Here is a 57,671-nt window from a genome sequence, read left to right on the forward strand (position 1 = left end):
CGTCGCCGATGCAGTCGCCCATCCGCACCGCGTCGCGCGGCGACATCTGGGTGTACGCCCACTTGGCCCGGTCGGGATAAATCTTCGTGTCGGTCAGCTTGCACATCTTGATCAGCCGGTCGAGCACCGGCTTGCGCCCGCCGGCGTTGTAGAGCGCCTCGGCCGAGTTGTCGTTGCTGTCCCGGATGGCGGTGACGGCCTGCTGCCGGCGCTGCGCGGTGAGCGCCTTGCCGCCGAGCCCGCGGAGGTAGTCGGAGACGATCCAGGCCTTGATCATCGACTCGGTCGAGTTGGTCGCGGCCATGTTCCGGGCACCGCTGATCTTGCCGGTCTTCCGGTCCATCAACGCCCAGGAGAAGAACCTGCCCTTGAAGTTCACCGAAACCGGGCCGGCGGCCAGGGTCGGCGCGGGGGGAGTCGTGGGGGCGGGCGCGGGAACCTGCGCCACACCGCCGCCGATACCGCCGATGCCGCCCAGCCGGTCGCCGCCGGAGAGCTTCGCGTACGCGGCGGGCACCAGCATGACGCCACCGATGAGCACTGCCACGACGGCGAGCACCATGGCCACGCGAGGTCGCATGAGTGGGTGAACTCCAGATCTAGGGCCGGGGGGGACCGGCTGTTCCGAATGGGTACGGCCTGATCGCCGAGGCCGGGGGAGGTGGCCTGGGGCTGGTGGCGATCGTCAGCAGCCGATCGGTGTGCCGGGGGAAGTCTACTTCCGGACCGGCCCCACGCCAGGTTCCGACAACCGGCGACTCGCTAGGAAGGCGGGACAATAGACCGTTATGCACTGCTTGGGAGGATTCATCTTCCGCGCGTGTTCGATGTCACACGTTTACGCAGCTCGGAGATGCCGACTGCAATCCGTAACCGGTGGCTGTGGAACGCCCGAAAGCTATTACACCCTCTGGTGTCATCGACGGCGAGCTGTAACACTGGCCTCATGTATGGCAACGACTTCGCCCCGCCCGAGGACGGTCCGGGCGGTGGCCTGCTCGGTGAGGTGGAGGCGGCCGAGGCGGCGCTGCGCGAGGCGGCGACCCGGGCCCGGCGCGGCGGCCCCGCCGGCGACGAGGACCTCGCGGGGTACTTCGCCGGCGTGATCGACGCCGACCAGAAGATCGAACCGCGGGACTGGATGCCCGAGGCGTACCGGAAGACGCTGATCCGGCAGATCGCCCAGCACGCCCACTCCGAGATCATCGGCATGCAGCCGGAGGGGAACTGGATCAGCCGGGCCCCGTCGCTCAAGCGCAAGGCGATCCTGCTCGCCAAGGTGCAGGACGAGGCCGGCCACGGGCTCTACCTCTACGCCGCCGCGGAGACCCTCGGCGTGAGCCGCGACGAGCTGGTCGAGCTGCTGCTCAACGGCCGGCAGAAGTACAGCTCGATCTTCAACTACCCGACCCTGACCTGGGCCGACGTGGGCGCGATCGGTTGGCTGGTCGACGGCGCGGCGATCGTCAACCAGGTGCCGCTGTGCCGCTGCTCCTACGGCCCGTACGCCCGGGCGATGATCCGGGTCTGCAAGGAGGAGTCGTTCCACCAGCGCCAGGGCTACGAGATCCTGCACACCCTGGCCCACGGCACCCCCGGGCAGAAGGCGATGGCCCAGGACGCGGTGGACCGCTGGTGGTACCCGTCACTGGCGATGTTCGGCCCGCCGGACGGAGACTCGACGCACAGCGCGCAGTCGATGGCCTGGAAGATCAAGCGGTTCTCCAACGACGAGCTGCGGCAGCGCTTCGTGGACATGTGCGTCCAGCAGGCGGAGATCCTCGGCCTGACCCTCCCCGACCCGGACCTGCGCTGGAACGAGCAGCGCCAGTCCTACGACTACACCCAGCCCGACTACGACGAGCTGCTGCGGGTGATCAAGGGCAACGGGCCGTGCAACCGGCAGCGGATGGAGCACCGGCGCCGCGCCCACGACGAGGGCGCCTGGGTGCGGGAGGCCGCCGCGGCGTACGCGGCGAAGCAGAACAGCAGGGAGATGGTGGCGGCGTGAGCGAGCGCACCGAGCGAACCGATCGGCTCAGCGCGAGGGATCATTCGCCTTTGTGGGAGGTCTTCGTGCGGGCCCGGCGCGGCCTGTCGCACACCCACGTCGGCAGCCTGCACGCCCCCGACGCCGAACTGGCCCTGCGCAACGCCCGCGACCTCTACACCCGCCGGCAGGAGGGCGTCTCCATCTGGGTGGTGCCGGCGAGCGCGATCACCGCGTCCAGCCCGGACGAGAAGGACGCCTTCTTCGACCCGGCCGCCGACAAGGTCTACCGCCACCCCACCTTCTACCCGGTGCCGGACGGGGTGGCCCACCTGTGAGCGCGAGGAGTGAGCCGGTTTTGCGAGCCCCGCAGTCGGGAACGAAGACTGGCCCTGTGACCAGCCTCGTCGACTTCACCCTCGCCCTCGGCGACGACGCGCTGATCGCGGCGCAGCGGCTCGGCGAGTGGACCTCCCGGGCGCCGGAGATGGAGGAGGACGTCGCGCTGGCTAACATCGCCCTCGACCAGCTCGGTGCCGCCCGCCTGCTGCTCAGCTACGCCGGTGAGCTGGAGGGCGCCGGCCGGGACGAGGACGCGCTGGCGTACCTCCGCGACGACCGGGAGTTCCGCAACTGCCTCCTGGTCGAGCTGCCCAACGGCGACTTCGGCGTCACCATGGCCAAGCTGTTCTTCCTGGCCGCCTACCAGCTTCCGCTCTACACCGCGCTGGCCGGCTGCGCCGACGAGCGGCTGGCCGCCATCGGCGCGAAGGCGCGCAAGGAGTCGGCGTACCACCTGGATCACGCCGCGCTCTGGGTGAGGCGGCTCGGCGACGGCACCGAGGAGTCGCACCGGCGCATGCAGGACGCGGTCGACCAGGTCTGGCCGTACACCCATGAGCTGTTCACGCCGGCCGCGGCGGCGCCGGTCGACCCGGCCACCCTCCGGGCCGACTTCGACGCCCGGGTCCGCGACGTGCTCGACCAGGCCACCCTGACCCGCCCCGCCGACGGCTGGACGCCCGGCGGCGGCCGCGACGGCCTGCACACCGAGCACCTCTCCTACCTGCTCGCCGAGATGCAGGTGCTGCACCGCGCCCACCCCGGAGCGAAGTGGTGAGTGACCCCAGGGCGGCCGTGGCGGCGGTGGTGGATCCGGAGATCCGGGTCATCACCATCGACGAGCTGGGCATCCTGCGGTCGGTCGACGAGGACCCGGAGACCGGCCGGCTCGTCGTCACCATCACCCCCACCTACACCGGCTGCCCGGCGATGGACGTGATCCGGGCCGACATCCGGCGCGCGCTCGCCGCCGCCGGGCACCCGGGCGCCGAGGTCCGCACGGTCTACAGCCCGGCGTGGAGCACCGACTGGATCTCCGAGCGCGGGCGGGCCAAGCTCGCCGCCGCCGGGATCGCCCCGCCCGCGCCGGCCCCGAGCGGCGGCACCGTGGTGCCGCTGACCCTCGCCGTGCGCTGCCCGCGCTGCGGCTCCCCCGAGACCGAGCAGGTCAGCCGCTTCGGCTCCACCGCCTGCAAGGCCCTCTGGCGCTGCCGCGCCTGCTCCGAACCCTTCGACCACCTGAAGGCGCTGTGACTGTCACGATCACCCGGCCGGTCCGCCGCCGGCCGGTCTTCCACCCGTTGCCCGTCGCCGCCGTCGACCGGCTCACCGACGACGCCGTGGCGGTCACCTTCGCCGTCCCCGAGGAGTTGCGGGAGACCTTCGCCTTCTCCGCCGGCCAGCACCTGACCGTCCGGCGCGTCGCCGGCGACGGGCTCACCGGCGCCGCCGGTACCGGCGGGGCGGAGGTGCGCCGGTCGTACTCGATCTGCTCGACCCCGGACGAGCTGGCCCGGCACGGCCGGCTGCGGATCGGGGTGCGGGAGGTGCCCGGCGGCGCCTTCTCCGCGTACGCCTGCGGCGCCCTGCGCGGCGGCGACACCGTCGAGGTGCTCCCCCCGCTGGGGCACTTCACCACGGCCTTCGCGCCGGACCGGGCCCGCCGCTACGGCGCGGTGGTCGCCGGCTCCGGCATCACCCCGGTGCTCGCGCTGGTCGCGACCGCGCTGGCCGTCGAGCCGGCCAGCACCTTCACCCTGGTGTACGGCAACCGGACGGCGAACACCGTGATGTTCGCCGAGGAGCTGGCCGACCTCAAGGACCGCTACCCGACCCGGCTGCACCTGGTGCACGTGCTCTCCCGCGAGATGGGCGAGTCGGCGCTGCTCTCCGGCCGGATCGACGCCGACCGGCTGACCCGGCTGCTGGACACCATCGTCCCCGGCGACGCCATCGAGGAGTGGTTCCTCTGCGGCCCGTACGGGATGGTGGTGGATGCCAAGGCGGTGCTGGCCGGTCGCGGCGTGCCGGACGCGGCGGTGCACACCGAGCTGTTCCACGTCGACGCCCCGCCGGAGCCGGTCCGCCGCCCGGCCGACGAGCCCGGCACCGGCGCCGAGGTCACCATCGTGCTGGACGGGCGGTCGTCGAGCTTCACCATGGGGCGGGACGAGCGGGTGCTGGACGCCGCCCTGAAGGTGCGCGGCGAGCTGCCGTACGCCTGCAAGGGCGGGGTCTGCTCGACCTGCAAGGCCAAGGTCGTCGCGGGCGAGGTGACGATGGCCCGCAACTACGCCCTGGAGCCGGACGAGCTGGCCGCCGGGTACGTGCTGACCTGCCAGTCCAGCCCGGTGACCGACAAGCTCACGGTCGACTACGACGCCTGAGCCACGCCTCCCGCCCCTCCCCCGCAGCGAACGGGGCGGGACGACTTCGCCGCCTACGAACCTGATGTCGCAAACGACTCACCGCCGTCCGGGGCGCGGGGCGGCACCCGCCGAGGGCTGAGTCGCTCACGTCATCACGTTCACAGCGTCGGAGAAGGCGGGCGGCTTTCCGCAACCCGCCGTCCCCCGCGTCCCCGTCAGCCGTTCTCGCCGAGGCAGAGCACCAGCTCGGTCGAGTCGCGCTGCTCGGTGTAGCTGGCCACGGTGCCCGCGAACTGGGCGCACCGGGCGTCGTCGGTGCTGTCCTCGACCTTGCCGACCACCACGTAGGTGGCGGCCGGGTCGCCGCAGTCGACGACGCTGACATCGGGGCTGGTGTTCGGGCCCTCGGCGCTGACGCAGTCGCCGACATCGGCGTAGGACGGGTCCGTGGCGACGCCCCAGGCGATCAGGCCGGCGATCGCCACGGGAATGACGAGACCGAGCGCCGCGGCCCGCTGGAACACGGGCTTGCCGGGCGCCGCGGGTGTGCCTGGCGCACCCGGTACGGGCTCGCCGAGGCGGCCGAGCCGGACCCGGGTGATGAGGTTCCCGAGCAGGACCAGCGGGCTGATGATCAGGGAGAGGAAGCCCCACCAGCCCTGCCAGAGCGTCTTGGCGCTCATGTCCCGGCAGATCGCGATGCCGCAGGATCGACAGAACGGGCCGTGCTGGGTGAGCACGCGCATGAAGATGATGAAGCCCTGGTGCCCGTGCAGCGAGGCCTTGATAGCCGGGAGCGATCCGCAGAAGCGGCAGGTGAGGGCGGTGGTAGCGGGTCCGGCCGGCGCCGGTGGCGCGTGCGGGACCGGCGGGGGGTTGGTGAAGGGGGCGGTCACGACTCTTCCTTGATCGAAGTCTGCGAGCACCGCACGATAAGCCAAGATCGGCGGATTCGTTGCCCCGCCGACGCGATCCGTAGGACAAACCGTTCTACACTTGTCCCGTGGAGCAGATCGCGGTCCGGGAACTGAACCAGCACACGAGCCGGGTGCTGGCACGGGTGCGTGCGGGCGAGACGGTTGAGGTGACCGATCGCGGAGAGCCGGTCGCCCGGCTCGTCCCGGTGCTGGCCGGCGACGCGCTCCTCGGCCGCTTGGTCGCGGAGGGACGGGCGACGGCACCGACTGCGGCCGGGCCGATTCCGATGCCTCCGGTGCTCGGCGATCCCGCCGTGGACGTCGCGGCTGTCCTCGCCGGCGCGCGGGACGAGGAGCGCTGGTGATCTACCTCGACTCGGCGGCGGTCATCAAGATGCTCCGGCGCGAGGCGGAGACGCCGGAGCTGATCGGTTGGCTCAACGACCATGCCGGAGCACCCCTTGTCTCGTCGGCTCTGGTCGAGGTCGAGGTGCCGCGAGCGTTGCGTCGGGCCGCGCCGCAGGCGCTGGCCGGCGTCCCGTCGGTGCTGGGACGGCTCTACCGGGTGGAGATCGACGCGACGGTCCGGGCGGCGGCCAGCACGTACGCCGAACCGCTGCTGCGCAGCCTGGACGCCATCCACCTCGCCACGGCGGAGAATCTGGCTCGCCAGGCAGGCACCGACTTCGTCGCGTTCGTCACCTACGATCGGCGACTGCTGGACGCCGCCAAGGCGGTCGGCCTCGCGGTGGCCAGCCCAGGGATGAACTGACCCGGGCGGAGGCGTCACAGCGGCGAACACCCGCGGCCGGGTCGGCGTCACAGCGGCGTACCCTCGGAGGCGTGACGGTGAGCCGGGAGATCGACGACATCCTGCAGCGCGGCGCGGACGGCGGGCGGATCACGCCCGAGGAGGCCCTGCTGCTCTACACCGAGGCGCCCTTGCACGCGCTGGGCGAGGCGGCGGACGCGGTGCGCCGGCGGCGCTACCCGGACAACATCGTCACGTACCTGATCGATCGCAACATCAACTACACGAACGTCTGCGTGACGGCGTGCAAGTTCTGCGCGTTCTACCGGGCCCCGAAGCACAAGGAGGGCTGGACCCACCCGACCGAGGAGATCCTGCGCCGCTGCGGCGAGGCGGTCGAGCTGGGCGCCACCCAGGTCATGCTCCAGGGCGGCCACCACCCGGACTACGGCGTCGAGTACTACGAGGAGCTGTTCTCCGCGGTCAAGACGGCGTACCCGCAGCTCGCCATCCACTCGATCGGCCCGAGCGAGATCCTGCACATGGCCAAGGTCTCCGGGGTGAGCCTGGACGAGGCGATCGCCCGGATCAAGGCCGCCGGGCTGGACTCCATCGCCGGGGCCGGCGCCGAGATGCTGCCGGACCGGCCGCGCCGGGCGATCGCGCCGCTCAAGGAGTCGGGCGCGCGCTGGCTGGAGGTCATGGAGCTGGCGCACCGGCAGGGCCTCGAGTCCACCGCGACCATGATGATGGGCACCGGCGAGACCAACGCCGAGCGGATCGAGCACCTGCGGATGATCCGGGACGTGCAGGACCGTACGGGCGGCTTCCGGGCCTTCATCCCGTGGACGTACCAGCCGGAGAACAACCACCTCAAGGGCCGCACCCAGGCGACCACCCTGGAGTACCTGCGGCTGGTCGCGGTGGCCCGGCTCTTCTTCGAGACGGTGCCGCACCTGCAGGCGTCCTGGCTGACCACCGGCAAGGACGTCGGGCAGCTCGCCCTGCACATGGGCGTGGACGACCTGGGCTCGATCATGCTGGAGGAGAACGTGATCTCCTCGGCCGGCGCCCGGCACCGGTCGAACCTGCACGAGCTGATCGGCATGATCCGTACCGCCGACCGGATCCCCGCCCAGCGGGACACCCTCTACAACCGGCTCGCGGTGCACCGGACCCCGGCCGACGACCCGAGCGACGACCGGGTGGTCTCGCACTTCTCCTCGATCGCCCTGCCCGGCGGTGGGGCCGGGAAGTCGGTGCCGCTGGTCGAGGTCAACTGACCGGGTCCATCGGCCGAACGGCCAGCTCACGGCGGGCCCACCCACCGGGCAGATAACAGGACGGCGGCGACCCGCGCGACCGGGGACCGCGCGGCGGCTCCGGCAGCTACGCTGTCGATCGTTCGTTCGCTGACCTCGTCCTCCATCGGCCCGCGAGGGGCCGTTCACATAACGCACGGCAGCAGGGGCGGGATGGTTCTACCATCCCGCCCCTGCTGTCTGTCCGGTCTGCTCAGGACGGACGAGATGCATCGACGATGCTGGCGTGTCGTGACGTCGCTCCGGTAGCGTCCGTGCGTTCCGCAACGTTCGTCAGTTCCCTACCCCGGGGGATCCATGACCATCGCGCACCGTTCGATACTCGCCCGCGCCGGCACGGTGGCCGTGCTGGCCGCGGGTGCGCTGGCCGCCGTCGCCGCGCCGGCACACGCGTCCGACCAGGCCGAGATCGCACTCGCCCCGATCAGCTCCCGGCTCGCCAAGGGCGTCGAGGAGGCGAGGGCCAAGCCCTTCAAGTTCACCGTCACCAACTCCGGGCCCGGCACCGCCCGGAACGTCCACTATCGGCTGAACGCCGCCGAGCTGAACCCGACGCGGGTCGGCTGGGTCGTCCCGGTCGGCTGCCGGCTGCTCACACCGAACCTCTACGACTGCCCGCTCGGCGACCTGCCCGCCGGCACCACCCAGGACTTCGGGGTGCCGCTGTTCAGCACCGGCGACCGGGGCGACGGCGGCACGCTCGTCGTCGGGATCAGCAGCGACAACTGGGAGCGCGATCCGGCCGACGTGGTCGAGGTGCCGGTCACCGTGACCCGGCGCGGCTACGACCTCACCACCTGGGTGCAGGACGTCTACGCCAACGTGCGGGTGGACGGCGCCCAGGAGAAGGAGACGGATCTCCGCCCGGTGCGGCCGGGCGGCACCGCACCGCTGGATTGGGCCGTCTACAACCACGGCAGCCGCAAGGCGACCGGCATCTTCTACGGCATCACGCTGCCCGCCGGGGTCACCTTCGACCGGCTGCCCGGTAGCTGCTCCGCCCAGGTGATCAACGGCCTCGCCCAGGCGCTGTGCCAGGACGACGGTGCGGTGATCAGGCCGGGGCAGTACTACACCGACGAGGTGTGGGTGAAGGTTGCCGAGGACGTCACCGAGCCGGTGCTGCGTCCCGGTGACATCTTCGGGTACGGCCTGGACGAGGCGACCGGTGAGCCGGAGGAGGAGGCGCGGGCGGCCGACGCGCGCCAGCAGCGGACGTTCACCGAGACCGACGAGCCCGACAACCACACCATCTTCGACGTCTTCGTCGACCTGTCCACGGAGCCCTCCCCGACTCCGACCCCGACGCCCAGCGCGACTCCGACGGCCGAGCCGAGCCCGAGCGGCAGCGCGAACCCGAGCGGCACGCCGACCGCCGGTGACGGCGCGGGCGGCGGTGCCGGTGGTGGCGACGGTGGCCTGCCGGTGACCGGCGTCCAGGTTGGCCTGATCGGCGGGATCGGCGTCGCCGTCCTGGTCGCCGGTGGGCTGCTGCTGATGCTGGGCCGCCGCCGCAAGGTGGTGCTCGTCACGCCGACCGACGAGACGGACGGCGACTGATCGACCGGTACGCGACGGGGCGGGGTGGGCGACCATCCCGCCCCGTGCGCGTACCCGGCAGGAGCCGCGCGCGGGCCGGCTGGCAGAGTGGAGGGGTGAGCCGTACCCCGCAGGGCCAGCGCGCCAGCCTGGAGAAGCAGCCGCACGAGGTCGCCGCGATGTTCGACGGCGTGGCGGCCCGTTACGACCTGACCAACACCGTGCTCTCCTTCGGACAGGACCGGTTCTGGCGGCGGGCCACCCGGGCGGCGCTCGGACTGCGTCCGGGCGAGCGGGTGCTGGACGTGGGCGCGGGCACCGGCGTCTCGACCGAGGAACTGGCCCACTCCGGGGCGTACGCGGTCGGCGCCGACCTGTCGTTGGGCATGCTGCACGCCGGCAAGCGGACCCGGCCGGGCGTGCCGTTGCTGGCCGGGGACGCCCTGCGGCTGCCCTTCGCCGACGCCAGCTTCGACGCGGTGACCATCTCGTTCGCCCTGCGCAACGTGAACGACACCGACGCGGCGCTGCGCGAGCTGGCCCGGGTGACGAGGCCGGGCGGCCGGCTGGTGGTCTGCGAGTTCAGCACCCCGGTCAACCCGGCCTTCCGCACGGTCTACCTGTCGTACCTGATGCGGTCGCTGCCGGCGGTGGCGCGGGCGGTCTCCAGCAACCCGGACGCGTACGTCTACCTGGCCGAGTCGATCCGGGCCTGGCCGGACCAGCCGGCCCTGGCGGCGCGGATCGGCGGGGCCGGCTGGAGCCGGGTGGCGTGGCGGAACCTGACCGGCGGCGTGGTGGCGCTGCACCGGGCCGTCCGCGACTGAGCGCGCCGTCCGACTCGCCGCGCCGTCCAGGACTGACCGCGACGTCCAGGACTGAGCGCGCCGTCCAGGACTGACCGCGGTCGGACGAACCCGTCAGACGGGCAAGTTTCGTGAATGTCGGACTTTCGTCTACTTTGACCCGTAGGCTTGTGCCATGACGGGACCGGAGCAGGCGGCCACCGACGACGACGCCGCCGAACTCATCGCCCAGCTCAAGGAGCTGGCCGGTGCGGATCCGGCGGACGTCCGGCAGGTGGTCGCCGAGGTGCTGGCCGCGCTGGACCGGGCGGCCGGCGGCGCGCTGCGCGAGCACCTGCCCGAGACGATCCGGCTGGACGCCGGCCTCGGACCGGCCCGTTCGGCCCGCTCCTGACCAGCGCCGGGAGCCGTTCCGGCCGACTTTCGCCAAGTTAGGCCCCCCTCAGCGCGTTCCGGTGTAACCCCGGTCATAGACTCCAACCCGATCGGCTTGTGAACCATTTCACGAGCATGCGGGAGGAGGCGCGGATGACCGCGGTGGAGAACGACGCCGACGTCATCGTCGTGGGCGCCGGTCCCGGCGGATCGGCGACGGCGTACCACCTGGCGCGGCACGGCGTACGCGTGCTGCTGCTGGAGAAGACCGAGTTTCCCCGGGAGAAGGTCTGCGGTGACGGCCTGACCCCCCGGGCCGTGCGGCAGCTCATCCGGATGGGCGTGGACACCTCGCCCGAGGCCGGCTGGCTGCAGAACAAGGGCCTGCGGGTGATCGGCGGCGGGATACGCCTCGAACTGGACTGGCCCGACCTCGCCAGCTTCCCCAACTACGGCCTGGTCCGCACCCGGCTCGACTTCGACGACCTGCTCGCCCAGCGGGCCGTCGCCGCCGGGGCGAAGCTGCGGACCAGCGTGAACGTGCTCGGCCCGGTGCTCGACGCCGACGACCGGGTGATCGGCGTGCAGGCCGAGGTGGGTCCGGACAATGAGCCGGCCACCTTCCACGCCCCGCTGGTGGTCGCCGCGGACGGCGTCTCCGGTCGGTTCCCGCTCGCCCTCGGGCTGGCCAAGCGGGAGGACCGGCCGATCGGCGTGGCGGTGCGCCGCTACTACCGCTCGCCCGCCAAGCACGACGACGACTATCTGGAGTCGTGGCTGGAACTGCGGGCCAAGGGCAGCGACGCGCTGCTGCCCGGGTACGGCTGGATCTTCGGCCTCGGCGACGGCCGGGTGAACGTCGGCCTGGGCGTGCTCAACTCCTCCGCCGCCTTCGGCAAGACCAACTACCGGCGGCTGCTCACCGACTGGCTGGCCAACACCCCCGAGGACTGGGGGATGACCGACGAGACCAACGCGGAGGGGCCGATCCTCGGCGCCGCGCTGCCGATGGGCTTCAACCGGGTCCCGCACTACACCCGTGGGGTGCTGCTGGTCGGCGACTCCGGCGGCATGGTCAACCCGTTCAACGGCGAGGGCATCGCGTACGCCATGGAGTCCGGTGAGCTGGCCGCCGAGGTGGCCGTGCAGGCGCTGGCCCGGCCGGCCGGCGCCGACCGGGAGCGGGCGCTGCTGGCGTACCCGCAGGAGCTGAAGGCCCGCTTCGGCGGCTACTACCGGCTCGGCGGGATCTTCGTGAAGCTGATCGGCCGGCCGGAGATCATGCGGCTGGCCACCAAGCACGGCATGCCGCACCCGATGCTGATGCGCTTCGTGCTCAAGCTGCTGGCCAACCTGACCGACCCCCGGGGCGGGGACGCGATGGACCGGGTCATCAACGCGATGACGAAGGTGGCGCCAGCCGTGTAGCGCGAGGAGTGAGCGTGCGAGCCCCGCAGTCGCGGAACGTGAGCCGGCGCCGTCCAGGACCACCCGTACCCGCAACCGCGGGGCCGGGAACGGACGGAGATCGACCCCGCCGGCCGAGGTCGTGAGGGACGTGAATAGTGTGATTTTCGGCAACCACCGAGGTCAGGGAAGGACGAGCAGGAGACTACGATGACGCTCTCGCCTTACGCACCGATCATCGGGCTGTTCGCCCTCGCCGCGGGGTTCTCGCTGTTCTCCGTGGCCGCCGCCCGATTCGCCGGCCCCCGACGCCTGAACAAGGCCAAGCTCGAGGCGTACGAGTGCGGCATCGAGCCGAGCCCGCAGCCCGTCGGCGGCGGCCGGTTCCCGATCAAGTTCTACCTGACGGCGATGCTCTTCATCGTCTTCGACATCGAGATCATCTTCCTCTACCCCTGGGCCGTCTCCTTCGACGCCCTGCCGATCTTCGGCTTCGTGGAGATGGTCCTGTTCATCGTCGCGGTCTTCGTCGCCTACGCCTACGTCTGGCGGCGCGGCGGCCTGGACTGGGACTGAGGGAGGTACGTCAGATGGGCATCGAGGAGAAGCTCCCGGCCGGCGTCCTGCTCACCTCCGTGGAGAAGCTGGTCAACTGGTCGCGAAAGTCGTCCGTCTGGGGCGCCACCTTCGGCCTGGCCTGCTGTGCCATCGAGATGATGGCCGCCGGTGGTCCGCACTACGACATGGGCCGCTGGGGCATGGAGGTCTTCCGGGCCTCGCCGCGGCAGGCGGACCTCATGATCGTGGCCGGCCGGGTGAGCCAGAAGATGGCCCCGGTGCTGCGCCAGATCTACGACCAGATGGCCGAGCCCCGCTGGGTCATCTCGATGGGTGTCTGCGCCAGCAGCGGCGGCATGTTCAACAACTACGCCATCGTGCAGGGCGTCGACCACATCGTGCCGGTCGACATGTACCTCCCGGGCTGCCCGCCCCGGCCCGAGATGCTCATCGACGCGGTGCTCAAGCTCCGCGAGAAGATCATGTACGAGCCGCTGGGCCCGAACGGCCGCAAGATGCTCGAGGCCCGCAAGGAGCGCGGTGACGTGCCCGTCGTGCCGTACGGCTCGATGCCGTCGTCGTACCGCAGCGACAAGGCCCGTCGGGCCGAGTGGACCCGGGCGGTCCGCGAGGGCCGCGAGGAGCAACTGCGGATTGAGAACTGGATGAAGGCGCAGCACCACCTCCAGTCGCAGCAGGGCCCCAAGTGAGCGCGCGGAGTACGGCGGAGCGGGCAGTCGTGAACGGAGGGCAGGGGCAGTGACCGCACCGAACGACAGGAACAACGACGGCGGCGTGCCGGTACCGGTCACCCCGGCCGGCGCCAGCAGCACCGCCCCGGCCGAGTATCCGCCGGCCAGCCCCGCCGGGCGCGGCATGTTCGGCAACCAGGGCACCGGTGACGTCTCCGGCTACGGCGGCCTGGTCCGGCAGCGCAAGCCGATCGAGGAGGCCAGTCGCCCGTACGGCGGCTACTTCGACGAGGTCCGGGACGCGCTCGAGGAGGCGTACCCGCAGTTCGGCGAGGCGATCGAGAAGGTCGTGGTGGACCGGGGCGAGCTGACCCTGCACGTCCGCCCGGAGCGGATCGCCGAGGTCTGCCAGGTGATGCGCGACGACCTGGCGCTCCGCTTCGAGCTGTGCTCCTCGGTGTCCGGGGTGGACTACCTCGGCGCCGACGAGCGCCGGCTGCACGTGGTCTACCAGCTCACCTCGATGACCTACCGGCGCCTGGTCCGGCTGGAGGCCGCGGTCCCCGCCGACGACCCGCACCTGCCGAGCGTCACCGCCGTCTACCCGACCGCCGACTGGCAGGAGCGGGAGACGTACGACATGTTCGGCATCGTCTTCGACGGCCACCCCAACCTGACCCGGATCCTCATGCCGGACGACTGGGAGGGGCACCCGCAGCGCAAGGACTACCCGCTGGGTGGCGTCCCGGTGGAGTACAAGGGCGCGGAGATCCCGCCGCCGGACCGGCGGAGGTCTTACCAGTGAGCGCGAGGAGTGCAGCGGAGCGGAGCCCCGCAGTCGCGAACGGAGGGCAGGCGCGGTGACGACGTCGAACTATGCGACCGAGCGTGAGACCACCGAGGGCAAGGTCTTCACCGTCACCGGTGGGGACTGGGACCAGGTCGTCTCCGGCACCGACCCGATCAACGACGAGCGGATCGTCGTCAACATGGGTCCGCAGCACCCGTCGACCCACGGCGTGCTCCGGTTGATCCTCGAGTTGGAGGGCGAGACGGTCCGCGAGGTCCGCTCGGTCGTCGGCTACCTGCACACCGGCATCGAGAAGAACCTCGAGTTCCGCAACTGGGTGCAGGGCTCCACCTTCGTGACCCGGATGGACTACCTCTCCCCGCTGTTCAACGAGACGGCGTACGCGCTGGCGGTGGAGAAGCTGCTCGGCATCACCGACGACATCACCGAGCGGGCCACCACCATCCGGGTGCTGATGATGGAGCTCAACCGGATCTCCTCGCACCTGGTCTGGCTGGCCACCACCGGCATGGAGCTCGGTGCGATCAACATGATGTTGTACGGCTTCCGCGAGCGGGAGTACATCCTCGACATCTTCGAGACCATCACCGGCCTGCGGATGAACCACGCGTACGTCCGCCCGGGCGGGGTGGCGCAGGACGTGCCGGAGGACGCGATCCGCAAGATCCGCGACTTCCTGGTCCTGCTGCCGAAGAAGCTCAAGGAGTACGAGGACCTCCTCTCCGGCCAGCCGATCTGGATCGAGCGGACCAAGAACGTGGCCGTGCTCGACGTGACCGGCTGCCTGGCGCTCGGCGTCACCGGCCCGGTGCTCCGCTCCGCCGGCCTGGCCTGGGACCTGCGCAAGACCATGCCGTACTGCGGCTACGAGACGTACGAGTTCGACGTGCCGACGCACACCGACGGCGACGTCTGGGGCCGCTACCTGGTCCGGCTCGCGGAGATCCGGGAGTCGCTGAAGCTGGTCGAGCAGGCGGTGGACCGGCTGGCCAAGCCGGGCCCGGTGATGGTCTCCGACAAGAAGATCGCCTGGCCGGCGCAGCTCGCCATCGGCGTCGACGGCATGGGCAACTCGCTGGAGCACGTCGCGAAGATCATGGGTCAGTCGATGGAGTCGCTGATCCACCACTTCAAGCTCGTCACCGAGGGCTTCCGGGTCCCGCCGGGACAGGTGTACGTCGGCATCGAGTCGCCCCGCGGCGAGTTGGGCGTGCACGCCGTCTCCGACGGCGGCACCCGGCCGTACCGGGTGCACTACCGGGAGCCGAGCTTCGTCAACCTCCAGGCCCTCCCGGCGATCTCCGAGGGTGGCCTGATCGCCGACGTGATCGCCGGTGGCGCCTCGCTGGACCCGGTGATGGGGGGGTGTGACCGGTGAGTGCGCGGAGCGCAGCGCAGCGGAGCACCGCAGTCGCGAACGAAGGGCGGCTCTGATGACCGTTTTCACTGACCAGACCCGGGAGCGGGCGCGGGAGATCATCGCCCGGTACCCGGCCGACCGGTCCCGCTCGGCGCTGCTGCCGCTGCTGCACCTGGTCCAGTCCGAGGAGGGGTACGTCTCCCCGGCCGGGGTCGAGTTCTGCGCCGAGGTGCTCGGCCTGAACAAGGCCCAGGTCGGCGCGGTGGCCACCTTCTACACCATGTACAAGCGCAAGCCGACCGGCGACTACCTGGTCAGCGTCTGCACCAACACGATGTGCAACGTGCTGGGCGGCCAGGAGGTCTACGACACCCTGGCCGAGCACCTGGGCGTCGGGCACGACGAGACCACCGCCGACGGGAAGATCACCCTGGAGCACGCCGAGTGCCTGGCGGCGTGCGACTACGGCCCGGTGATGACGGTCAACTACGACTTCTTCGACAACGTCGATGCGCAGAGCGCGTTGGGCGTCGTCGAGGAGTTGCGCGCCGGCGGCCGGCCGATGCCGACCCGCGGCGCCCGGCTCTGCACGCTCAAGGAGATGGCCGTCCAGCTCGCCGGGTTCGCCGACGAGCGGGACGGCGCGGTGGCCGACGGCAGCCCGGGCGAGCCGAGCCTGCGCGGCCTGCGCCTGGCCGAGCAGCACGGCATCTCGGTGTCGGGCTTCGACCCGAACACGCCGATCCGCAGCAAGGCCGAGGCCGACCGGGCCGCCGCCGAGGCGAAGGCGAAGGCCGAGGCCGCGAAGCCGGCCCCCGCCGCGGAGCCCGCGAAGCCGGCCCCCGCCCCGGCGGCCACCGGCAGCACCGCGCCGGACGTGAAGGCGCCGGACGACAAGTCGCCGCAGGTGCGTACCGCCGAGACCCGGCAGCCGGACGCGAGCACCGCGGTCCCGGACGCCCCGGGAACCAAGGTCCCGGCCGACGGCGCGCCGCCCGCGCCGCGCGACGCCCAGGCGGCCGAGGCGGCCGGCGTGGCGGCCAACCCGCCGGCCGGCGACGGCAAGCCCGCCGGCGACGACGCCGGGGCGCAGCAGCGCAACCTGAAGGAGGCTCAAAAGTGACGACGCCTCGGCCCGAGACGCTGGCCAAGCTCACGCCGGTGCTGACCAAGCGCTGGCTGTCGCCGGACGCCTGGGGGATCGCCACCTACGAGAAGCTGGACGGCTACGCCGCCCTGCGCAAGGCGCTCACGGCGCACCCGGACGACCTGATCCAGCTGATCAAGGACTCCGGCCTGCGCGGTCGCGGCGGCGCGGGCTTCCCGACCGGTCTCAAGTGGGGCTTCATCCCGCAGGGCGACGGGAAGCCGCACTACCTGGTGGTGAACGCCGACGAGGGCGAGCCGGGCACCTGCAAGGACCTGCCGCTGATGACGCACGACCCGCACTCGCTGGTCGAAGGCGTGATCATCGCGTCGTACGCGATCCGGGCCAACCGCGCCTACATCTACATCCGGGGCGAGGCGGTGCACGCCGCGCGCCGGCTGCGCAACGCGGTCCAGGAGGCGTACGCCAAGGGCTACCTCGGCCGGAACATCCTCGGCTCCAAGTTCGACCTGGAACTGGTGGTGCACTCCGGGGCCGGGGCGTACATCTGCGGTGAGGAGACCGCGCTGCTGGACTCGCTGGAGGGCTTCCGGGGCCAGCCCCGGCTGCGCCCGCCGTTCCCGGCGACCCACGGCCTGTACGCCAGCCCGACCGTGGTCAACAACGTCGGCACCATCGCCAGCGTGCCGTACATCGTGCTGGGCGGCGCCGACTGGTGGAAGACCATGGGTACGGAGAAGTCCTCCGGCCCGATGATCTACTCGCTCTCCGGCCGGATCGCCAACCCCGGCCAGTACGAATGCTCGATGGGGATCACCCTGCGCGAGCTGATCGAGCTGGCCGGTGGCATGCAGCCCGGGCACAACCTGCGGTTCTGGACCCCGGGCGGGTCGTCGACCCCGCTGCTCACCGCCGAGCACCTGGACGTGCCGCTGGACTTCGAGGGGGTGGCGGCGGCCGGTTCGATCCTGGGCACCACGGCCACGCAGATCTTCTCCGACCAGGACTGCCCGGTGTACGCGACCTACCGGTGGATGGAGTTCTACCACCACGAGTCGTGCGGCAAGTGCACCCCGTGCCGCGAGGGCAACTACTGGATGGCCCGGATCTACCGGCGCATCCTGTCCGGCCACGGCACCTACGAGGACCTGGACACCCTGCTGGACACCTGCGACAACGTCCTGGGCCGCGCGTTCTGCGGGCTGGGCGACGGCGCGACCAGCCCGGTGACCTCGTCGCTGAAGTACTTCAAGCAGGACTACCTCGACTACATCGAGGGACGTACCGCGCCGAAGCTGTCGGACAAGCAGCTGGTGGGAGCGCACTGATGACCGACGTAGCCAAGCAGACCGAAACCGTCACCCTCACCATCGACGGCGTCGAGGTCACCGCGCCCAAGGGCACGCTGCTGATCCGGGTCGCCGAGCAGATGGGGATCGAGATCCCGCGGTTCTGCGACCACCCGCTGCTGGCCCCCGCCGGCGCCTGCCGGCAGTGCCTGGTGGAGGTGGAGGGCCAGCGCAAGCCGGTCGCCTCCTGCACCCAGGCGGTCGCCGACGGCATGGTGGTCCGGACCCAGCTCACCTCGCCGGTCGCCAAGAAGGCGCAGGCGGGGATCATGGAGCTGCTGCTGGTGAACCACCCGCTCGACTGCCCGATGTGTGACAAGGGCGGCGAGTGCCCGCTGCAGAACCAGGCGATGTCCACCGGCCGGACGGACTCGCGGTTCCACGAGCACAAGCGGGAGTACCCGAAGCCGGTGGAGATCAGCACCCAGGTGCTGCTCGACCGCGAGCGGTGCGTGCTCTGCCAGCGCTGCACCCGGTTCTCCGAGGAGATCGCCGGCGACAAGTTCATCGACCTGATGGGCCGGTCGTCCGCCGAGGAGATCAACATCTACCGGGACGACGCGTACGGCGAGGAGGGCGACGCGGGTGACGTGCCGTTCAACTCGTACTTCTCCGGCAACACGGTGCAGATCTGCCCGGTGGGCGCGCTGACCGGTACCCAGTACCGGTTCCGGGCCCGCCCGTTCGACCTGGTCTCCACCCCGAGCGCCTGCGAGCACTGCGCGGCCGGTTGCGCCCAGCGCACCGACTGGCGGCGCGGCAAGGTGCTGCGCCGGCTGGCCGGCGACGACCCGGCGGTGAACGAGGAGTGGAACTGCGACAAGGGCCGCTGGGGCTTCCAGTACGCCCGGGCGTTCGACCGGCTCAGTACGCCGCTGGTGCGCGACGAGCGCAGCGGTGAGCTGCGCGAGGCCTCGTGGAGCGAGGCGCTGACCCGGGCCGCCGACGGGCTGCGCGCCGCTCGGGACGGCGGGCAGGGCAGCGCGGTGCTCACCGGCGGCCGGCTGACCGTCGAGGACGCCTACGCGTACGCGAAGTTCGCCCGGGTCGCGCTGCGCACCAACGACCTGGACTTCCGGGCCCGCCCGGTCTCCCGCGAGGAGGCCGACTTCCTGGCCAGCGACGTCGCCGGGGTCACCGACGTGACCTACACGGACGTGGAGAACGCGCCCGCGGTGGTGCTGGTCGGCCTGGAGCCGGAGGAGGAGTGCCCGATCCTCTTCCTGCGGCTGCGCAAGGCGTACCTGAAGAAGACCCTGACCGTGTACGCGATCGCGCCGTTCGCGACCCGGGGCCTGGAGAAGCTCGGGGCCAAGCTGGCCCGGGTGGTGCCGGGCGAGGAGGCCAGCGTGCTGGCCGAGCACGCCACGGTGGCCGAGGCGCTGAGCCAGCCGGGCGCCATCCTGATCGTCGGCGAGCGGCTCGGCGCGGTGCCGGGCGGGCTCTCCGCGGCGGCGGACGTCGCCCGGCGTACCGGGGCCAAGCTGGCCTGGGTGCCGCGGCGCGCGGGCGACCGGGGTGCGGTCGACGCGGGCTGCCTGCCCAACCTGCTGCCCGGTGGCCGTCTGGTCACCGAGCCCGCGGCCCGCGCGGAGCTGGGCGAGGCCTGGGACATCCCGGCCGGGGTCATCCCGAGCCAGGCCGGGCGGGACACCGACGGCATCCTCACCGCGGCCGCCAACGGCCAGCTGGGTGCGCTCGTGGTGGCCGGCGTCGACCCGGCCGACCTGGCCGACCCGCGCCTGGCCGAGCAGGCCCTCGACGCGGTGCCGTTCCTGGTCAGCCTGGAGCTGCGGATGAGCGCGGTGGCCCGGCGGGCCGACGTGGTCCTCCCGGTCGCCCCGGTGGTCGAGAAGGCCGGCAGCTTCCTGGACTGGGAGGGCCGGCTGCGCACCTTCGAGCGGGTGCTGGAGACGGACGCGATGAACGACGGCCGGGTGCTGGACGCGCTCGCCGCGCAGCTCGACGTCCGACTCGGCACCGGCGACGTGATGACCGTCCGCCGGGAGCTGGGCGCGCTGCCGCCGACCCGGGTCGACCGCCCGGGCGCGCCGATGGTGGAGCCGACGACCGTGCCGCAGCCGGGCGCCGGGGAGGCCGTGCTGGCCACCTGGCACCAGCTGATCGACCTGGGCAGCCTCACCGACGGCGACGAGCACCTGGCCGGCACCGCCCGCCCGCCGGTGGTGCGGCTGGGCAAGGGCACCGCCGAGACGCTCGGCGTGGCCGACGGGGACGCGGTGACCGTGGGCACCGACCGCGGCGCGGTCACCCTGCCGGCGGAAATCACCGAGATGCCGGACGGGGTTGTCTGGCTACCGACCAACTCGCCCGGCTCGACCGTGCGGCGCAGCCTCGGCGCGACGTCCGGCGACGTCGTCACGGTCTCGGCGGGCGCGGTCGGCGGGGCGACCGTCCCGGCCGGGCGGGTCGCCGCGGACGCCGCCGGCCGGCCGGGTCCGCTCCTCAACACCGGGAGTGTCCAGTGAGCGCGAGGAGTGAACGAGCGGAGCGAGTGAGCCCCGCAGTCGCGTACGAAAGGTGGGCGCAGTGAACCTCTACCTCGCGGCGCAGGACCCGACGCTGGCCGACTTCGGCAAGGACCCATGGTGGCTGGTCCTCATCAAGATCGTCTTTGCGTTCGCCTTCGGCCTGCTGGCCACGCTGCTCGGCGTCTGGTTCGAGCGGCGGGTCGTCGGCCGGATGGCGGTGCGGCCCGGCCCCAACCAGGTCGGCCCGTTCGGCCTGCTGCAGACCCTCGCCGACGGTCTGAAGATGGCCTTCAAGGAGGACATCCTCCCGAAGGCCGCCGACAAGGTCGTCTACTTCTTCGCCCCGACCATCTCGGTGATCTGCGCGGTCACCGCGCTGTCGGTGGTGCCGTTCGGCCCGAAGGTGAGCATCTTCGGGCACTGGACGCCGCTGCAGGTCACCGACGTGTCGGTGGCGGTGCTGGTGCTGCTGGCCTGCTCGTCGATGGGCATCTACGGCATCGTGCTCGGCGGCTGGGCCTCCGGCTCGACCTACCCGCTGCTCGGTGGGCTCCGGTCCACCGCCCAGATGATCTCGTACGAGGTCGCCATGGGGCTGAGCATCGTGGCGGTGTTCATGACCGCCGGCACGATGTCCACCAGCGGCATCGTCGCGGCCCAGGGCGACGGCACCCAGCTCACCATCGCCGGCCAGCAGGTGCCGGCGCCGGGCTGGTACGCGATCCTGCTGCTGCCCAGCTTCATCATCTTCTTCATCGCCACCGTCGGTGAGACGAACCGGGCGCCGTTCGACCTGCCCGAGGCGGAGTCGGAGCTGGTCGCGGGCTTCATGACGGAGTACAGCTCGCTGAAGTTCGCGCTCTTCATGCTCTCCGAGTACGTCTCGATGGTGACCATGTCCGCGGTCACCACGACGCTCTTCCTGGGCGGCTGGCGGGCCCCCTGGCCGATCACCCTGTGGGCCGGCGCCAACACGGGTTGGTGGCCGATGCTGTGGTTCTTCGGCAAGGTGATCGCGCTGGTCTTCGTCTTCGTCTGGCTGCGGGGCACCCTGCCCCGGCTCCGGTACGACCAGTTCATGCGCTTCGGCTGGAAGGTCCTGCTGCCGATCAACCTGGTCTGGATCCTGGTCCTGGCCGGCCTGCGCTCCATCGAGGACTGGCAGACCAAGGACCGGCTGGTCGCCACCGGCATCGGCGCGGGCGTGCTGCTGCTGGCCACGCTCTTCTGGCCGAGCCGGAAGAAGGAGCCGGCGCCGCCGCTGCAGGAACAGGTCAACAGCCGGCCGCACGGCAGCTTCCCGCTGCCACCGATGGATCTTCAGGTACCACCGAGCCCGCGCACCAGGCGCGTGGTCGCCGAGCGGGAGCCGGCCAACGTCGTCGCCGGCCCGGACTCCAGGGAGGTGTGACGTGGGCGCGATCACCGGAACGTTCAAGGGCTTCGGGGTCACCTTCTCGCACATGTTCAAGAAGGTGGTCACCACCGACTACCCGTTCAAGCCGCCGGTCTCGGCGCCGCGCTACCACGGGCGGCACATCCTCAACCGGCACCCGGACGGCCTGGAGAAGTGCATCGGCTGCGAGCTGTGCGCCTGGGCCTGCCCGGCCGACGCGATCTACGTGGAGGGTGGCGACAACACCGAGGAGCAGCGCTTCTCGCCGGGTGAGCGGTACGCCAGCGTCTACCAGATCAACTACGCCCGGTGCATCTTCTGCGGGCTCTGCATCGAGGCCTGCCCGACCCGTTCGCTGACCATGAGCAACGAGTACGAGCTGGCCCGGGACAACCGGCAGGACCTGATCTTCACGAAGGAGCAGCTGCTCGCGCCGCTGCTGCCGGGGATGGAGCAGCCGCCGCACCCGATGCGGCTGGGCGACAGCGAGAAGGACTACTACGTCGGCGCGCTGACCAACCCGGGCACCTCCGCCGGCGCCGAGCACTCGGCCAACAACCCGGGCCGGTACCAGCTCGACGAGACCCCCGGCGTCACCTTCCCGGGCGCCGAGCAGGCGGCCCAGCGGGTGGCGGCAGGCAAGGGAGACACGGCATGACCACGCAGACGGTGCTCGCCGAGGCCGCCTCGGTCGGCGGCGGCGAGGCGGTGACCTTCTGGATCCTCGCCCCGCTGGCGCTGCTCGGCGCGATCGGCATGGTGTGGGCCCGCAACGCGGTGCACTCGGCGCTCTGGCTGGTGCTGACCATGCTCTGCCTGGGCGTGTTCTACGTCCTCCAGGCGGGGCCATTCATCGGCATGGTGCAGATCATCGTCTACACCGGCGCGATCATGATGCTCTTCCTGTTCGTGCTCATGCTGGTCGGCCGGGACGCCTCCGACTCGCTGATCGAGACGCTGCGCGGGCAGCGTACGGCGGCGGTCGTGCTGGCGCTCGGCTTCGCCGGCCTGGTCGGCACCGGGCTGTACCGGGCGCTCGATGGCGTCGAGGCGGTCGGCCTGGACCGGGCGAACGCCGAGGGCAACGTGCAGGGCATCGCCCGGCTGCTCTTCACCAAGTACGTCTTCGCCTTCGAGCTGACCTCGGCGCTGCTGATCACGGCGGCCGTCGGCGCGATGGTGCTGGCGCACGTCGAGCGGCGCAAGGAGGACCGGATGGACCAGGTCGCCACCATGAAGGCCCGGTTCCGGCCCGGCAACTACCCCGGCCCGAAGCCCGGCCCGGGCGTCTTCGCCACGTCGTCCTCGGTGGCCACCCCGGCCCGCCTGCCCGACGGCCGGCTGACCGAGCGCAGCATCCCCGAGATCATGCCGGTCCGGGAGCTGACCGCCGAGGAGACCTCGCTGAAGGGGACGGAACGGAAATGAGCAGCTTCTTCTCGGTCGAGCCGAACTACTACCTGGTCCTCGCCGCGGTGCTCTTCACCATCGGCGCGGTCGGGGTGCTGGTCCGGCGCAACGCGATCGTCCTGTTCATGTGCGTCGAGCTGATGCTCAACGCGGCGAACCTGACCCTGGTCACCTTCAGCCGCATCAACGGCGACCTGAACGGTCAGATCATGGCGTTCTTCGTGATGGTGGTGGCGGCGGCCGAGGTCGTGGTCGGACTCGCGGTCATCATGGCGATCTTCCGGACCCGGCGCTCGGCCAGCGTCGACGACGCCAACCTGCTGAAGTACTGAGGGGCCGACGGTGGAAGAGACTGTGCGTTTCGCAGAGGCGAGTGGATTTCTCGGCAGCGTCTGGCTGCTGGTGGCCATCCCGCTGGTCAGCGCGGCGATCCTGCTGCTGCTCGGCCGCCGGGCCGACCGGTGGGGTCACTGGCTGGGCGTGGCGGCCATCGGTGCCGCCTTCGTGCTCGGCCTTACCTACTTCTTCCAGCTTCGCGGCCTGGAGAACAAGCAGGTCGAGCTGAGCCTCTGGCAGTTCATCACGGCCGGTGACCTGAAGGTGGACTTCGGTCTGCTCTTCGACCCGCTGGCCGCGGTCTTCGTCCTGCTGATCACCGGGGTGGGTTTCCTGATCCACCTGTACGCGGTCGAGTACATGGCGCACGACGAGGGCCGGCGGCGGTTCTTCGGGTACTTCAACCTGTTCGTCGCCGCGATGCTGCTGCTGGTGCTCGGCAACAACTACGTGATGCTCTACTTCGGCTGGGAGGGCGTCGGCCTGGCGTCGTACCTGCTGATCTCCTTCTGGTACGGCCGGCCGAGCGCGGCCACCGCCGGCAAGAAGGCCTTCCTGATGAACCGGGTCGGCGACGCCGGCCTGGCCATCGGCATCTTCATGCTCTTCGCCCAGCTCGGCAGCACCCAGTACGAGGACGTGTTCAACGGTGTCGGCGCGCTGAGCCAGACCACCGTGCTGGTGCTCGGCCTGCTGCTGCTGCTCGGCGCGACCGGCAAGTCCGGCCAGTTCCCGCTGCAGGCGTGGCTGCCGGACGCGATGGAGGGCCCGACCCCGGTCTCCGCGCTCATCCACGCGGCCACCATGGTCACCGCGGGCGTCTACCTGATCGCCCGCTCCAACCCGGTCTTCTCGGCCAACACCACCCTCCAGTTGGTGGTGGTCAGCGTCGGCGCGATCACCCTGCTGATGGGCTGCCTCATCGGCGCGGCCAAGGACGACATCAAGCGGGTGCTGGCCTGGTCCACGGTGAGCCAGATCGGTTACATGTTCCTCGGCGTCGGCCTGGGCGGCGCGGCGTACGCGCTGGCCATTGTGCACCTGCTGGCGCACGGCTTCTTCAAGGCCAACATGTTCCTCGGCGCCGGCTCGGTCATGCACGGCATGAACGACCAGGTGGACATCCGCCGCTTCGGTGGCCTGTCGAAGTACATGAAGGTCACCTGGCTGACCTTCATGATGGGCTGGCTGGCCATCATCGGCATGTTCCCGTTCTCCGGTTTCTTCTCCAAGGAGCCGATCATCGTGGCCGCGTTCGAGCGGGAGGGCTGGACCGCCTGGCTCTTCGGCATGGCGGCGCTGGTCGGCGCCGGGTTGACCGCGTTCTACATGACCCGGCTCTTCGTGCTCACCTTCCACGGCCCGAAGCGGTGGACCGAGGGGATCGAGCACCCGCACGAGTCGCCGAAGCTGATGACCATCCCGCTGATCCTGCTGGCGATCGGCTCGGTCGCGGCGGGCTTCCTGCTCGCCACGTCGGTGCCGGACTGGCTGGAGGCGACCGCCGGGCTGGGCGGCCAGGAGGAGGGCCACGAGGCGGTCCTCGCGCACTGGCTGATCACCACGCTCTCGCTGGCGGTCACCGTCCTCGGCGCCGGGCTGGCCTGGTTCCTGTTCCGCAACGGCACGGCCACCGAGCCGCAGCCGGCCGGGGTGCTGGTCACCGCGGCCCGCCGCAACCTCTACACGGACGCCGTCAACGAGGCGGTCTTCGAGAAGCCGGGCATCTTCCTCACCCGGGCGCTGGTCTTCCTCGACAACCGGGGCGTGGACGGGCTGGTCAACGGCCTCGCCGCCGCGGTGGGCGGGGGTTCGGGCCGGCTCCGGCGGCTGCAGACCGGTTTCGTGCGGTCGTACGCGACCTCGATCCTCACCGGCGCGCTGCTCGTGGTCGCGGCGTTCCTCGCGGTGCAGGCGGGGTGGCTGGCGTGAACGAACTGAACGCGGCCGCCCCCGCCGGCGGGCCACGCAGTCACGACGGAGGTAAGGCCGAATAATGTCCAACTTCCCGTTCCTCTCGGTGCTGACCGTGGCACCGCTGGTCGGCGCCCTGGTCGTGGCCGTGCTGCCACGCCGCCGGCCGGACCTGGCCAAGCTGGTGGCGTTCGGCTGGTCGCTGCTGGTGCTGGTGCTGTCGGTGGTGATGTGGATCGCCTTCTCCGCCGACGGCGACCGGTTCCAGTTCCGCGAGTCGTACGCGTGGATCCCGAACTGGGGCGTCAACTTCACCTTCGAGGTGGACGGCATCGCCCTGGTCATGCTGATGCTGATCGCGATCCTGGTACCGCTGGTGATCCTGGCGTCCTGGCACGACGCCGAGTCGTCCAAGCGCTCGGTGCCGGCCTACTTTGCGCTGCTGCTCGTCCTCGAGTGCACGATGATCGGCGTCTTCGCGGCCGCCGACGTCTTCCTCTTCTACGTGTTCTTCGAGGTCATGCTGGTGCCGATGTACTTCCTGATCGGCAGCTACGGCGGCCACCAGCGGCAGTACGCGGCGGTCAAGTTCTTCCTCTACTCGCTCGTCGGCGGGCTGTTCATGCTCGCCGCGGTGATCGGCCTCTGGGTGGTCGGCGGGAAGACCTTCGACTGGCAGGCGCTGAGCCAGGCCGACCTCGACGTCACCACCGCCCGCTGGCTCTTCCTCGGCTTCTTCCTCGCGTTCGCGATCAAGGCGCCGTTCTTCCCGTTCCACACCTGGCTGCCGGACGCCGGTGGCGCGGCCCCGGCCGGTGCCGCCGCGCTGCTGGTCGGCGTGCTGGACAAGGTCGGCACGTTCGGGATCCTGCGGTACTGCCTGCCGCTGTTCCCGGAGGCGTCGAAGTGGTTCGCGCCGTGGGCGCTGGCGCTCGGCGTGATCGGCATCATCTACGCGGCGTTGCTCGCGGTCGGCCAGAACGACCTCAAGCGGCTGGTGTCGTACACCTCGATCGCGCACTTCGGCTTCATCGGTGTCGGCATCTTCGCCTTCACCACCCAGGCCGGCACCGGCGCGGTGCTCTACATGCTCAACCACGGGCTCGCCACCGGCCTGCTCTTCCTGGTGGTCGGCATGCTGATCGCCCGTCGCGGCTCGGCCCTGATCAGCGACTTCGGTGGCGCCGGCAAGCTGGTCCCGGTGCTGGCCGGGGTGCTCTTCTTCGCCGGTCTCGCCTCGCTGGCGCTGCCCGGCACCGCGCCGTTCGTCTCCGAGTTCCTGGTGCTGATCGGCACCTTCACCACCAACAAGCCGGTCGCGGTGATCGCCACGCTCGGCATCATCCTGGCCGCGGCGTACGTGCTGTGGATGATCCAGCGCACCACCCAGGGCACGCTGAACCCGGCCCTGACCGAGGTCGACGGCATGCGCCGTGACCTGACCCTGCGCGAGAAGGTCGTGGTCGCCCCGCTGATCGCGCTCATCGTGCTGCTCGGCTTCTATCCGAAGCCGGTCACCGATGTCATCAACCCCGCCGTCAAGGCGACCATGCAGGACGTGGGTCGGACCGACCCCGCCCCGGCGGTCGGCACCGTCCAGGAGGCAGCCCGGTGAGCGCGAGGAGTGAACGAGCGGAGCGAGTGAGCCCCGCAGTCGCGAACGAAAGGCGGCACCGAAAGTGAGTGAACTGAAGCTGCCGTCGCTCGACTACGCGGCGCTGGCTCCCATCCTGATCATGTTGGGCGCGGCGCTGGTCGGCGTCCTGGTCGAGGCGTTCGTGCCGCGCCGGCTGCGCAACGGGGTGCAGCTCGCGCTGGCCCTGCTGGCGGTGCTGGCCGCGCTGACCATGGTGATCCTGAACGCCGACGACCGGCTGCTCACCGCCGGCCAGGCCATCGCGGTGGACGGGCCGACGCTCTTCCTCCAGGGCGCGATCCTGATCCTGGCCATGATGACGCTGCTGCTCATCGGTGAGCGCGCGGTGGAGCGCGGCGGGGCCTTCGTGGCCCACGCGGCGGTCACCGCGGAGTCGGCCGACGACCGGCGGCAGGCCGAGGGCGCGGCCGGCGCCACCGAGGTGTACCCGCTGGCCACCTTCGCCATCGGCGGCATGCTGATCTTCGTGGCGGCGAACGACCTGCTGACCATGTTCATCGCGCTCGAGGTCTTCTCGCTGCCGCTCTACCTGCTCTGCGCGCTGGCCCGCCGCCGGCGGCTGCTGAGCCAGGAGGCGGCGCTGAAGTACTTCATGCTCGGCGCGTACGCGTCGGCGTTCTTCCTGTTCGGGGTGGCGCTGATCTACGGCTTCACCTCGGGCATCCCGGGCCGGGTGGCCGGGGTCGACTTCGCGACCGTGCACACCGCGGTCACCGAGTCGTCGTCCAGCCCGACGCTGCTCTACGCCGGCATGGCGCTGCTCGCCATCGGCCTGCTCTTCAAGGCCGCCGCCGCGCCGTTCCACGTCTGGACCCCGGACGTCTACCAGGGCGCCCCCACCCCGGTGACCGGCTTCATGGCCGCCTGCACCAAGGTCGCCGCGTTCGGCGCCCTGCTGCGGGTCTTCCACGTCGCCTTCGCCGGGGCCGCCTGGGACTTCACCCCGGTCCTCGGCACGGTGGCGGTGCTGACCATGCTGGTCGGCGCGGTGCTGGCGGTCACCCAGACGGACATCAAGCGGCTGCTGGCCTACTCGTCCATCGCGAACGCCGGCTACCTGCTGGTGGGCGTGCTGGCGCCGAGCAGGGACGGGCTCTCCGGCACGATGTTCTACCTGGTGGCGTACGGCTTCTCGGTGCTCGCCGCGTTCGCCGTGGTGACCCTGGTCCGGGACGCCGACGGGGAGGCCACCCACCTGTCCCGCTGGGCCGGGCTGGGCCGCCGGTCGCCGTTCTTCGCGGCCATCTTCACCTTCATCCTGCTGGCCTTCGCCGGTATCCCGCTGACCAGCGGGTTCACCAGCAAGTTCGCCGTCTTCGCCCCGGCGCTGGACGCGGACCAGGCCTGGCTGGTGATCGCCGGCGTGCTGACCAGCATGGTGCTGGCCTTCCCGTACCTGCGGGTGGTGGTCATGATGTGGCTCTCCGAGCCGGGGGACGCCACCCCGACCGTCACCGTGCCCGGTGCGCTCACCTCGGCGGCCCTGGTCATCGGCGTGCTGGCCACGCTGGTGCTGGGTGTCGCCCCGGCGCCTCTGCTGGATCTGGCCAACGGTGCGGCCGAATTCGTCAGATGACCCCTGGCAGTTCCCCGGGGGCCGGTACGCGTTTGGCGTACCGGCCCCCGGTCCGTATCCCCCTCTCCGGGCAGGTCGAACGGGTGTGGCATGGTTGAGTACGTGGTGATTCCGGCTGGCGAGCGTTCAGGTGCCACCGGCTCCGGCGGTCGTCGGGGTCCGGCGGGCACGGGTCAGTTCGGCGCGCTCGGCATGCACCTCGCCGACCCGCGCGTCGAGGCGTCCGTGCTGGGCGTGCTGGATGGCGTCGAGGGCCAGTTGCGGGACAGCGTGGCCAGCGCCGACCCGCTCGTGGCCGAGGCCTCCCGGCACCTGGTCGACGCGGGCGGCAAGCGGTTCCGGCCGCTGCTGGTGGCGCTGGGCGCCCAGTTCGGTGAGCCGACCGCCGCCGAGGTGGTGCCGGCCGCGGTGGTGATGGAGCTCACCCACCTGGCGACGCTCTACCACGACGACGTGATGGACGAGGCCGCGGTGCGCCGGGGCGCCCCGAGCGCCAACTCCCGGTGGACCAACTCGGTGGCCATCCTGGTCGGCGACTTCCTCTTCGCCCGGGCCGCCGACATCGCGGCCGACCTGGGGCCTGACGCGGTCCGGCTGCAGGCGCGCACCTTCGCCCGGCTGGTGCACGGGCAGATCGCCGAGACGGTCGGTCCGCGCGGCTCCGACCCGGTCGCCCACTACCTGCACGTGATCGCCGAGAAAACCGGCTCGCTGATCGCCACCTCGGCCCGGTTCGGCGGCATGTTCGCCGGCGCCCCCGCCGAGCACGTGGAGGCCCTGGCCGGGTACGGCGAGATCATCGGGGTGGCCTTCCAGCTCTCCGACGACCTGCTCGACATCGCCTCCGAGTCCGTGCAGTCCGGCAAGACCCCCGGCACCGACCTGCGCGAGGGCGTGCCCACCCTGCCGGTGCTGTACGCGCTCGGCTCGGACGACTCGGACGCCGCCAGCGTGCGGCTGCGGGAGATCCTGGCCACCGGCCCGCTGGTCGACGACGCATTGCACGCCGAGGCGCTCGGCCTGCTCCGCGAGTCCCCGGCGCTCAAGCGCGCCCGGGAGACCGTCCGCAGCTACGCCGAGGACGCCCGCACCCAGCTCGCCCCGCTTCCCCAGGGCCCGGCCCGCCGCGCCCTGGAATCCCTCTGCGACTACATCGCCGACCGCACCAGCTAAGCCCCACCCCCCGGGGCTGCTCCTGCCGTTGATCACGAAGTTCGCGTCGGGAAACCTGCTCGGGGTGACGCAAACTCCTTGATCAACGCCCCGAGGCGGGGGCCGGTCGGGAGGAGGGGTGGGCTCGGGTCAGGAGGCGGGCGCCGGCCAGCATGAGGGCGGCGGCCAGGAGCATGGCGGTGCCGGCCACCGTCCACATGGCGGGGTAGCCCAGCTGGGCGGCGACCGCGCCCAATCCCAGCGGGCCCACGCAGCCGCCCGCGTACACCCCGGTCTGGGTGATCGAGGTGGCGGCGGCCGGAGCCTGCGGGTGCAGCCGGACCACCGCGAAGTTCAGCAGCCCCGGCCAGGCCCAGCCGAGGCCGAAGCCGAGCACCACGCCGGCGACCAGCGCCGCCGGGCCGCGCAGCGCGAGCAGGCCCAGCCCGGCGGCGCCGACCACGAGCATGCCGGCGATCACCGTGACGTGCCCGCCCGCGCGGCGGTCCGCCAGCCAGCCGGCGCCGATCCGGGCCGCCACGCAGACCGCGCTGCCCAGGGTCAGGGTGAGGCCGGCCAGGGCCGGCGCCAGGCCGCGCCCGGCGGCCGAGTCCACCACGAAGGTGCCCAGCGCGTTCGCCGCGGCGGCCGCCAGGGTGGCGGCCACCCCGACCACCAGCAGCGCCGCCCGGCCCGGCCCGGCCCGCCCGGCGGCCGGCCGGCGCGTCGACTCCCGCCGCTGCCCCGGTACGGCCGGCAGCGCGGCGAGCGCCGCCCCGGCGGCCGCCACGAACGCCCAGCGCCAGCCGGCGGTCAGCGCGATGGTCGGCACCGCCGCGCCGGCCAGCAGGGTGGAGATCGGGATGGCGGCCTGCTTCAGCCCGAAGGAGAGCCCCTGCCGGTCGGCGGGCACGTGCGCGGCGAGCGCCGCGTTGCTGGCGAGCTGGCCCAGCGCGTTCGCCGCCGCGCTGAGCGCGAGCAGCAGCACCAGCACCGGGTACGAGCGGGCCAGCGCCGCCACCGCCAGCAGCGAGCCGGCGGAGAGCAGGATGCCGGCGCGGGCCACGGTGACCGGCCCGTACCGCTCGACCAGCGCCCCGGAGGGGACCGAGGCAAGCGCGCTGATCCCGAAGTAGACCGACACGGCCAGGCCCAGACCTGCCGGGGAGAAGTGCAGGTCGTGGCCCATCTGGACGGCGAGCCCGCCGAGCAGGAAGACCGGCAGGACGCAGGCGATCGTGGTGATGATGGCGCCCGCGCTGGTCCGGACGGTGTGCCGGGGTGCTGGCGGCGAGGGGTGCAACACGGTGTCGGTCATCGTCCGCCCAACCTACGCCGGGCACGTTTCGGCAGCTGATGGTGACTGTCGGTACCCGGCTCGACCCCGGTGATCTGGCATCCTCGATCCGGAGAGGCATTTCGCACTCGGGCGGTTTTTCATATGGTGTAAGTCCCCGGCGGCGGAGGTGGTTGTGCGCGACCCCTTGGCGGAACCTTCGGACCTGATCCGAAGCGTCTCCCGCGCGCTACGAGTGCTCGAGTCGGTCGGCCGTGCCCCGAGAGGCCTCACCGTCAAGCAGATCGCCCGCCGCTGCGAGCTGACCGTGGCCACCACCTACCACCTGGTCCGCACCCTCGCCTACGAGGGCTACGTGATCCGGCGCGAGGACGGCACCTACATCGTCGGGCTGGAGGTGGCCGACCGGTACCGCGAGCTGGTCACCGCGTTCCGCGGGCCGCAGGCGGTCGGGGAGTCGCTGCGGCGGGCGGCCGCCGACACCGGGTGGAGCCACTACCTGGGCCGCTTCGTGGGCGGCCAGGTGGCCGTCACGGCGGTCGCCGAGGGCGCCCGCTCGCCCTACCTGGAGGACCTGGTGCCGGGCTTCGACGAGGGGGCGCACGCCACCGCCCTCGGCAAGAGCCTGCTCGCCACCCTCAGCGCCGAGCAGCGCTTCCGCTACCTGCGCGAGTACGGCATGCGCCCGTTCACCAGCGCCACCATCCTGACCTCCGAGGCGTTCGAGGCCGACCTGGCCGCCGGCGACCGGCGGGGCATGCAGCTGGAGCTGGGCCAGTTCCGGCAGGGGGTGGCCTGCGCCGCGGTGCTGGTCACCCCGGACAAGGACATCGAGCGGCGGGTGGTGCTGGCCTGCGCACTGCCGGCCAGCGAGATGATGACCTCCGCCCGGGTGGTCCGGGCCAAGCTGCTCACCGCCGCCCGGGCCATCGCCGACGGCATCGCCAGCGAGCCCTGACCCGGGACACCCGCCGCCCCTCCCGGCACCGGTCGCCCACCCGGCCGGCCCTCCCGACCGGACCGCTCCGGCGACGACCTGACCTGGGGCTGAACCGATCGGCGTCACCGCACGTATCAAGGGTCGAACGCATCGCCGGTCTCGCCGCCAGCGGAAGCGAGGGATCACCATCACCGACCACGACGCCCAACTGCTGCGCGCCCTGCACGACGAGCACGCCGACGCGCTCTTCGCGCACGCCCTCCGGCTGGTCAACGGCGACCGCACCCGCGCCGAGGACCTGGTGCAGGAGACCCTGCTCCGCGCCTGGCGGCACCCCGAGTCGCTGGACCCCCGGCGCGGTTCGGTCCGTGCCTGGCTCTTCACCACCGCCCGGAACCTGGCCATCGACGCCTGGCGGCGCCGGTCCACCCGGGTCGGCGAGGTCTACACCGACGAGCTGCCCGAGCCGTCCGAGACAGTCGACGAGGCGGAACGCGCGGTCGAGGCGTGGACGGTGGCCGAGGCGCTCAACCGGCTCACCCCGACCCACCGCGAGGTGCTGGTCGAGTGCTTCTACCAGGGCCGCTCGGTGGCGGAGGCGGCCGCCCGCCTGGGGGTACCGGCGGGCACGGTGAAGTCCCGCACCCACTACGCGCTGCGCTCACTACGGTTGGTCCTGGCCGAGATGGGGGTGACCGGATGACCCGCTGCGAGTTCGCGCACGACGACGGGGCGTACGTGCTGGGTGCCCTCACCCCCGCCGACCGCGCCGCCTACGAGCGGCACCTGGCCGGCTGCGCGTCCTGCCGGGAGGCGGTGGCCGAGATCGCCGTGCTGCCCGGGCTGCTGGGCCGGCTCGACCCGGCCGGGCTGGAACAGTTCCTGGACGACGGGCCGGAGACCGCCCGGGTGCCGGCGCTGCTCGACGCCGCGCGGGAGCGCCGGCGCCGCGATCGGTCCCGGTCCCGCCGTCGGTACGCGGCCACCGCGCTCGCCGCGGCGGCCCTGGCGGTGCTCACCGGCGTCGGGGTGTCGCTGCTGCGGCCGGCCGTCCCGCCGCCCGCGCCGGCGGTGTCGCTGGCCGCCATGCGGCCCGTCGCCGGCACGGTGCCGGTGCACGCCGAGATCGGCCTCACCGGTACCGACTGGGGCACCGAGGTGACCATGCACTGCGGGTACGACCGCCGGGCCGGGCACCGCGAGGCGTACACCTTCCGGCTGGTGGCGCACGGCCCGGACGGCGCGACGGAGCAGATCGGGTCCTGGCTGGCCGCTCCCGGCGACGACCTGCGCTTCACCGGCGCGACCCACTTCACCCAGGGCGAACTGGTCCGGCTGGAACTGCTCCGCGGCGACGACACCGCCGTCCTCGCCTACGACGTCCGCTGACCCCCGCGCGGTGGTCAGCGGGCCGGGCTGGGCACGGGGTCGGGGGTACGGGCGCCGGCGCGGGTGCGGTGGGCGGCGCGGAGGGCGTCCACGGTGAAGATGACCAGCGCGAGCCAGACCAGCGCGAAGCCGGCCAGCCGGGCCGGTGGCATCGGCTCGTGGAAGACCAGCACCCCGCAGCCGAGCTGGAGGATCGGGCCGACGTACTGGAGCATGCCGAGGGTGGACAGCGGCAGCCGGTTGGCCGCCCCGGCGAAGAGCAGCAGCGGGACGGCGGTGGCCGCGCCGGCGAGCACCAGCAGCGCGGTGTGCCCGGCCGAGACGTGCCCGAAGGCGAGGTCGCCGCGCCGGGTCAGCCAGCCGAGATAAGCCAGGGCCGGCAGGGCCAGCGCCGCCGACTCGACGAAGAGCCCTTCCGCGGCGGGCAGGGCGAGGCGCTTCTTGACCAGCCCGTAGCCGGCGAAGCTGAAGGCCAGCACCAGCGCCAGGTAGGGCAGCCGGCCGTAGTCGACGGTGAGCACCGCGACGGCGGCCCCGCCCACCGCGAGCGCCACCCACTGCGCCGGGCGCAGCCGCTCGCGCAGCAGGAAGACCCCGATCAGCACGATGACCAGCGGGTTGATGAAGTAGCCGAGGGCCGTCTCCACCACCCGGTCGGAGTTCACGCCGTAGATGTAGGTGCCCCAGTTGACGGCGATCAGCGCGGCCGCGGTGGCGATGCCGGCCAGCGCCCGGGGCCGCCGGGCCAGCGCGCGCAGGAAGCCGATGTTGCGCATCGCGCCCAGCAGCAGCGCCACGAAGAGCACCGACCAGACGATCCGGTGGGCGAGGATCTCCACCGGCCCGGCCGGCCGGAGCAGCTTCAGATAGAGCGGGAAGAAACCCCAGATCAGGTACGCGCCGAGGCCGTACAGGTAACCGAGGCGGGTCTGGTTCACGCCTCTACCGTAAGGGGTGGCCTGGGGTCGGGATCCTTTCTGGTGACCGGCTTCACCCGCCGGTCGTACTGCATCCAGTGCCGCGCGTCGACCGGGCCGAAGCCGACCTTCGCGTAGACCCCGTGCGCGTCCGCGGTGGCCAGCAGGATCCGCCGTACGCCCAGCCCGGCCAGGTGGTCGCGGACCGCCCCGGCCAGCCAGGTGCCCAGCCCCCGGCCCCGCTCCGCGGGGTCCACGTACACGTCGCAGAGCCAGGCGAAGGTGGCCTGGTCGGTGACCACCCGGGCGACCGCCACCTGCCGGCCGTCCCCGGGCCGGTAGACGCCGAACCCGATCGAGCCGGCGAAGGCGCGGGCCACCGTCTCCCGCTCCCGCCCGAGCGCCCAGTACGCGTCGGTGGAGAGCCAGTGGTGCACCCGGTCGAGGTCGAGCTGGTCCGGGTCGGTGCTGAGCTGGTAGCCGTCGGCGCGGGTCAGAGAGAACACCCGATCGACGCTAGTACCGGCACCCGCCCTGCTCACGAGCCAATTCCCGCCCGCTGGTCTGGCCGCCCCGGTCAGGACGACAGCGGCTTGACCCAGCGGTGGCACTCCGTCTGCTGCCGGTAACCGGCGGCGGCCCAGACCTGCCGGCCCAGCGTGTTGTCGTCGAGCACCATGGCGTCGGCACGCCGGGCACCGAGCCGGGCCAGGTGCCGTTCGGCGGCGGCCAGCAGCGCCCGGCCGATGCCCCGGCGACGGTGCGCCGGATGGACGGCGAACCGGTACAGGTGCCCGCGCCAGCCGTCCCAGCCCGCGATCACCGAACCCACCACCGTGTCCTGATCGACCGCCAACAGCAGGGCCTCGGGGTCGCGCGCGACCAGCCGGTGCAGCCCGGCCGCGGTGTCGTGCCGGTCGGTGTCCTCGGCGGCGAACCGCCAGAAGGCCAGGACGGCCTCGACGTCCGCGTCCGTGGCCGCCCGGATCATGAACGTCGGCATGCCCCTCCCCGCGTCGTGACCCCGGCGGGCGCCGTCGCACGGCGACCCTCCGGGGCCGAGCCGATGTGGTCAGTCGCGGTCGAGGACCGCGCCGTTGTGGTCAGTCGCGGTCGAGGACCGCCGTTGTGATCAGTCGCGGTCGAGGACCGCCGTTGTGATCAGTCGCGGTCGAGGACCGCGCCGAGGATCCAGGTCACGATGCCGACGAAGAGCGCGCCCAGCACCGCCGCCGGCCAGAAGTCGTCGACGTGGAACGGCAGCCCGGCCTCACCGGCGATCCAGCTGGTCAGCAGGAAGAGCAGCCCGTTGACCACCAGCGCGATCAGACCGAGGGTGAGCAGGTAGAAGCCGCAACCGACGGTCTTGATGACCGGCTGGAGCACGGCGTTGACCACCCCGAAGATCGCCGCCACCAGCACCAGCGTGGTCACCGTCTCGGTGGCCGAGTCGGAGTCCAGGGTGATGCCCGGGATGAGCAGCGTGGCGAGCCAGAAGGCCACGGCCGTCGTGGCCAGCCGGATCAGAAGACCCTTCAGAAAACCCATGGCCGGGATCGTGCCACGGACCGTCCACCGGGGGAACCCGGAAAGATCGACGAATCCGCGCCGGTTCGGCGGCGGCTCGGCCGGTCGAGCCGCGTCGAATCCGCGGCCGTTCAGCGGCGGCTCGGCCGGCCGATCAGCTGCGCCTCGATCGGCGTCGGGGAGAGCAGCGCCCAGCGCAGCGCCCGCCGGTTGACCACGGCCACCATGTCGTCCCGGATCCGGGTCAGCCACGCCGCCGAGCCGCCGAGGCCCAGGGCCGCGCCGGCCAGCGCCGCCTCACCGGGATCCAGCGGTTGCAGGATCGCCAGGTCGGCCCGGGCCAGCGCCGGCGCGTCGGCGGCGGCCATCTCCTCCCGGAGCAGCAGCACCGAGCACCAGGGGCCGGTCTCGGCCGGTGGCGCGCCGCCGTCGGCCACCAGCAGCAGCGGTCGCAGGGGCGAGCCCGGCGCACCGCCCACCGGCCGCCCCGGCGGAAGCAGCGGCACCGCCCCGCCCACGCCCCGCACGAAGGGCTCCCAGGCCCGGGGCCGGCCGGTCCGCACCACCACCCGGGCGCCGAGCGCCAGCGCACGCAGCGCCATGAGCTGCGCGGCGCGTACCCCGCCGACCAGGAGCAGCCGGGTCGGGCCGGGCCCGAAGAGGCGGACCGTCACCCCGCCGCCGTGCCGGTTGGTCCCGACCATCAGCCCGGACTCGCCGAGCGGCAGCTCCAGCGCCGCCAGCTCGGCCCCGGCCACCGGGGCGCCGCCCCGGGCCACCGCCAGCGGCAGCGTGGCGGCCAGGCCGGCCAGGTGCTCACCGTCCAGCCGCCGGACCGCCGCGCCCAGATCGCCGACCAGCCGGTGCAGGGCCCGGTCGGCGACCGACAGCTCGTCGGCGGTCCGGGCGGCCAGCCGTACGGTCAGCTCGACCGGAACCGGCGCGGCGTCGGCACCGGCGCGCGGACCGACGCAGAGCGCCACGGTGGCCGCGGTGGCGGGCAGCGCCAGCAGCCGGGGCACCAGCCGCCGGCCCGCCTCGCCGTGCGGGTCCGGCCAGCGGCACAACCGGTAGGTGGCCTGGGTCAGCCCGCCGGCCGTGACCGCCGGCCAGGACTCGCGGACCGGCGCGCCCGGATCGTGATGAGCCAGCTCGGCCACCACCCGCAGGGCCGCCGGCCCGCCCAACGGACGGCCGGTCAGCGGCCCGAGCCGGCGCACGATCCGCCGGACCGCCCCGGCAAGCGCCCGCCGCAGCTCCGCGTCCGACCAGCCCTCGGGCCGGAGCACGCGGACCGCGAGCACGGCCCGCGACCGGGCGGCCAGCCGCCCGTCGGTGAGCTGCCGGTAGGAGACGCCGGCCGGGCCGGCCCCGGCGCCGGGCGCGGGGGCGGGCGAGGCGGAGAGCAGCAGCTGGACCCGCACCGGTGGGCTGTCCGGGCCGGTCGGGGGCAGCAGGGACAGCGGTGCGGGCAGGGCCCGCGAGCCGTCGCCGAGCAGGTCGTTGGGGTCGCCGATCTCCAGCAGCGCGGTCGTGCCGGCCGGGTCGTCCAGCACGGCGGCCGGCCCGCCGGCCAGCTCGACGGGGTGCACCGTCGTGCCGGGGGCGACCAGCCCCAGCAGCGCGGCCGGCCCGGCGGTGGCCGGCAGGGCGCGCGACCGGCCGAGGTGCCCGAGACCGATCAGCAGCCACTCGTGCAGCCAACGCCCGCGCCAGCGGGCCCAGGCCGCGGGGAGCAGCACCGCCGCCAGCAGCAGGGCGGCCGCGGTCACCGCCGCCCCGCGCCCGACCGCCGCGACGAGCGCGGCGACCGCGAGCTGGGTGGCCACCACCTGACCGGCCCGCGCCCCGGCGGCGGGGCGCAGCGTCCAGCGTGGCGCCCCGGAGACCGCCGGGGGCCGGCCGGTCGTGGTCGCCGTCACCGCGCCTCCTCACCTGTTCGTCGGGTGACGATGCCGTGGCTCATCGTAGGCCGTCTTTGTCCACAGGGGAGCCCAGGGGGTAGCAGAACCGGAATCAGACCGCTACCGTCAGCGACGAGTTCGTCGAGCGCGCCGTCCCCTCCCATCCCCGATTCCGGCACCGCGCGCTCCGACATATCCACGGTGGTCGTTGCGACGACCAGCCACGACCGAGGAGACGAGGTGACGTCCGGGATGTCCCAGACCCAGGCGGAGGCTGCGGTGATGCGGCAGACCGCCGCGAAGTTCGAGCAGGTGGACCAGTCGTTGCAGACCATGCTCAGTGGCCTGATGGCGGAGCTGGAGGTGTTGCAGCAGGCCTGGCGGGGTGCCGGCGGGCGGTCGTTCGAGCAGGTCAAGCGGCAGTGGGCGGAGGACCAGGCGGCGCTGCAGCGGGCCCTGCGGGAGACCGCCACCGCGATCCGCACCGCCGGCCGGCAGTACGACGCGTCGGACACCGAGGCGGCCACCCGGGTGGCCGGCACGCACCGCGGCATCCAACTGCCGCTCTGACCCAGGGAAGGACGGAACCGATGGACCACGGTGTGCTGGTCGTCAACTTCGCCGCGCTGCACCAGGCCGGGGCGGACATCCAGAAGGCGTTGAACACCCTCGACAGCCAGCTCGGCCAGCTCGAGCGGGACGCCGCTCCGCTGGTCGCGAGCTGGTCCGGCGAGGCCCGCGAGGCGTACGAACAGCGGCAGGCGCGGTGGCGGGCGGCCTCCCAGGACCTCCAGGCGATGCTGCGCGACATCAAGCTGGCGGTGGACGATTCCGCCGCCGACTATCTCGACACCGAGAAGCGCAACACCAACCTCTTCCAGTAGTCCCGGCCCGGTCGATCGCGGGTTCGCGTCGTGGGGTGCCCGATGCCCGACCCGGAACCGTCGCCCGGCCGGCCGAGCCGGCCCGGACGCGGGACGGCGGGCGGATCAGGCGGGGTCGGCCGGGCGCCAGCGACGGCGGGCGGATCAGGCCGGGTCGGCCGGGCGCCAGCGACGGCGGGCGCCGCGCGGAAGCACCGCGGCCATCAGCACCAGCACGAGGGCCGCCGCGCCCGCCGCGCCGGCCACCAGGAGCGCCCGGTGCCGGGCCGCCGCGCGACGCGCCTGCCGGGCCAGGGTGGCCGGGTCGTCCCGGTCGAGCGCCAGCGCCGCCACCCGGTCCGGTCGGGCGGCCACCGGCCCCGCCGACTCGGTCACCGCCCGGTACGGATTGAGCACCCCCGCCCCGTAGCCCTCCCCGGTGCCGGGCGCCGGGTCGGCACCGGCCAGGATCCGCCGGGTCACCTCCGCCGCGCTCAGTTCGGGGCGATACTGCCGCAGCAGGGCGGCGGTGGCCGCCACGAACGGGGTGGCGTAGCTCGTGCCCTCGGCCCGGTGGTGCCCCCGTCCCGGGGCGGCCATCAGCACGTCGCTGCCGGGCGCCACCACGTCGACGTACGGGCCGGTCTGGGAGAAGGGGGAGCGCACCCCGTCCGCCCCGATCGCACCCACCCCGAGCACCCCGTCGTACCCCGCCGGGTACGGCCACGGATCGCCGCTGTCGTGCAGGTTGCCGGCGGCGGCCACCACGACGACCTCCCGGCGTTGCGCGTAGGCGATCGCGGCCCGCACCGCGGGGTGGTCCGCGTACAGCACCACTGAGAGGTTGAGCACGTCGGCGTCGTGGTCCACCGCCCACCGGATGGCCTGGGCGAAACCGGCCGCGCCCACCGTCCGCCCCGCCTCCCGCCCGTCGACGACCTGCTGCTCGCTGACCCGTACCGGCAGGATGCGGACGCCCGGCGCCAGGCCCCGGAACGCCACCCCGGACTGGGGCGCCGCGGCGATGATGCTCGCCACCCCGGTGCCGTGTCCGGCGCAGTCCCGGGTGCCGTCGCCGCCCGGGTCGAGGAAGTCGGCGCCGGCCAGTACCCGCCCGGCGAGCTGGGGATGCGTCCGGTCCACGCCCGAGTCGACGACCGCGACCACCACCCCGGCGCCGGTGGCGAGCGGGGCGAGGCGGTCGGGCGCGTACCGTTGCTGGGGCCACGGCCGGCCGGTCACCGGGCGCGCCGGTGCGGGCGGCGTGGCGCACGTGGCGGGCACCCGGGCGGCCGCCGGGGTGGCCGCCGGCAGCACGGTGCCGAGAACGGCCGCCAGGAGGGCCAGGGCCGGGCGTGCGATGGGCCGGGACATCGACCGCCTCCGTATCGTGTCGACTCCGGAACGGGATGTTAGCGCCCCGCCGCGCCGCCGGCGGCCAGCCATTGTGATCTTGTTACCACCTTGTAGGTTGTAGGCGATACCTGTGGCCTGTGCACGGAAGGAGAGGTGGCCGTGACCGGATGGGAGCCGGCCACCGAGGCCGAGGTGGCGCTGCGGGATGCCCTCCGCGCCCAGGACCAGCAGCTCTACTTCCGCATCCTGACCAGGACGGATCTCCTGCTGCCGGTCTCCGCCGAGGCGCTCGGCGGGCAGTCCCCGGTGGGCTGGGGCACCTGGACGACCGGCGGCCGGACGCACATTCTGGCATTTACCTCGGTCAACGCGATGCGGGCCTGCCTGGGCGAGAACGCCGGTGCCACCCGGCGCGTCCCGTACGCCGAACTGGCCGTCGGCTGGCCCAACCATGAGTGGTGGCTCGCGGTCAATCCGGGCCTGCCCATCGAGGGCTACCTGCCGGCCTGGTACGTGGCCCAACTGTCGCGGGGGGACGTCCGGCTGCCGGGGCGCACCATGGGAGCCCGGGCCCGCCTGGAGCGGGTGGAGAACGCGACCCGCGCCCGCGCCACCGGCCGGGAGACGCCGGCCGGCGTGACCCCGCCGGCGGACGGCGCCGGCTCGACCCCGGCCGGGTGGCCGACGGGGCCCGCCGTGCCGGGATCGAGGGCGCCGGTCGCGCCGGCCACGCCCGACCCGGCCCCTGCCCCTGCTCCGGCTCCGGTCGTCTCGCCCCTGCCGCGCTCCGGGTTCCCCGGCCAACCGACGCGACCTGATGGTCCGGCCGCCGGCGTACCCACGGCCGGCCGCTCCGCGCCGGCCCGCCCGGCGGAACCGGCGTCGTCCGGCTTCCCCGCCACGGCGTCGCCGGCCGCGCCCTGGGGGCAGACCGCGACCGACCTCCGGGGCGCGGCCCCGCCGGTCGAGCCGGCGACCGGGTCACTCCCGGCACCGCCCGTCCCGTCCGGCCGCCCCGCCGCGCCGGGCGCGGCCGACCCACCGCTGCCGCCGATACCCCGCCGCCCCGGACCGCCCGGCTTCCTGGCCGCGAACCGCCTCGGGTCGCCGGGCCGACCGCCGGAGGGCGACGCGACGGCCCGCGACGGATGGCTCCGCCCGGGCAACGGCCTGGCCGACCGGGCCCCCGCCAACCCCTCCGACGACGCCGCCGACAGCCTCTCCGGCTGGGTGAGCGACCTACGGCGGCGGCCCGACGAACCGGACCCCTTCGCCGACGCCGGCCGGGGCGACGCCTCCCGGAGCCGCTCCGGCGAGCCCGCGCCCCCGCCGCCGGCCCGCTCGTTCTTCGAGTCGCCCGCCGATCCGTCCCGGCGCCCGTCCCCAGTGGAGCCGGCGAGCCGGGGTGCCGAGCGCCCCGCACCGCCGTCCCGGTTCGCCGGTGGCGGGCGGCCGTTCCCGCGTCGCCGGCCGCTGAACGAGCCGGTGCCCGAGGACCCGACCCGGGCGTTCAGCACCGCCGCGGCCACCGAGGCCACCCCGGCCCTCCGCCCGGGTACCGATGAGGAGCCGCCGCGCGCCTTCCGCCCGGCGGCACCGCCCGGTTCCGCCGAGGAGACGACCCAGGCCCTGCCCCGGCGCCGTCCCCACCCCGCCGACCTGACCGACGCCGACGAGCGCACCCAGCCCATCCCGGCGCCGGGGGAGGCGGGCTTCGCCGTCCCGGCGGAGGCGGAGGAGCTACCCCCGTCGCTCGCCGAGCCGGTGTCCGCCCCGCCCGCGTCGCGGCGGGGGTTCACCCCGATCGTCATCGAGGGCACGGTCATCGAGGCCCGGGACCTCACCGTTCCCGAGCCGCCGGCACCGGCCCGGCCGGAGCCGGTGGTCCCCGAGCCGTACGCCGTACCCACCGTTCCCGTCGCCGCCCCGGCGACGACCGAGGCGAGGGTGCCGCCGGGGCATTCGATGGGCGGGGTCGAGCCGGTCGTGCCCTGGGCCGGCGCCCCGGAGCAGGCCGCACCGCCGGTGCACCCGGCGGGTGGTGGCGAGCCGGTCGCGCCTTGGCGCGGTTTGAGCGAGCCGATGGTGCCGCCGGTGCACCCGGCGGGTGGTGGCGAGCCGGTCGTGCCCTGGGCCGGCGCCCCGGAGCAGGCCGCGCCGCCGGTGCACCCGGCGGGTGGTGGCGAGCCGGTCGCGCCCTGGGCTGGTGCCAGCGAGGCGACCGTGCCTCTCACCCTCGACCCACCCGGCGGCGTCGAGCCGGTCGGCGTGGCGGGCCGTCCGGCCGAGCCGGACGCGGCATTCCTCGTGCGCTCCGGCCCGGACGGCCGGTCGGTTGACGAGCCGTCCGCCCCGGCCCGCCCGCCCGTCACCGGATCCCTGTTCGAGCCGGTCCAGCCGCCCGCCGAGCCGACGGTGCCGCTGCACGATCCGCTCGCCGAGCCGACGGTGCCGCTGTTCGGTCCACCGGCCGAGCCCACCGGGCCGCTGTTCGACCCGCCCGCCGTGCCGGGCGGGTCGCCGGTCACCGGGGAGACCCTGCTGGCGGACTCGTTCTTCGGTCCCGCCGACGCGCCGTCCGGGACCCGGCCGTCGCCGGCGAGCGACGAGAGCGTTCCGCCGGTCGCCCCCGCTGACGGATCGCCGGGCTCGCCGCCCGTCGCCCCGGGAGCGGCATCACTGTTCACACCCGCCAGCCAGCCGCCAGGACCGACCGCCGACCCCACCGGACCGCCCGCGGGTCCCGCCGGGACGCCCCGCAATGCCGCCGGGACGTCCGACGCCGCCGGGACGCCCCTCGACGCCGGCAGGACGGGTGCGCCCACCGGCGCCGCGGAGGAGCCAGCGACACCGGTCACCGCAGCCACCGCCGGCCCGACCCCGGCGGCCGGCGGCGTGCCGGTGGCGCCGGCCGACTTCGTTCCGGCGAACGAGGTCGAGGAGGAGTTGCTGGCCGCGACGAGCAGCGGCAGCACCGACGGGTTCCTCACCACGCTGCTGCTGGCCCGGGTGTTGCTGCCGGTGGCCCCCGACTCCGCGCCGAGCAGCCGGCCCGGCGACCCGGGCTTCGTGTGGCGGACCGAGCAGCTCGACGGCGGGACATACGTGGTGGTGCACACCTCGCCCGAGCGGCTCGCCGAGCGCTCCGGCGGCCCGGTCGACACGGTACGGGTGAAGTTCGTCCGGCTGATCCGGAGCTGGCCGGACGTGAGCTGGTCGTTCGCGGTGAACCCGGGCAGCCCGGTCGGCGCGACCTACCCGGGTGAGCAGGTCCTCGCGCTGGCCAACTGGGCCGCCGAGGTGGGGCTCGGCGACGACCCGGACGGCGAGGCGGACGCCTCCGCCGCCGATACCGAACCGGCGTCCACCAGCCGGCCGGCTGTGCCCCCGGTGGACCGCACCCGTCCGGTGACCATGCAGAAGGCCATCGCGCCGAGCCAGCTCGCCTACTACCTGGAGCGCGGCTACGACCGGGTGTCCGGCTTCGTGCACCGGGCCAGCGAGCTGTCGCACCTGCGTACGCCGGCCGAACTCTTCGACACGCTCGGCCTCGGGCACCCGGACTCGCCGTTCCGGCGGGACGCCGAGGAGATCTATCTGCTGCGCTGGCCGGCGTACCGGCCCAGCCTCTACCGCATCCCGTACGGGGGGCAGAACGAGGCCGCCATGCGGGCGATGGAGGGCTGGGTCATCGAGCGTCCCCCGTTCCGTGGCAACGGCTTCGCGCCGGGGGAGACCAGCGACGTGGTCGCCGAGTTCAAGGTGGACAGCGCCCGGCTGCCGCACGGCGCGGAGCTGTGGCGGGTCGGCGCGGACGGCAGCGAGCGGGTGGTCGCGGTCCTGGACACCGACGCGCTGCTCTGGCGACCGGTGGAACCGGCATGAACCGGGACGGTTACGTGGCCCGCTGGCAGGGCCGGGAGTACCAGGCCAGCCCGGACGGCGACGACGTCCGCCTCTACCAGCCCGAGCCCGGTGAGGGCTTCGAGGAGGTACGCCCCGGCCGGTACGTGCGGGTGGTGCCGGCCGCCGAGGTCGAGGATCTCGCGTACGTGCGGACCACCTGCACCTGGCAGGGGCAGCCGTTCATCGTGCTGGCCGAGCACGAGGGCTGGTTGCGGGTCGAGTACACCGGCGGGCGCTGGCCGGTGGCGAAGGCGATGGGGCTGGAGGCGTTCGACTTCGGCGTCTACCAGGGGTGGGCGCCGGCGCGCGAGGTCGCCGACCTGCGCGAGCAGCGGATCTGACTCAGGACTTCGTCCAGCGCAGCACCTCGCCGAGGACCAGGTCGTGGGCCTCGACGTGCGGGAAGTGGCCGACCCCGTCGAGCAGCCGCCACTCGTACGGGCCGCTGACGTAGCGGCCGGAGCCCTGGGCGGTGCGGGGCAGGGACGCCCGGTCGAGCGCGCCGTGCAGTTGGAGGGTCGGCGTGACGAGTGGCTTCTGCATCAGCTTGACGAACCGGTAGCCGTGCAGCCGCAGCACCGAACGGAACGCCCACCGGTAGCCCTCCAGGGCGCAGAAGGCGGCCTGCGGGATCTGCATCGCCACCCGGCAGCAGCGCGCGTACGCCTCGAACTCGGGACCGTGCACCCAGGCCGGACCGCCCCAGCGGCGCAGCATCCGCTCGACCTCGGCGCCGTCGTCCCGGGTCAGCACGTGCTCGTAGCGGGGGAGCTGGAACTTCAGCGTCGGGGTGGAGGCGGTGAACTGCCCGCGCGGGTCGGCGAAGATGGCGGCCCGCAGGCGCAGCGGATGCGGCGCGCCCAGCACCACCAGCCGCCGGACCAGGGTCGGATGGAAGGAGGCGGCGGTCCAGCCGATGAGGCCGCCGGCCCCGCTGCCGACCAGGGTGGCCGACCGTTCGCCGAGGGCGCGGATCAGGCCGGCCACGTCGGCGGCGAGCGTGTAGCCGTCGTACCCCCGGGGCGGCTTGTCGCTCGCGCCGTAGCCGCGCAGGTCGACGGCGACCGCCCGGAACCCGGCGTCGGCGACGGCCGGCAGCAGGTCCTTCCAGGCGTACCAGTACTCGGGGAAGCCGTGCAGGAAGAGCACCATCGGGCCGGTGCCGGCCTCGACGACGTGGAAGCGGCTGCCGTTGGCGCCGACGAAGCGGTGTGTCCAGGGTCCCTCGGGGAGGACACAGGACTCGTCGACGGGTCCGCCTCGCTGGTCGGTCATGGGGCACAGCCTAGGGCCGGATGCCCGGGACCGGCCGCGCAGGTGGTCAGGATCAGGGGATTCTCCGGGACACCTCGGGGCCGCGGCGGCGGCGGAAAGGGCGATGCCCGGGCAGCTGTGCTGCCCGGGCATCGCGGGTGTGTCGCGTCGGTCGGACGGATCAGGAGATGCGGATCTTCATCCGGGTACCGTCCTGCTCCAGGACCTTGATCTTGACTCCGGCGGCCGGCAGCTTGACGCCGTGGTTCGGCAGCTCCGGGTACCAGTACTGCTTGGTGTCGTCGAACAGCGGCTGCGCCTTCTGGCCCCGCACGTACTGCGGCTGGCCGTTGATGTGCAGCGTGAACGAGTCCGGCCGCTGCAGGCTGAACGGCGCGTCGTACACCTGGACGCGGGCCCGCCACGGGGCGCCGGTCAGGTTGTACAGCGGCTCCGGGTGCGCGTCGATGATCATGTTTCGACCCTCGCCCGGGTGCTCGAACGTGTCGTTGTCCGCCCACCGCAGGTTCCAGTACGAGACCAGCAGACCCGTCTGGTACGCGTAGTGGTCCACATAGTCCGGCCGGGTGTTCGCGTAGCCGAAGTAGTACGGGCCGGTCTTCAGGTACTTGTCGTACGAGACGTACGACCGGTTGCCGGCGATGTAGTAGTTGGCGAACTGCTTGGTGTAGGTCGCCGCCTGGATGCTGAAGCCGTTGAGCGTCCAGGCACCCGCGCCCGTCTCCGCGCCGTCGGTGAAGAGGCTTGCCCCGTCGGCGGTCACGGTGATCGCGTCACCGTAGAAGCCACCGGCGGAGAGGCCGCCGTCGGTCTGGTAGCGGAGCCGGAACTGCACCGTCTTGCCGGCCAGCGCGTCGAGCGGGATGGTGATGTCGGCCCACTTGTTGTCGGTGGAGCCGTCCAGGGCGAAGCGCCCGGGCGAGATCTCCTTGAGCGCCTTGCCGTTGGCCGTGCCCGGCAGCGTGGCCCAGCTCTGGCCACCGTCGGTGGAGGCCTCGAAGAAGAGGTAGTCGTAGTCCTCTTCGATGTTGTAACGACCCTTCATGGTGAGCGTGGCGCTGGTCTTCCCGGTGAGGTCGATCGTCCGCGTCATCGTGGTGTTCAGGTCGTCGTCGTTGCCCGAGAACCACTGCTTGGTGCCCTCGAACGGCTGGCCGTTGTCGAAGGTGTACGTGCGCGGGGGTAGCACGACGACAACGCCCTGCGCCTCCTTGCTGTGGTATTCCTGCGGGCCGAGCTTCAGCGTCTTGGTCTGGCCGGCGACGACGGTCTCATAGTCGAGCCAGCCGAGCTGGAGCTTGTTCCAGGCGCCGAGGTCGCCGCCCCGCTCGCCGATGCCACCGTCGTTCTTGTCACCGAGGCGGCTCTGGGCCATCAGGGTCCAGTGCTCGTTGTTGTTGTCGCCGCCGTTGATGTTGTTGTAGTCGTCCGGCAGGCCGAGGTCGTGGCCGAACTCGTGGTAGAAGACGCTGCGGCCGCCGTTCTCCGGCTGGATGGTGTAGTCGCCGATCCAGACGCCGGTGTCGCCGATCTGGGTGCCGCCGGCCGGGAAGTCGGCCGGGCCGGTGTTGCCCTGGTCGGAGGCGTAGGCGTACCAGCGGTGGCTCCAGATGGCGTCCTCACCCTGGTGCGGGTCGCCGTCGGCCTCGTCACCGCCAGCGTGGACGATCTGGAAGTGGTCGATGTAGCCGTCCGGCTCGTTGAAGTTGCCGTCGCCGTCGTAGTCGTACCGGTCCCACTCGTCCATCGACCGGACGTCGGCGGCGATCTGCTCGTCGGTGCGGCCCTGGGCCTTCTGGTCGGCGACCCACTGGTTCGCGGCCTCGCGGACCAGCGCCCAGGTGTTGGTGCAGACGTTCGAGGCGCACGGGTAGCCGCCGGAGCGGCCGTACCGCGCCTCGTTGTAGCGCACCTTGACCCAGTCGGTGACCTCACCGTCGACGCTGTACCGGCCGGAGGACTGCGCCTCGTAGTACTGCTTCAGCGACTCGTCACCGGGGGCGGTGCCGAAGTAGAGCTGCCGGTAGTGGTCGGCGTCGAAGTTCGGCTGCCAGACCGTCGAATTGTCCACCGCCCGGTTGGGCTTGGGGATCTCGTTGTTCTGCGGGCCGTCGAAGCGGGTCGGGCCCGGGGTGTCGGGGTCGGTGTCCTGGTCCGGGTAGGACGGGTGCCGCTCGTTGCCGAACTCGGCGAGGATCACGAAGATCTTGTCGGTCCGCTCGCGCGACAGCTCGACGTACTGGTCCTTGACCGGACCCTTGCCGGCCTTGGTGCTCTTGGCCTGCCGGCCGGCCGCCGGGCCCTTGGCCGCCTTCTCGCCCACCTTGACGACGGTGCTGCCGTTGATCTTCTGCGGCGCGGCCTTGCCGGAGAGGACCTCGCTCAAGCCCTCCTGGCGCAGTGCCCGCCGCTTGCTCTCGAGCGGGTTCGGCAAATCGTGATCAGTCCGCGCGGGCTCGGCGACCGATGGAGCGGCGGCCGGCGGCTTCGGCGTCGGCGCGGCGCTGGCGGCCGTGCCCGCCACCAGTCCGGTCGCCGTCAGCGAGAGCCCGAGCAGACCCACTGCGACTTTGCGCACGTGGATACCTCCGGTGTGAGGGAACCGGCCCAACGGGGGTACGGGCCGGTGGAGACGTCCCACTAGTGGGACCAATGGTGAAGATAGACATTCCTGTGACCGGTGGGAAGACAGCCGCGTCGATTTGTAGCAACTTTTTGTTGGGATCGCTCCACACCGTCACATGTCCGCCGGTCGATCGAGCGGGATGACCAGGGCGAATGTCATCGGGGTACGCGAAAGGGGCCGGTGGCGTCGCCGCCACCGGCCCCTTCTGCCGTGCTACCCGATCAGTTGGTGATCTTGACGACCATGTCGCTGGTCGGGGTGGTGCCCTGCTGCAGGATCTCGATCTTGGTGCCGCTGCCGGCGACCTTCACCGAGTTCCACGGGTTGTTGCTGGTCCAGTACTTGTTCACCCCGTTGTCGGTGAAGACCGGGTTGGGGGCGAGCCCCGGAACCGTGACCGCCTGCCCGTTGAGGTGGAAGGTCTGGGCCGGCTTGGCGTACAGGCTGAACGTGGCGTCGTAGCCGTTCCGCCGGTTGGTGATGTTGCCCTGGTTGCCGACCTTGATCACACCCGGACGGACGTCGACCGGAAGGTTCAGGCCGTAGCCCGGGTGCTGCGACGTGTTGTTGTCGCCGTACGCGTAGTTCACGTACCAGACCAGCATGCCGGGCTGGTTCGAGAACCGCTCCACGAAGTTCGGCCGGGTGTTGTTGAAGCCGAAGTTGTAGCCGCCGGTCCGCAGCGTGTCGTCGTAACCGAAGTAGGTCCGGTTCTCGGCGATGTAGAAGCGGGGGTAGCTGGCGGTCACCGAGCCACCCATCCGGGTCCAGCCCTTCGCGGTCCACTCCGCGGCCAGGTTCTCCGCGTCGTCGGTCCAGGCCACCGTGCCGTTCTTGGTCAGCGCGATGTTGTCCAGGAACGGGCCGGCCAGGTGCACGCCGCCGTCGGTGGCGTAGCGGTAGCGGAAGGTCACCGTCTTGCCGGCGTACGCCGACAGGTCGTAGCTCAGGTCGACCCAGTTGCCGCTGGTGGAGCCGTCGACCCCGGTCTCGCCGGCGTCGATGAGCGAGTTGGACAGGGCGGCCCAGGTGGCACCGCCGTCGGTCGACACCTCGGCGTAGAGGAAGTCGTAGTCCTCCTCGATGTCCCACTGGGCCTTCGTGGTGATCGACGCGGAGGTCGCACCGGTCAGGTCCAGGGTGCGGGTCAGCGTGGTGTTCAGGTCGTCCGCGCTGCCGCCCCACCACTCGTACGACCCGCCGAACGGCGTGTTGTAGTTCGTGGTCTGGGTCTGGGCGGGCAGGTTGACCACGACAGCCTGGGCCTTCGGCCCGTCGCTGTCACCGGCCGGGCCGAGGGTCACCTTGGTGGTGCCCGCGCCGTACTCGACCGTGCTGTGGTTCAGCCAGCCCAGGTAGAGCTTCGACCACGGGTCCATGTAACCCGGGGTCGAGCCGATGTCGTCGATGCCGTGGCTGAGCCACGAACCGGAGGACATCAGCGTCCAGAAGCCCGTGCCGTTGTCGCCGCCCGCGGTGTCGTACAGGTCCGGCAGACCGAGGTCGTGACCGTACTCGTGGGCGAAGACGCCGAGGCCACCGTTCTCCGGCTCCGTGGTGTAGTCACGGATCCACAGCCCGGTGTCGCCGATCTGGACGCCACCGGCCAGGTTGCCGGCGGGGCCGGCCTTGCCCTCGAGGTTGGGGAACGCGGCCCAGCGGTGCGACCAGATGGCGTCCTCGCCCTGGGCGCCGCCGCCGGCCTCCTCGCCCTCACCGGCGTGCACCGCCTGGAAGTGGTCGATGTAGCCGTCGGGCTCGTTGAAGTTGCCGTCGCCGTCGAAGTCGTACCTGTCCCAGATGTCGAACTGCTTCAGGTAGTCCTTGAGCTGCTGCGACGTCTTGCCGGCCTGGACCTGGGTGTCGTACCAGGACGTGGCGCTGTCCTTGACGAAGTTCCAGTAGCCGTCGGCCTCGGAGATGGCGTTGCTGCCGTACCGGGCCTCGTTGTAGGGAACGGTGACCCAGTCGCTCACGTCACCGTTGACGGTGTACCGACCGCCCGACTGCTTGAGGTAGAAGTCCCGGAACGACTCGCCCTCGCCGTAGAACATGTCCAGGTAGTGCTCCCGGTGGAAGTCGGGGCGCCACATGGTGCTGTTGTCGTCGGTGGGGCTGCCGTCCCAGTTGCGGTCCGGCTCGGGGATCTGGTTGACCACCGGGCCGGCGCTGCCGCCGGTGCGGGGGTCGGTCTTGTCGCCGAAGTTGACCAGCATCGTGAAGATGGGGTCTTCCTTCGGCGCCTGCTGGTACTCGACGAACAGGTCGTCCTTCACCTGGATGACCTTCGAGCCGTTGCGCGTCTGGAGCTTGGCCTTGCCGGTCAGCAGGTCCGAGATCGCCTGCTTCTTGACCTCCCGCTGCTGATCCGCCTTCGGATCCGGAAGGTTGTCCCTGCCGTGCTTGGCCTTGTCGGCGCCGGGGGTGGGCCCCGCCGCCGGGGCGGCGGACGCCGGCGCCGTGACGACACCGGCCGCCAGCAGCGCGGCCGCGGCCGAGGCCAGGCCCGCTGTGACTCGTCTCCTCAAAGGTCCTCCTCCTTTGTGGAACTGTTACATGACAGAGACAGCCAGAACCATCACTGTCATGTCATGCGTCACTCACAATGACAGAGGTTTGCCTGGTTGTCACCGGTCAATCATCGAGATGGCGACCCTTGCTACCGGGGCAAATCCGGACCAAAGAGCCCAGTAATTCGACATCGAATCACATTACGTTTTGGCCACGATCACTCTGAGTAGTGGCGATTATGAGGTCCCCAAAGGGGAGCGCTCCGTTTCGCGAAAGTGTCACACCGAAGGCCGAACCGCGTTCCGGCAGGGACATGCGGACGGGGCCCGCCCGGAGCAGTTGTGCTCCGGACGGGCCCCGCCGGGGTGGTCCGACCCGCACGGGCCGGGCCGGTCAGCTCACGGCCGCGCCGAGGTCACGTACACGGTCGCGTACGAGTTGTCCTTGGCGGCCCGCTTGATGGTGATCGAGACGCCGTAGGCGACGCCCGCGTCACCGGGGTTGCCGGTGCCCAGCACGGTGGACCCGACAGCGGCCCCGTACAGCGCCGTCGCCGGCGTGCCGTCCGGGTTGGTGATTCGGGTGGTGTACGGCTGGTTCTGCCGCGACGGCACCACGACGGAGGCGTCGGCGTCGCGGTAGTACAGGTTGCTGCCGCGGATCTCGAGGCCCGGGTACCAACCCTTGGCGTCGGTGAACGCCGACACCGGGGCCTGGGCACCGAAATCGGTGCAGTACTCGCTGTACGGCTCGCCGGCCGCCTCCAGGCACTCCTTGAAGGGGTACGTCTGGTGCAGCGAGAACGTCGCGTTCGAAGACTGCGGCCGGCTCTGCAGGTTGTCCTGCAGCGACGGGTCCTTGACCGCCGCCTCGCCCTCGCGACGCAGCGGGTCGTTGTGCGAGTCGACGATCAGCAGGCCGCCCTTCGCCCCATAGCTGGGCAGCGAGGTCAGCTGCGCGGTCGTGTGGTTCACGTTGCCCAGCGCGGTGTCCCGGTACCAGACCAGCATGCCCGGCGCGTTGTAGGCGACCTTCTCCACCTTCCAGGCGTCCCGGGAGTAGGTGGAGTCGTAGGCGTACTTCAGGCCCTTGTCGAAGCCGTCGAAGTTGCGCCACTCGGCCAGGTAGTAGTGCGACTTGACCTGGGTGCCGGAGTCGGTGTGCCAGCCGGCACCCGTGGTGTCGGTGAAGCTGCCCAAGACCTGGGTCCAGCCGTTGGCGCCGCCCTCGACGTCGTCGCTCCAGGTGGTGGTGCCACCGCCGGTGACCGAGAAGTCGTCGGCGAACCAGCCCCGCTCCTCGAACGCCTCGTCGGTGGCGTAGCGGAGCCGCAGCTGCACGGCCTGGCCGGCGTACCCGGACAGGTCGACGTAGTCGTGCCGCCAGCCGTTGGTGCTGCCGGTCAGGCCGTACTTCTTGCCGCCGAAGTCGACCATGCGGCCGTTCGGGTCGGCGTAGCCGTCGTTGGTGGTGACCAGCTTGCCGGTGGCGTCGTAGACCTTCTGCTCGGACCAGGTGTTGCCGCCGTCGGTGGAGACCTCGAGGAAGCCGTAGTCCCAGTCCGCCTCGATGACGAAGTTGTTCCACATCCAGAACTTCGCGTCCGCGGCGTTCGGGACCGTCACCGTCCGGCTCAGCTTGACGTCGGCCCAGCTCTGGTCGGCGCCCGAGTACCACATGTTGGCGCCGCTGTGCGGCTGCGCCAGCGTGATCACCTTGTCCGGCAGGTTGACCTTGATGCCGTCCTTGGTGCCGACCGGGGTGTTGGAGGTCTGGCCGAGCTGCACCGACCGGGCGTCGTCACCCGGGTTGATCTGCAGCGGGTCCGCCCAGCCGAGCACCCACTTGTCCCAGATGCCCATGTGGGTCGGCAGCGCCTGGAAGACCTCGCCGGAGTGCGAGCCCGAGGCCATCAGGTCCCAGAAGTCGACGTCCGAGTCGGAGTTGTTGCCGGAGGTGTCGTAGAGGTCCGGAAGACCGAGGTCGTGGCCGTACTCGTGGGCGAAGACGCCCACGCCCGAGTCCTCCGGCTGCACGATGTAGTTCGACACCTTGATCTTCGTGCCCGGAATCGTGTAGCCACCGGTCACCGTCGAGGAGTGCGCCCAGATCGAGTAGACGCCCTGGGCGCCACCGCCACCGGACTTGTCCTCACCGGCGTGCACGAGCACCAGGTGGTCGATCACACCGTCCGGCTCGTTGACGTTGCCGTCGCCGTCGGCGTCGCCCTGGTCCTCGATGTCGTAGTCGGCCCACGGGAAGTTCGGGTCCATCTTGGCCAGCGTGTCCACCGCGTCGGTGGCGAGCCGGCCGGCACCCTGTGGGTTGTCCGGGTGGCCGTTCATCGACTGCTCACGACCGGCGGACCAGGTGCCGTCCTCGTTCTGGAAGCAGCGGTTGGCGGCGTACCAGGCCTCCGAGTGCGGCATGGTGATCCACGGGCTGGCCTGCCCGTTCACCGTGTACGCACCCTTCGACATCTCCAGGTACATGTTGTGCATCGTGCGCCCGGAGAGGTCGACGCCCGGCTTGCCGTCCGGCCCGGTCAGGTCGGTGCGGACCCGCTCGGTGATGCCCTCCTTGGTGTAGAGCATCTTGTCGAAGTGCTCGGGCGAGAAGTCCGGCACCCACATGGAGTTGTTGTCCTTGTGCGGCAGCGACGCCGGGTTCGGGATGTTGTTGTGCTTCGGGCCGTTCTGGACGCTGCCGAGGACACAGCTCCGGTCCTCGAAAACCGTCTTCGGCACGTACACGTTGCTGAAGTCGTCGTTCGCCTGGTCGTTGAACTCCACCAGCAGGGTCAGCAGCTTCGCCGTCTGGGTGCTCTTGGCCTTCTTGATCTTCCGCGGGCTCTGGCCCGTCTTGATCGCCTTGGCCTCCAGCTTGGCGAGCTCGCGCGCCGCCACCGGGTTGCCGCCCGCGAACTTCCGGTCGTAGGCCCGCGCCTGGTCGACCGGCGAGGAGTAGATGCCGTCCTTGCCCTTGACCTCCTTGCCCGCCGTGTCCGGCTGCACCTGCGGCTCGGCGTAGTTGATGTAGAACTCGTCCGCACCGATCGTCCGGCTGAACCCGGACTCCTGGGCGGCCGCGCTGCCGGTCACGGTTAGTGATGCGGCGGCGAGGGCGATGGCGGGCAGCGCGACGAGTAGGCGTCGGCGCGACCCGGACTGCGGAAATGTGTTCATGCCGCTCCTCGTGGGGCATGGGAAAGAGAACCGGCCGGTCGCGCGAGGCAGTCACGCCCGTCGAACCGACCCGGTGCGGCTGAACCTAGATGAGAGACGTCTGCCACTGACAGGGGTGACACGTCCCTTTGGCCCGTTCAGCCTGCCGCGCCTCCACCGAACTACCGAGGCGTACCCACCGGGAAAGACGACGGCGGGTGACGGCCCGCCCGGACCGCCACCCACCTGATCGTCAACTGAGCCGTCAGTCCTCGTCGGACTTCCCGCCGCTCATGCCACTGGAGATCAGCTCCATCACCGAGGAGTCCTGGAGCGTGGTGACGTCGCCCAGCGAACGGTGCTCCGCCACGTCCCGCAGCAGCCGGCGCATGATCTTGCCGGAGCGGGTCTTCGGCAGCTCCGGCACCAGCATGATCTGCCGCGGCTTGGCGATCGGGCCGAGCGTCTTCGCCACGTGGTTGCGCAGCTCGGCGATGAGCTGCTCGCCGGCGTCACCGGAGACCTCCGTGCTGCCGCGCGGGATGGCGAACGCCACGATCGCCTGCCCGGTGGTCGGGTCGGTCGCGCCGACCACCGCGGCCTCCGCCACCGACGGGTGGCTGACCAGCGCCGACTCGACCTCGGTGGTGGAGATGTTGTGGCCGGACACCAGCATCACGTCGTCGACCCGGCCGAGCAGCCAGACGTGCCCGTCGTCGTCCTTCTTGGCCCCGTCACCGGCGAAGTAGACCCAGTCGTCACCGTTGTTGGCCCCGGCCCCGAAGCGCGACCAGTACGTCTCGAGGAACCGGTTGTCGTCGCCCCAGACGGTACGCAGCATCGACGGCCACGGCTCCTTGAGCACCAGGTAGCCGCCGCCGCCGTTCGGCACCGACTGGCCCTGGTCGTCCACCACGTCGGCGACGATGCCCGGCAGCGCGGTCATCGCCGAGCCCGGCTTGGCCGCCGTGACCCCCGGCAGCGGGGAGATCATGATGGCGCCGGTCTCGGTCTGCCACCAGGTGTCCACCACCGGCAGCTCACCCCGGCCGACATGCTGCCGGTACCAGATCCACGCCTCCGGGTTGATCGGCTCACCGACGCTGCCGAGCAGGCGCAGCGAGGAGAGGTCGTACCCGGCGGGGATGTCCTCGCCCCACTTCATCATGGTGCGGATCAGGGTCGGCGCGGTGTACAGGATGGTGACCTTGTACTTGTCGACGATCTCCCAGAACCGGCCCTTGTGCGGGGTGTCCGGGGTGCCCTCGTACATGACCTGGGTGGCGCCGTTGGAGAGCGGGCCGTAGACGATGTACGAGTGGCCGGTGACCCAGCCGATGTCGGCCGTGCACCAGTACACGTCGGTCTCCGGCTTCAGGTCGAAGACCGCGTGCGTGGTGTACGACGTCTGGGTCAGGTAGCCGCCGGTGGTGTGCAGGATGCCCTTCGGCCGGGCGGTGGTGCCGCTGGTGTAGAGGATGTAGAGCGGGTGCTCGGCGTCGAACGGCTGCGCGGTGTGCTCCGGCGAGGCGGTCTCCACCGTCTCGTGCCACCAGTGGTCCTTCCCCGACCAGGCGACCTCCTCGCCGGTGCGGCGGACCACCAGCACGTGCTCCACCGAGGGGCACTTCGCCACCGCCTCGTCCACCGTCGGCTTGAGCGCCGACGGCTTGCCCCGGCGGAAACCGCCGTCCGCGGTGATCACCACCTTGGCGCTGGCGTCCTGGATCCGGTTGGTCAGCGCGTCGGCCGAGAAGCCACCGAAGACCACGCTGTGCGTGGCGCCGATCCGGGCGCAGGCCAGCATGGCGACCGCCGCCTCCGGGATCATCGGCAGGTAGATCGCCACCCGGTCGCCGGCGCTCACGCCCAGGTCGGTCAGCGCGTTCGCCGCCTGGCAGGTGAGCTGGTGCAGGTCGGCGTAGGTGAGGGTGCGGGTGTCCCCGGGCTCGCCCTCCCAGTGGATCGCCACCTTGTCGCCCCCGCCGGCCGCCACGTGCCGGTCCAGGCAGTTGTACGCCACGTTGAGCTGGCCGCCCACGAACCACTTCGCGAACGGCGCGTTCGACCAGTCGAGCACCTGGTCCCACTTCTTCGCCCAGGCCAGCCGATCGGCCTGCCGCTCCCAGAAGGCGAGTCGGTCACCGGCCGCCTCGGCGTACGCCTCGGCCTTGACGTTGGCGTTCGCGGCGAGCTCGGCCGGCGGCGGGAACTGGCGCGTCTCGTTCAGCAAGTTGGCCAATGCCTCGCTCATGCGATGACTCCTTCGTCGCGTGACCTGCGTCTCCTACCCGGGAGAGGTTAGTCGCGGCGCATCCCCGCCGCGACCGCCCGCCCGGCCCTGACGCGCCCAGCGGCCCTCCCACCGCGCCGGGTGGCGGACCGGCCCTCCCCCGCCCCGGCCGGCCCGGGCAGGCTGGTCCGGGTGGCCCGGCGCGGCGGGCCACGGATTGCGGCAAGCTGTTGCTTCCCGGGGTCGGGTGGCACCGGTTTGCCGCAGCCCGGCGTCGGGCACCGTGGCCCGGGTCGCCTTCGCGCCGGGTGGCGCCCGGTGGGCCCGCCGGGCTGGATAGCGTGGCGGGGTGACCACCGACCCGCTCGCTCCGCTGCTCGCGCTCGCCGACGTCGCGCCCGCCGTCGAAGCCGCCCGCGACCGGGTGGACCAGGCCCACCGACACCGCGCGCTGCGCCGGCACGGCGGGCAGGTCGCCGCCGAGGTCAGCCTCCGCTCGGCCGTGGCCAGCGCCGCGCTGGAGGGCCGCGGTCACGACCGCGAGGAGGTACGCGCCGGAACGGTCACCGATCCGGTGCTCCAGGGCGCCCTGCGGGTGGCCGGCGCGCTGCCCGGACTCAGCGACCTCTGGCCCCGGGCGCCCCGCCAGGTCCTCGCCCGGCTGCACGTGCTCGCCGCCCGGGACGTCCTGGCCGAGGCGGAGCTGGGCCGGCCGGTCGCCGACCCGGTGGTTGCCGCCCGCCTCGACGGACTGGCCGGCCTGGTGGCCGGCGGCACCAAGGTGCCGCCGCTGGTGCTCGCCGCCGTGGTGCACGGTGAACTGCTCAACCTGCGCCCGTTCCCCGGCCCGTCCGGGGTGGTGGCCCGGGCGGCCGCCCGGTTGGTGCTGATCTCGACCGGGTTCGACCCGCGTGGCCTGGTCGCCGTCGACGTCGGGCATCGCGAGCGGGAGCCCGAGTACGTCGGCGCGGCCGGTGCCTTCGCCACCGGCACGCCGGACGGGCTCCGCTCCTGGCTCCGCCACTACATGACCGCCGTGGAGATCGGCGCGGACCAGATCGGCGCCATCGGCGACGAGGTCCTCGCCGCCTCCTGACCGCTTCCGACCATGCCGCGGCGGTGCCGGCCGGGTGGGGCTGTGGTCAGGCGGTCGGGGTGCTCGCGGCGGATGCGGCGGTGCTGGCCGGGTGGGGCCGCGGTCAGGCGGTCGGGGTGGTGGCGGCGCGGGTGCGGCGGTGCCGGCCGTACCAGGCGATGCCGATGGCGACCCCGACGCCCACGCCGAGGGCCGCGGCGGCGACCGGGACGGCGGGGCGCTCGCGCAGCCGCCGGCCCAGCGGGACCGGGTGCCGGAACTCCAGCACCGGCCAGGAGTTCTCCACGGCCAGCTTGCGCAGCGCCCGGTCCGGGTTGACCACGGTGGGGTGGCCCACGCACTCCAGCAGCGGGCGGTCGCTGTACGAGTCGGAGTAGGCGTACGAGTCGGCCAGGTCGTAGCCGCGCGCCGTGGCCAGCTCGCCGACGGCGTCGACCTTGCTGGGGCCGGCCGCGTAGAACTCCACCTGGCCGCTGTACCGGCCGTCCTCGACGGCCATCCGGGTGGCGATCACGTCGGTCACCCCGAGCAGCTCACCGATCGGCCGAACCATCTCCTCGCCGGAGGCGGAGACCAGCACGACGTCCCGGCCGGCGGCCTGATGCTCCTCGATGAGGGCGGCGGCCTCGGCGTACACGTAGGGGTTGATCAGCTCGTGCAGCGTCTCGGCGACGATCTGCCGGACCTGGTCCACCTGCCAGCCCTTGCAGAGCGCGGCGAGGTAGTCCCGGGTGCGGGCCATGGTCTGCTCGTCGGTGCCGCCCAGCCGGAACATCAGCTGGGCGTACGCCGACTTGACGACGTCACGCCGGGTGATCAGCCCGTCCCGGTAGAAGGGCCGGCCGAACGCCAGAGCGCTCGACTTGGCGATGACGGTCTTGTCGAGATCGAAGAAAGCGGCGCTTCGGCCCACGGCGCGAAAGTCTAGCCGTACGACCGGCGTTCGGCGGGCGCCCGGGGGACTCCCGAAGGTGAGGATCTGTCGTCACTCTGTGCATAGAGTGACCGCAGTCACACTATCTGGACATGAATTAGCGG

50 protein-coding genes (1 of these 50 only partly in view) are annotated in these 57,671 nt (G+C 72.2%); 35 read left to right on the forward strand and 15 right to left on the reverse strand.

Annotated features, from left to right (window positions below; genetic code table 11):
- Positions 1-580, reverse strand: the 5' portion of a protein-coding gene (locus AB0I11_RS01800; protein WP_357309020.1) for a hypothetical protein. It extends 386 nt beyond the left edge of the window; the window shows 580 of its 966 coding nt (coding positions 1-580); its start codon is at positions 578-580; its stop codon lies beyond the left edge, outside the window.
- A gap of 366 nt (positions 581-946) precedes the next feature.
- On the opposite strand from AB0I11_RS01800, the gene paaA reads away from it, so the two are divergent.
- Genes paaA through paaE form a run of 5 tightly spaced genes read left to right on the forward strand, consistent with a single transcriptional unit; the run spans position 947 to position 4,719 of the window.
- Positions 947-2,011: a 1,2-phenylacetyl-CoA epoxidase subunit PaaA gene (paaA, locus tag AB0I11_RS01805; protein ID WP_357309023.1), complete on the forward strand. Its 1,065-nt coding sequence runs from the start codon at positions 947-949 to the stop codon at positions 2,009-2,011.
- Entirely contained in the window at positions 2,008-2,328 is a 321-nt protein-coding gene (paaB, locus tag AB0I11_RS01810; protein ID WP_357309026.1) for a 1,2-phenylacetyl-CoA epoxidase subunit PaaB, read from the forward strand. Before paaA ends, paaB begins: the two co-directional genes overlap by 4 nt.
- Before the next feature lie 56 nt (positions 2,329-2,384).
- Positions 2,385-3,110 carry a 1,2-phenylacetyl-CoA epoxidase subunit PaaC gene (paaC, locus tag AB0I11_RS01815; RefSeq protein ID WP_357309029.1) on the forward strand — a complete coding sequence of 242 codons (726 nt, stop codon included), beginning with the start codon at positions 2,385-2,387 and terminating at the stop codon, positions 3,108-3,110.
- On the forward strand, positions 3,107-3,586 hold the full coding sequence (paaD, locus tag AB0I11_RS01820; protein ID WP_357309032.1) for a 1,2-phenylacetyl-CoA epoxidase subunit PaaD: 480 nt from the start codon (positions 3,107-3,109) through the stop codon (positions 3,584-3,586). The genes paaC and paaD overlap by 4 nt, the downstream gene beginning before the upstream one ends.
- A complete protein-coding gene (paaE, locus tag AB0I11_RS01825) occupies positions 3,583-4,719 on the forward strand; it encodes a 1,2-phenylacetyl-CoA epoxidase subunit PaaE (RefSeq protein WP_357309035.1) in 1,137 nt (378 codons plus the stop codon). The genes paaD and paaE overlap by 4 nt, the downstream gene beginning before the upstream one ends.
- A gap of 197 nt (positions 4,720-4,916) precedes the next feature.
- On the opposite strand, the gene AB0I11_RS01830 is transcribed toward paaE, so the two are convergent.
- Complete coding sequence (locus tag AB0I11_RS01830) at positions 4,917-5,597, reverse strand: hypothetical protein (RefSeq protein WP_357309039.1); 681 nt, start codon at positions 5,595-5,597, stop codon at positions 4,917-4,919.
- 107 nt (positions 5,598-5,704) lie between these two features.
- On the opposite strand from AB0I11_RS01830, the gene AB0I11_RS01835 reads away from it, so the two are divergent.
- The 22 genes from AB0I11_RS01835 (at position 5,705) to AB0I11_RS01940 (ending at position 29,650) form a co-directional block, all read left to right on the forward strand.
- Entirely contained in the window at positions 5,705-5,983 is a 279-nt protein-coding gene (locus tag AB0I11_RS01835; RefSeq protein WP_357309042.1) for a type II toxin-antitoxin system prevent-host-death family antitoxin, read from the forward strand.
- Entirely contained in the window at positions 5,980-6,390 is a 411-nt protein-coding gene (locus tag AB0I11_RS01840; RefSeq protein ID WP_357309045.1) for a type II toxin-antitoxin system VapC family toxin, read from the forward strand. Before AB0I11_RS01835 ends, AB0I11_RS01840 begins: the two co-directional genes overlap by 4 nt.
- Positions 6,391-6,461: 71 nt before the next feature.
- Positions 6,462-7,652 (forward strand): cyclic dehypoxanthinyl futalosine synthase, encoded by a 1,191-nt coding sequence (gene mqnC / locus AB0I11_RS01845; RefSeq protein WP_357309048.1) that lies wholly within the window; start codon positions 6,462-6,464, stop codon positions 7,650-7,652.
- A 336-nt stretch (positions 7,653-7,988) separates the two neighbouring features.
- Complete coding sequence (locus tag AB0I11_RS01850) at positions 7,989-9,251, forward strand: cell wall anchor protein (RefSeq protein ID WP_357309051.1); 1,263 nt, start codon at positions 7,989-7,991, stop codon at positions 9,249-9,251.
- A gap of 95 nt (positions 9,252-9,346) precedes the next feature.
- Complete coding sequence (locus AB0I11_RS01855) at positions 9,347-10,057, forward strand: demethylmenaquinone methyltransferase (protein ID WP_357309054.1); 711 nt, start codon at positions 9,347-9,349, stop codon at positions 10,055-10,057.
- Between the two features lie 154 nt (positions 10,058-10,211).
- Complete coding sequence (locus AB0I11_RS01860) at positions 10,212-10,430, forward strand: hypothetical protein (RefSeq protein WP_357309057.1); 219 nt, start codon at positions 10,212-10,214, stop codon at positions 10,428-10,430.
- Between the two features lie 134 nt (positions 10,431-10,564).
- The gene (locus AB0I11_RS01865; RefSeq protein WP_357309059.1) at positions 10,565-11,839 is read left to right on the forward strand and encodes a geranylgeranyl reductase family protein; all 1,275 of its coding nucleotides are present in this window, start codon (positions 10,565-10,567) and stop codon (positions 11,837-11,839) included.
- Between the two features lie 189 nt (positions 11,840-12,028).
- Positions 12,029-12,394: an NADH-quinone oxidoreductase subunit A gene (locus tag AB0I11_RS01870; RefSeq protein WP_091668660.1), complete on the forward strand. Its 366-nt coding sequence runs from the start codon at positions 12,029-12,031 to the stop codon at positions 12,392-12,394.
- Between the two features lie 14 nt (positions 12,395-12,408).
- The gene (locus AB0I11_RS01875) at positions 12,409-13,086 is read left to right on the forward strand and encodes an NADH-quinone oxidoreductase subunit B family protein (protein WP_357309062.1); all 678 of its coding nucleotides are present in this window, start codon (positions 12,409-12,411) and stop codon (positions 13,084-13,086) included.
- A gap of 49 nt (positions 13,087-13,135) precedes the next feature.
- Entirely contained in the window at positions 13,136-13,873 is a 738-nt protein-coding gene (locus AB0I11_RS01880) for an NADH-quinone oxidoreductase subunit C (protein ID WP_357309065.1), read from the forward strand.
- A 55-nt stretch (positions 13,874-13,928) separates the two neighbouring features.
- A complete protein-coding gene (locus AB0I11_RS01885) occupies positions 13,929-15,257 on the forward strand; it encodes an NADH-quinone oxidoreductase subunit D (RefSeq protein WP_357309068.1) in 1,329 nt (442 codons plus the stop codon).
- Positions 15,247-16,362: an NADH-quinone oxidoreductase subunit NuoE gene (gene nuoE / locus AB0I11_RS01890; RefSeq protein WP_357309071.1), complete on the forward strand. Its 1,116-nt coding sequence runs from the start codon at positions 15,247-15,249 to the stop codon at positions 16,360-16,362. The genes AB0I11_RS01885 and nuoE overlap by 11 nt, the downstream gene beginning before the upstream one ends.
- Positions 16,359-17,675 (forward strand): NADH-quinone oxidoreductase subunit NuoF, encoded by a 1,317-nt coding sequence (nuoF, locus tag AB0I11_RS01895; protein WP_357309074.1) that lies wholly within the window; start codon positions 16,359-16,361, stop codon positions 17,673-17,675. Before nuoE ends, nuoF begins: the two co-directional genes overlap by 4 nt.
- Positions 17,675-20,185: an NADH-quinone oxidoreductase subunit G gene (locus AB0I11_RS01900; protein WP_357309077.1), complete on the forward strand. Its 2,511-nt coding sequence runs from the start codon at positions 17,675-17,677 to the stop codon at positions 20,183-20,185. Before nuoF ends, AB0I11_RS01900 begins: the two co-directional genes overlap by 1 nt.
- Positions 20,186-20,246: 61 nt before the next feature.
- A complete protein-coding gene (gene nuoH / locus AB0I11_RS01905) occupies positions 20,247-21,599 on the forward strand; it encodes an NADH-quinone oxidoreductase subunit NuoH (protein WP_357309080.1) in 1,353 nt (450 codons plus the stop codon).
- Position 21,600: 1 nt separating this feature from the next.
- Positions 21,601-22,242, forward strand: a complete 642-nt coding sequence (gene nuoI, locus AB0I11_RS01910) for an NADH-quinone oxidoreductase subunit NuoI (RefSeq protein ID WP_046569221.1) — start codon at positions 21,601-21,603, stop codon at positions 22,240-22,242.
- Positions 22,239-23,012 carry an NADH-quinone oxidoreductase subunit J gene (locus AB0I11_RS01915; protein ID WP_357309085.1) on the forward strand — a complete coding sequence of 258 codons (774 nt, stop codon included), beginning with the start codon at positions 22,239-22,241 and terminating at the stop codon, positions 23,010-23,012. Before nuoI ends, AB0I11_RS01915 begins: the two co-directional genes overlap by 4 nt.
- Complete coding sequence (gene nuoK / locus AB0I11_RS01920) at positions 23,009-23,326, forward strand: NADH-quinone oxidoreductase subunit NuoK (RefSeq protein ID WP_357309088.1); 318 nt, start codon at positions 23,009-23,011, stop codon at positions 23,324-23,326. Before AB0I11_RS01915 ends, nuoK begins: the two co-directional genes overlap by 4 nt.
- A 10-nt stretch (positions 23,327-23,336) precedes the next feature.
- Positions 23,337-25,262, forward strand: a complete 1,926-nt coding sequence (gene nuoL / locus AB0I11_RS01925; protein WP_357309091.1) for an NADH-quinone oxidoreductase subunit L — start codon at positions 23,337-23,339, stop codon at positions 25,260-25,262.
- A 64-nt stretch (positions 25,263-25,326) separates the two neighbouring features.
- Positions 25,327-26,859 (forward strand): NADH-quinone oxidoreductase subunit M, encoded by a 1,533-nt coding sequence (locus AB0I11_RS01930; RefSeq protein ID WP_357309094.1) that lies wholly within the window; start codon positions 25,327-25,329, stop codon positions 26,857-26,859.
- 64 nt (positions 26,860-26,923) lie between these two features.
- Positions 26,924-28,477 carry an NADH-quinone oxidoreductase subunit NuoN gene (nuoN, locus tag AB0I11_RS01935; RefSeq protein WP_357309097.1) on the forward strand — a complete coding sequence of 518 codons (1,554 nt, stop codon included), beginning with the start codon at positions 26,924-26,926 and terminating at the stop codon, positions 28,475-28,477.
- A 90-nt stretch (positions 28,478-28,567) separates the two neighbouring features.
- Entirely contained in the window at positions 28,568-29,650 is a 1,083-nt protein-coding gene (locus tag AB0I11_RS01940; protein WP_357309100.1) for a polyprenyl synthetase family protein, read from the forward strand.
- Positions 29,651-29,732: 82 nt separating this feature from the next.
- On the opposite strand, the gene AB0I11_RS01945 is transcribed toward AB0I11_RS01940, so the two are convergent.
- Positions 29,733-30,947: an MFS transporter gene (locus tag AB0I11_RS01945; RefSeq protein WP_357309103.1), complete on the reverse strand. Its 1,215-nt coding sequence runs from the start codon at positions 30,945-30,947 to the stop codon at positions 29,733-29,735.
- 154 nt (positions 30,948-31,101) lie between these two features.
- Between AB0I11_RS01945 and AB0I11_RS01950 the strand changes: the two genes are divergently transcribed.
- From AB0I11_RS01950 to AB0I11_RS01960, 3 genes are all read left to right on the forward strand, one after another.
- Positions 31,102-31,884: a helix-turn-helix domain-containing protein gene (locus AB0I11_RS01950; RefSeq protein WP_357309106.1), complete on the forward strand. Its 783-nt coding sequence runs from the start codon at positions 31,102-31,104 to the stop codon at positions 31,882-31,884.
- Positions 31,885-32,053: 169 nt separating this feature from the next.
- Complete coding sequence (locus tag AB0I11_RS01955; protein ID WP_357310182.1) at positions 32,054-32,569, forward strand: sigma-70 family RNA polymerase sigma factor; 516 nt, start codon at positions 32,054-32,056, stop codon at positions 32,567-32,569.
- Positions 32,566-33,255: a zf-HC2 domain-containing protein gene (locus AB0I11_RS01960; protein ID WP_357309109.1), complete on the forward strand. Its 690-nt coding sequence runs from the start codon at positions 32,566-32,568 to the stop codon at positions 33,253-33,255. The genes AB0I11_RS01955 and AB0I11_RS01960 overlap by 4 nt, the downstream gene beginning before the upstream one ends.
- Positions 33,256-33,269: 14 nt before the next feature.
- On the opposite strand, the gene rarD is transcribed toward AB0I11_RS01960, so the two are convergent.
- From rarD to eccE, 5 genes are all read right to left on the reverse strand, one after another.
- Positions 33,270-34,193 (reverse strand): EamA family transporter RarD, encoded by a 924-nt coding sequence (gene rarD / locus AB0I11_RS01965; RefSeq protein ID WP_357309112.1) that lies wholly within the window; start codon positions 34,191-34,193, stop codon positions 33,270-33,272.
- Positions 34,190-34,678 carry a GNAT family N-acetyltransferase gene (locus tag AB0I11_RS01970; RefSeq protein ID WP_357309115.1) on the reverse strand — a complete coding sequence of 163 codons (489 nt, stop codon included), beginning with the start codon at positions 34,676-34,678 and terminating at the stop codon, positions 34,190-34,192. The genes rarD and AB0I11_RS01970 overlap by 4 nt, the downstream gene beginning before the upstream one ends.
- Before the next feature lie 71 nt (positions 34,679-34,749).
- A complete protein-coding gene (locus tag AB0I11_RS01975; protein WP_357309118.1) occupies positions 34,750-35,175 on the reverse strand; it encodes a GNAT family N-acetyltransferase in 426 nt (141 codons plus the stop codon).
- A gap of 158 nt (positions 35,176-35,333) precedes the next feature.
- The gene (locus AB0I11_RS01980) at positions 35,334-35,720 is read right to left on the reverse strand and encodes a phage holin family protein (protein WP_046569252.1); all 387 of its coding nucleotides are present in this window, start codon (positions 35,718-35,720) and stop codon (positions 35,334-35,336) included.
- Positions 35,721-35,830: 110 nt separating this feature from the next.
- Complete coding sequence (gene eccE / locus AB0I11_RS01985) at positions 35,831-37,621, reverse strand: type VII secretion protein EccE (protein WP_357309122.1); 1,791 nt, start codon at positions 37,619-37,621, stop codon at positions 35,831-35,833.
- Between the two features lie 234 nt (positions 37,622-37,855).
- Here eccE and AB0I11_RS01990 point away from each other — a divergent pair, with 234 nt between their 5' ends.
- The gene (locus AB0I11_RS01990; protein WP_357309125.1) at positions 37,856-38,173 is read left to right on the forward strand and encodes a WXG100 family type VII secretion target; all 318 of its coding nucleotides are present in this window, start codon (positions 37,856-37,858) and stop codon (positions 38,171-38,173) included.
- Between the two features lie 20 nt (positions 38,174-38,193).
- Positions 38,194-38,487 (forward strand): WXG100 family type VII secretion target, encoded by a 294-nt coding sequence (locus AB0I11_RS01995; RefSeq protein WP_357309128.1) that lies wholly within the window; start codon positions 38,194-38,196, stop codon positions 38,485-38,487.
- 144 nt (positions 38,488-38,631) lie between these two features.
- On the opposite strand, the gene mycP is transcribed toward AB0I11_RS01995, so the two are convergent.
- The gene (mycP, locus tag AB0I11_RS02000) at positions 38,632-39,840 is read right to left on the reverse strand and encodes a type VII secretion-associated serine protease mycosin (protein ID WP_357309131.1); all 1,209 of its coding nucleotides are present in this window, start codon (positions 39,838-39,840) and stop codon (positions 38,632-38,634) included.
- Positions 39,841-39,981: 141 nt separating this feature from the next.
- Here mycP and AB0I11_RS02005 point away from each other — a divergent pair, with 141 nt between their 5' ends.
- Entirely contained in the window at positions 39,982-43,707 is a 3,726-nt protein-coding gene (locus AB0I11_RS02005; RefSeq protein WP_357309134.1) for an SseB family protein, read from the forward strand.
- A complete protein-coding gene (locus AB0I11_RS02010; RefSeq protein WP_357309137.1) occupies positions 43,704-44,069 on the forward strand; it encodes a hypothetical protein in 366 nt (121 codons plus the stop codon). Before AB0I11_RS02005 ends, AB0I11_RS02010 begins: the two co-directional genes overlap by 4 nt.
- 1 nt (position 44,070) lies before the next feature.
- Here the strand turns inward: AB0I11_RS02010 and AB0I11_RS02015 are convergent, their stop codons facing one another.
- The 5 genes from AB0I11_RS02015 to acs form a co-directional block, all read right to left on the reverse strand.
- Positions 44,071-45,003, reverse strand: a complete 933-nt coding sequence (locus tag AB0I11_RS02015) for an alpha/beta hydrolase (RefSeq protein ID WP_357309140.1) — start codon at positions 45,001-45,003, stop codon at positions 44,071-44,073.
- A gap of 160 nt (positions 45,004-45,163) precedes the next feature.
- Positions 45,164-47,566 carry an immune inhibitor A domain-containing protein gene (locus tag AB0I11_RS02020; protein WP_357310202.1) on the reverse strand — a complete coding sequence of 801 codons (2,403 nt, stop codon included), beginning with the start codon at positions 47,564-47,566 and terminating at the stop codon, positions 45,164-45,166.
- 284 nt (positions 47,567-47,850) lie between these two features.
- The gene (locus AB0I11_RS02025; RefSeq protein WP_357309143.1) at positions 47,851-50,157 is read right to left on the reverse strand and encodes an immune inhibitor A domain-containing protein; all 2,307 of its coding nucleotides are present in this window, start codon (positions 50,155-50,157) and stop codon (positions 47,851-47,853) included.
- Between the two features lie 381 nt (positions 50,158-50,538).
- The gene (locus AB0I11_RS02030; RefSeq protein WP_357309146.1) at positions 50,539-53,325 is read right to left on the reverse strand and encodes an immune inhibitor A domain-containing protein; all 2,787 of its coding nucleotides are present in this window, start codon (positions 53,323-53,325) and stop codon (positions 50,539-50,541) included.
- A gap of 244 nt (positions 53,326-53,569) precedes the next feature.
- On the reverse strand, positions 53,570-55,558 hold the full coding sequence (gene acs / locus AB0I11_RS02035; protein WP_357309149.1) for an acetate--CoA ligase: 1,989 nt from the start codon (positions 55,556-55,558) through the stop codon (positions 53,570-53,572).
- Positions 55,559-55,886: 328 nt separating this feature from the next.
- On the opposite strand from acs, the gene AB0I11_RS02040 reads away from it, so the two are divergent.
- Positions 55,887-56,633 (forward strand): oxidoreductase, encoded by a 747-nt coding sequence (locus AB0I11_RS02040; protein ID WP_357309152.1) that lies wholly within the window; start codon positions 55,887-55,889, stop codon positions 56,631-56,633.
- A gap of 103 nt (positions 56,634-56,736) precedes the next feature.
- Here AB0I11_RS02040 and AB0I11_RS02045 read toward each other — a convergent pair whose 3' ends face one another.
- A complete protein-coding gene (locus AB0I11_RS02045; RefSeq protein WP_357309155.1) occupies positions 56,737-57,546 on the reverse strand; it encodes an HAD-IB family hydrolase in 810 nt (269 codons plus the stop codon).
- Positions 57,547-57,671: the final 125 nt, after the last annotated feature.

The sequence above is a fragment of the Micromonospora sp. NPDC050495 genome (genome assembly GCF_040655175.1).
Taxonomy (GTDB): Bacteria; Actinomycetota; Actinomycetes; order Mycobacteriales; family Micromonosporaceae; genus Micromonospora.

Coding starts and splice junctions, on each gene's coding strand:
- paaA (WP_357309023.1), top strand. CDS start 947: ATGTATGGCAACGACTTCGCCCCGCCCGAGGACGGTCCGGGCGGTGGC.
- AB0I11_RS01850 (WP_357309051.1), top strand. CDS start 7,989: ATGACCATCGCGCACCGTTCGATACTCGCCCGCGCCGGCACGGTGGCC.
- AB0I11_RS01860 (WP_357309057.1), top strand. CDS start 10,212: ATGACGGGACCGGAGCAGGCGGCCACCGACGACGACGCCGCCGAACTC.
- AB0I11_RS01865 (WP_357309059.1), top strand. CDS start 10,565: ATGACCGCGGTGGAGAACGACGCCGACGTCATCGTCGTGGGCGCCGGT.
- AB0I11_RS01870 (WP_091668660.1), top strand. CDS start 12,029: ATGACGCTCTCGCCTTACGCACCGATCATCGGGCTGTTCGCCCTCGCC.
- AB0I11_RS01875 (WP_357309062.1), top strand. CDS start 12,409: ATGGGCATCGAGGAGAAGCTCCCGGCCGGCGTCCTGCTCACCTCCGTG.
- AB0I11_RS01900 (WP_357309077.1), top strand. CDS start 17,675: ATGACCGACGTAGCCAAGCAGACCGAAACCGTCACCCTCACCATCGAC.
- AB0I11_RS01915 (WP_357309085.1), top strand. CDS start 22,239: ATGACCACGCAGACGGTGCTCGCCGAGGCCGCCTCGGTCGGCGGCGGC.
- nuoK (WP_357309088.1), top strand. CDS start 23,009: ATGAGCAGCTTCTTCTCGGTCGAGCCGAACTACTACCTGGTCCTCGCC.
- AB0I11_RS01930 (WP_357309094.1), top strand. CDS start 25,327: ATGTCCAACTTCCCGTTCCTCTCGGTGCTGACCGTGGCACCGCTGGTC.
- AB0I11_RS01940 (WP_357309100.1), top strand. CDS start 28,568: ATGGTTGAGTACGTGGTGATTCCGGCTGGCGAGCGTTCAGGTGCCACC.
- AB0I11_RS01945 (WP_357309103.1), bottom strand. CDS start 30,947: ATGACCGACACCGTGTTGCACCCCTCGCCGCCAGCACCCCGGCACACC.
- AB0I11_RS01960 (WP_357309109.1), top strand. CDS start 32,566: ATGACCCGCTGCGAGTTCGCGCACGACGACGGGGCGTACGTGCTGGGT.
- AB0I11_RS01975 (WP_357309118.1), bottom strand. CDS start 35,175: ATGCCGACGTTCATGATCCGGGCGGCCACGGACGCGGACGTCGAGGCC.
- AB0I11_RS01980 (WP_046569252.1), bottom strand. CDS start 35,720: ATGGGTTTTCTGAAGGGTCTTCTGATCCGGCTGGCCACGACGGCCGTG.
- AB0I11_RS01990 (WP_357309125.1), top strand. CDS start 37,856: ATGTCCCAGACCCAGGCGGAGGCTGCGGTGATGCGGCAGACCGCCGCG.
- AB0I11_RS01995 (WP_357309128.1), top strand. CDS start 38,194: ATGGACCACGGTGTGCTGGTCGTCAACTTCGCCGCGCTGCACCAGGCC.
- mycP (WP_357309131.1), bottom strand. CDS start 39,840: ATGTCCCGGCCCATCGCACGCCCGGCCCTGGCCCTCCTGGCGGCCGTT.
- AB0I11_RS02010 (WP_357309137.1), top strand. CDS start 43,704: ATGAACCGGGACGGTTACGTGGCCCGCTGGCAGGGCCGGGAGTACCAG.
- AB0I11_RS02015 (WP_357309140.1), bottom strand. CDS start 45,003: ATGACCGACCAGCGAGGCGGACCCGTCGACGAGTCCTGTGTCCTCCCC.
- AB0I11_RS02030 (WP_357309146.1), bottom strand. CDS start 53,325: ATGAACACATTTCCGCAGTCCGGGTCGCGCCGACGCCTACTCGTCGCG.
- acs (WP_357309149.1), bottom strand. CDS start 55,558: ATGAGCGAGGCATTGGCCAACTTGCTGAACGAGACGCGCCAGTTCCCG.